This is a genomic window from Luteimonas viscosa, from assembly GCF_008244685.1.
Classification (GTDB): Bacteria; Pseudomonadota; Gammaproteobacteria; order Xanthomonadales; family Xanthomonadaceae; genus Luteimonas; species Luteimonas viscosa.
Window position 1 is genome coordinate 802,788 of sequence record NZ_VTFT01000001.1, and the last position, 55,334, is coordinate 858,121.

The following is a 55,334-nucleotide window of genomic DNA, read 5'->3' on the forward strand; positions in this document are numbered from 1 at the left end:
GGCGGAGCGGACGGGACTCGAACCCGCGACCTCCGGCGTGACAGGCCAGCATTCTAACCAACTGAACTACCGCTCCGCGCCTTGAAACCTGTTCGCGGTTCCAGCGCCCCCCTGATGGTGGGTGCTGAGGGTTTCGAACCCCCGACCCTCTCCGTGTAAAGGAGACGCTCTACCGCTGAGCTAAGCACCCGCTAGGGAACTCAGGAGCCGCTCAGTTTACGGCATCCTTGAGCGCCTTGCCAGCCTTGAACACGGGGTTGTTCGACGCCGGGATCTGCAGCGGCTCCTTGGTGCGCGGGTTCAGGCCGGTGCGGGCCGCGCGCGCCTTGACCGAGAAGGAACCGAAGCCGACCAGGTTGACGGCGTCACCGCGCTTGAGCGCGGCGGTCACCGCGTCGATCATCGCGTCGAGCGCGCGGCCCGCGTCGGCCTTGGACAGGCCCGCCTTGTCGGCGACCTGGTCGATCAATTCACTCTTGTTCACTGGCATGTTGGACTCTCCGTGTGCGGACGCGCGGCCCGCCTTGCTGGGGACCAGGCCTGTCCACGGGGAATCCCGCGGCGTTCGCCCGGTCTGAGGATGGATGCACGAATCCGTCGCATTTTACGCGGAGCCGCCGCCGAATACGACATCGGCGGCTCCCGGCCCTCCGCGACCGGACGCGGGCGATTGCGTTTCGTGAGCGCGGCGTGAATCGATCAGTGCTTGACGTCGGGGCGCGACGGCGCCTTGTCCTTCCTGCGCCGCACGATCGCCCCGCCCGGTGCCCGTGCCCGACCCGACGCGGATGCCTTCGCCGTCGAGGTGGCGAGGGGTCGCTCGAGCGCGAGGTCGAGCACCTCGTCGATCCACTTCACCGGCACGATCTTCAGGTGCTCGGTCACGTTGGCGGGAATGTCGGCAAGGTCCTTGCGGTTCTCTTCCGGGATGATCACCGTGGTGACGCCGCCGCGCAGCGCGGCAAGCAGCTTCTCCTTGAGCCCGCCGATCGCGGTCACCCGCCCACGCAGGGTGATCTCGCCGGTCATCGCCACTTCGGCGCGAACCGGCACCTTGGTCAGCGTCGACACCAGCGCGGTGGTCATCGCGATGCCGGCGCTGGGGCCGTCCTTGGGAGTCGCACCGTCCGGCACGTGCACGTGCACGTCCTGCTTCTGCAGGAAGTCGACGTCGATGCCGAGGCGTTCCGTGCGCGCACGCACGACCGAAAGCGCGGCGGACGCCGACTCCTTCATCACGTCGCCGAGCTGGCCGGTCAGGATCAGATTGCCCTTGCCCGGAACCAGGGTCGATTCGATCTGCAGCAGGTCGCCGCCGACCTCGGTCCAGGCCAGGCCCGTGACCATGCCGATCTCGTTGTCGATCTCCGCGCGACCGAAGTCGAAGCGGCGCACGCCCAGGTACCTGTCGAGGTTCTTCGCCGACACCGCGACCGCCTTCGCCTTGCCCTTGCGCGGGCCGGCCAGCGCGACCTCCTTGACCACCTTGCGGCAGATCTTGGCGATCTCGCGCTCGAGGTTGCGCACGCCCGATTCACGCGTGTAGTAGCGCACGATGTCCTGGATCGCGTCGGCGGCGATCCTGAGCTCGTTGTCCCTGAGCCCGTTCGCCTTCATCTGCTTGGGCACCAGGTAGCGCGTGGCGATGCTGATCTTCTCCTCCTCGGTGTAGCCGGGGATGCGGATCACTTCCATGCGGTCGAGCAGCGGGCCGGGGATGTTGAGCGAGTTGGAGGTGGCGACGAACATCACCTCGGACAGGTCGAGGTCGACCTCGAGGTAGTGGTCGTTGAAGGCGTTGTTCTGTTCGGGATCGAGCACCTCGAGCAGCGCCGAGGAGGGATCGCCGCGGAAGTCCATCGACATCTTGTCGATCTCGTCGAGCACGAACAACGGGTTCTTCGTCCCGGTCTTGTTGAGGTTCTGCACGATCCGGCCGGGCATCGAGCCGACGTAGGTGCGACGATGGCCGCGGATCTCGGCCTCGTCGCGCACGCCGCCCAGGCTCATGCGCACGAACTTGCGATTGGTGGCCTTGGCGATCGACTGCCCCAGCGAGGTCTTGCCGACGCCGGGCGGGCCGACCAGGCACAGGATCGCGCCCTTCATCCGCTTCACCCGGGTCTGCACGGCGAGGTACTCGAGGATGCGTTCCTTGACCTTCTCCAGCCCGTAGTGGTCGGCATCGAGCACTTCCTGCGCGGCCTTGAGGTCCTTGCGCACCTTGCTGCGCTTCTTCCACGGCACGCCCAGCAGCCAGTCGAGGTAGTTGCGCACCACCGCGGCCTCGGCCGACATCGGCGACATCTGCTTGAGCTTGTTGAATTCGTTCCTGGCCTTGGTCTCGACCGGCTTGGGCATGCCGGCCTCGGCGATCTTGCGCGCGATCTCCTCGAGGTCGTTGGGCGCGTCGTCGATCTCGCCCAGCTCCTTCTGGATCGCCTTCATCTGCTCGTTGAGGTAGTACTCGCGCTGCGACTTCTCCATCTGCGACTTCACACGGCCGCGGATGCGCTTCTCCATCTGCTGCACGTCGATCTCGCCGTCGACGAGGCCGACCAGCAACTCCAGCCGCCCGGCGGTGTCGACCGTTTCGAGCAGGCGCTGTTTCTCGGCCAGGCGCACGCCCAGGTGCGCGGAGACGATGTCGGCCAGGCGACCGGGCTCGTCGATACCGGACAGCGTCTGCATGAGCTCCGGCGGCAGCTTGCGGTTGGTCTTGACGTACTGCTCGAACAGCGAGACCAGCGAGCGCGCGATCGCCTCCACTTCGCGCGGTTCGCGGCTCTCGACCGGCTCGACCACGTGACCGACGCCGGCCAGCGTGCCGTCGACCTCGCGCACCTGCGAGACGGTGACGCGCGACACACCCTCGACCAGCACCTTGATCGTGCCGTCGGGAAGCTTGAGCAACTGCAGCACCTGCGCGAGCGTGCCGATCTGGTAGAGGTCGCCGGCTTCCGGATCGTCGGTCTCGGCCGACTTCTGCGCGACCAGCAGGATGCGCTTGTCGCCTTCCATCGCGATGTCGAGCGCGCGGATCGACTTGTCCCGCCCCACGAACAGCGGGATGACCATGTGCGGGAACACCACCACGTCGCGCAGCGGCAGCACGGGCAGTTCGAGCGATTCGCTACGGGGTCGATCGGTCATTGCGGGTTCCATGGAAAGCGGTGGGGCGATGCGCGGAGCGTGCCACGCAGGACGGTTCCGTTATGGGGCCCGGCGCCGGACGATGCAAGCGCCCGGGCACGAACGCAGCATTCCGCCGCCGGGCGGTCGCCAGGCACCGGAATGAACGCGCAGGAACGTGGCCGGCAGGCCGTCTGCCGAGTCCGGAGACGCCCGGCATCGCGCCGCCGCGGCAGCGCTTCGCAAGCCGGGAAGGTACCGATGGCACGGGCCGCGATCCGCATGCGTTCAGCCAAGGGGTGGGTCGGCACGGGGCCGGCGCGACACCCCGCCGCGCATGCTCTATTCGGCCGAGGCGACCTTTTGCGCCGGCGGCGGGGTCTGGTAGATCAGGTAGGGCTCGGACTTGTGCTCGATCACCGACTCGTCCACCACCACCTTGCTGACGTTCTCCAGCGACGGCAGTTCGTACATCGTGTCGAGCAGCACCGACTCGACGATCGTGCGCAGGCCACGCGCGCCGGTCTTGCGCTTGATCGCCTTCTTCGCGATCGCGCTCAGCGCGTCGGGGCGGAACTCGAGTTCCACGCCTTCCATCTCGAACAGCTTGCGGAACTGCTTGCTGATCGCGTTGCGCGGCTCGGTCAGGATCTTCACCAGCGCCGCCTCGTCGAGTTCCTCGAGCGTGGCGACCACCGGCAGGCGGCCGACGAACTCGGGAATCAGGCCGAACTTGATCAGGTCCTCCGGCTCGACCTGGGCCAGCACCTTGCCGGTCTCGGTCTTGCGCTCGGAACTCTTGAGCTTGGCGCCGAAACCGATGCCGCTGGCGTCGGTGCTGCGCTGCTGGATGATCTTGTCCAGGCCGGCGAACGCGCCGCCGACGATGAACAGGATGTTGCGGGTCTCGACCTGCAGGAACTCCTGCTGCGGATGCTTGCGCCCGCCCTGCGGCGGCACGCTCGCGGTAGTGCCCTCGATCAGCTTGAGCAGCGCCTGCTGCACGCCCTCGCCGGACACGTCGCGGGTGATCGAGGGGTTCTCGCTCTTGCGCGAGATCTTGTCGATCTCGTCGATGTAGACGATGCCCTGCTGCGCCTTCTCGACGTCGTAGTCGCACTTCTGCAGCAGCTTCTGGATGATGTTCTCGACGTCCTCGCCCACGTAACCGGCTTCGGTCAGGGTGGTGGCGTCGGCGATCGTGAAGGGCACGTTGAGCAGGCGCGCCAGGGTCTCGGCCAGCAGGGTCTTGCCGGAACCGGTCGGGCCGACCAGCAGGATGTTCGACTTCGCCAGTTCGACGTCGTCGTTCTTGCTGCGGCTCTCGATGCGCTTGTAGTGGTTGTAGACCGCGACCGCCAGGGTGCGCTTGGCACGCGTCTGCCCGATCACGTACTGATCGAGCACCTCGAGGATTTCCTTGGGCTTGGGCAGCGAGCTGCGCGCGGACTGCGCCTTCTCCTCGAGCTCCTCGCGGATGATGTCGTTGCACAGCTCGACGCATTCGTCGCAGATGTACACGCTCGGACCCGCGATCAGCTTCCTGACCTCATGCTGGCTCTTCCCGCAGAACGAGCAGTAGAGGATCTTGTTGCTGTCGCCGGAACGGCCCTGACGGTCTTCGCTCATGCCTGGATGTGTCTTGCTGCTGCGGTCACGGTTCGAGAATAGCACAGCGCCCGGCAGCGCAAGCCCCGCGCAGCCGGAACGCCATTCGCTTTTTCAATCAAATACTTAAGCGGGCTGGATCGACTCGTCCGGACGCCGCTCCAGGACCTGGTCGACCAGGCCGTATTCGCGGGCGGCCGCGGCGCTCTTGAAGTTGTCGCGCTCGGTGTCGCTGGCGATGGTCTCGATCGACTGGCCGGTATGGTGGGCCAGGATCTCGTTGAGCCGCTGCTTCATCGACAGGATCTCGCGGGCATGGATGTCGATGTCGGTCGCCTGGCCCTGGAAGCCGCCCAGCGGCTGGTGGATCATCACCCGCGAATTCGGCAACGCATAGCGCTTGCCGGCCGAGCCCGCGGCGAGCAGCAGCGCACCCATGCTGGCCGCCTGGCCGACGCAGATCGTGCTCACGTCCGGCTTGATGAACTGCATGGTGTCGTAGATCGCCATGCCGGCGGTGACGATGCCGCCGGGCGAGTTGATGTACAGGTTGATGTCCTTCTCGGGGTTCTCGGCCTCGAGGAACAGCATCTGCGCCACGATCACGTTGGCGACGTGGTCGTCGATGCCGCCGACCAGGAAGATCACCCGCTCCTTCAGCAGCCGCGAGTAGATGTCGTAGGCGCGCTCGCCGCGGCTGGTCTGTTCGACCACCATCGGGACGAGGTTCAGGGCCCTGGTGTCGGTGTGGCTCATGTGGTGCGTTCCCGTTGGCGTGGAGCGGAGTCTCGACCCGGCCGAGACTGCATGTGACGCGGATGACGATGCGGAGGACCCCGGGCCGGGATCCGTCGGCAGGCGGGCCGGGGCCCGACTTACGGCAGGATCGCTTCCTGGAAGCTCAGCGACCGCTCCGTGTGCTGGGCGCGCTCGGCGATCCAGTCGATCACCTGCTCCTCCATCACCCGGTTCTGCAGTCCCGACATCAACTGGGGATCGTTGCGGTACAAGTCAATGACCTGCTGCGGCTCCTCGTAGGTCGAGGCGATCAGGCGCAGGTGCTCGTTCAGGCGCTTGGGGTCGAGGCGCAGTTCGTTGCGGCGGGCGACCTCGCCCACCAGCAGGCCCACCAGCACGCGCTTGCGCGCCGCGTCGACGAAGTTCAGGTGGGCGTCGGCCGGTACCTCGCCGGGATTGCGTCCGTTGCGGCGGGCCTGCTCGACCTGTTGGGCGAGCATGGCGCGCGCCTCGTTCTCGACCAGCTTGGGCGGCAGTTCGACATGCGCGTACGCCGCCACCAGCTGCTCGCCGACCTCGCGGCGCAGGCGGTTCATCAGCGCGCCCTTGAGTTCGCGCTCGAGGTTGGTGCGGATGTCGGCGCGGAACTGGTCCAGCTGCCCGCTCTTGACGCCGAAGCTGCGGATGAATGCAGGGTCGACTTCCGGGAGCTGCGGCTCGGAGACCCGCTCGGCCTTCACATGCACCTGTGCGGTGCGGCCGGCCAGTGCCGGCACGCGCCAGTCGGCGGGGAAGGTCACCTCGAGCGTCTTCTCGCCGCCTGCCTCGATCCCGACCAGCGCGTCCTCGATGTCCTTGTACATGCCGCCCGAACCGAGCACGGTGGTGCCGCGCTCCACGCCCTCGGCAGGCACGCGTTCCCCGTCGATCTGCGACCAGGTCTCGACGTCCACCGCGTCGCCGGCCTGCGCCGGGCGCGTCACCGCGCTCCAGCTGCGGCGCTGCTGGCGCAGGTTCTCGATCATCCGGTCGATGTCTTCCTCGGTGACCTCCGCAGAGTGGCGCACCACACTGAGCCTGGACATGTCGATGTCGCCGAAGTCCGGCACGACCTCGAACGTGGCGACGTAGGCCAGTTCGCCCTCGTCCTTCTCCTCGCTCGGCTCGATCTTCGGCTGCCCGGCCAGGCGCAGCTCGTTGCTGCGCACCGCCTCGTCGAAGCCTTCCCGCAGCAGGCCATCGAGGACCTCGGCACGGACCTGCTGGCCGTAGCGCTGCTCGATCACCTTGGTCGGCACCTTGCCGGGGCGGAAGCCCTTGATCCGGGCGGTGCGCGCGATCTCGCGCAGGCGGCCGCCGACCTGGGTTTCGAGCCGTTCCGACGGCAGGCGGAACGTCAGGCGGCGCTCGAGGCTGCCCAGGGATTCGACCGACACTTGCATTGACTCAACTCCTGCCGCGCGGCCATCGCCGCCGCTTCTTGATCCGGGTGGTGGGCCGGCGACGTCCCGGAGCCTGCCTGGGCAGGCCGGGCGCGGCCGGCGGAACGGGATATTTTGGCCGAATCCGGGGTTCGCCGCCAGAGCGGGACGCACTCCGGGCAAATCGGCCATCTGGGGAATGGCCGGACTCACCATGATTGGGGCTGGCACCAGTGTCACATACCGCCACGCGGCGAGCGATGGTGCCGGGGACGACCGGCGCGCTGCGCCGGGCCGGCACTGACCGAGCGGAAAGCGATCCCCGGGCGCCGGGCGCGGCGTCCATCCGAAGTCCTGACAGGCACTGCCCCGTCGCGGACCATTCCAGCCCCTCACCCCTGCCCCTCTCCCGCAAGCGGGAGAGGGGTTCAAGGCCATCCCTCCTCCCGCTTTGGCTTTCCCTTCTCCCGCTTGGCGGGAGAAGGTGCCCGAAGGGCGGATGAGGGCAAGCTCTTCTCCCTCGCATGGGAGAAGAACCTCTTTCAAGGGCAGCCCGTGTCTGGGAGTCGCGCTTTCGCCAACACCCGCGAATTGTCGCGAGGCCTGGGGGTTGATCGAGGGTTGGTGCGAAAGGGGGGACTCGAACCCCCACGCCTTGCGGCACTGGAACCGCGCCGCCCGATGTCCGGGAGCCACGGCGATCGGCGCGCCGCAGCGCGCAGGGAAGCGTCCGCCGCCGCAGGGATCCCGGCTCGCCAACGCTCGCGAACAGCTCGCGCCGCCGACCTGTTCGAGAGGGTTGGTGCGAAAGGGGGGACTCGAACCCCCACGCCTTGCGGCACTGGAACCTAAATCCAGGGCGTCTACCAATTCCGCCACTTTCGCGCGAGGCACATCTTAATTGCACCGCTGCCGGAAAGCGGACCCTGCGCCGGAGGGCCCGAAACGAAAGCGCCCGGCCGAAGCCGGGCGATCCGTGGAACTGGTGGGCCGTCAAGGGTGAGCCTGGGCCGCCTGCGAACCACCGGTTCGCGGCCGGGCGAACGCCACGCGCGCTGCGCGGGGCCGGGCCTGCGCAGCAGGCGAACCGCAGGTTCGAATCCGGCGACGCACGCCCCGAAACGAAAACGCCCGGCCGAAGCCGGGCGATCCGTGGAACTGGTGGGCCGTCAAGGGTGAGCCTGGGCCGCCTGCGAACCACCGGTTCGCGGCCGGGCGAACGCCACGCGCGCTGCGCGGGGCCGGGCCTGCGCAGCAGGCGAACCGCAGGTTCGAATCCGGCGACGCACGCCCCGAAACGAAAACGCCCGGCCGAAGCCGGGCGATCCGTGGAACTGGTGGGCCGTCAAGGATTCGAACCTTGGACCTATTGATTAAGAGTCAACTGCTCTACCAACTGAGCTAACGGCCCGCAAAACGGGCGCACATTGTAACAAACATGCGCGATCCGGCAACTGCCGGCAAGGAGGCGCCGGCTGGGAAATGGGGTGGCTGAGGGGACTCGAACCCCCGACATCTGGAATCACAATCCAGGACTCTAACCAACTGAGCTACAGCCACCACTGGAACCCGCACAGGATACCGGAGCGCACCCCGATCTCCCACCGACGCCGCACATGAGCGCCGGCACCTTTCCACTTCAGGACGACAGTGCTTTCGACCCCCCCCCCGCCGCGCCTGCCGGTGCCGGCATGGCGCGCCCGGCAGGACTCGAACCTGCAACCACCGGCTTAGAAGGCCGGTGCTCTATCCGGTTGAGCTACGGGCGCCCTGGCGCATGATAGCCGTCCCGGACGGAGGGATTGGTCGGGGTAGAGGGATTCGAACCCCCGACATCCTGCTCCCAAAGCAGGCGCGCTACCAGACTGCGCTATACCCCGGCCGGTGACAGTCGGTCGATCCGAACCCGCGCCGGACCGGGTCCGGCGGAGCTGGACATTGTCCGGAGCGCGTCCTCCGGTGTCAACGCGCGGTGCCGCCGATCGCACGTCCGGCGCGTGGCCGTGCCCGGCCCGTGTATTCTTGCCTTCGGCTCCAACTTCCAGGGAACAGGGCAACCATGCGCAGCGGCAACCCGGTACTCAAAGAATCCACTTTCCTCGACCTCGGCAGCGGCGCGGTCGTCTCGCGCGACGGCGAGGTGATGACCCTCAACGGCACGGTCAACAAGACCGGCTTCCTGCTCCTGCTGACGGTGCTGACCGCGGCGTTCGCCTGGACCCAGGCGCTCGGCCCCGACGGCACCCCGGCGCCCGGCTTCGCCGTCTACGTCTGGGGCGGCGCGATCGGTGGCCTGGTGCTGGCGCTGGTCACCGCCTTCAAGAAGGAATGGTCGCCGGTCACCGCGCCGCTGTACGCGCTGGTGGAGGGCTTCTTCCTGGGCGCGATCTCGGCGCTGTACAACCACCTGTACGAAGGCATCGTGATGCAGGCGGTGATGCTGACCTTCGGCACGCTGTTCGCACTGCTGTTCGCCTACCGCACGGGCCTGGTCAAGGCCACCGAGAACTTCAAGCTCGGCGTGGTCGCTGCCACCGGCGGCATCGCGCTGGTCTACCTGGCGACGATCGTGCTGGGATTCTTCAACATCCAGATCCCGCTGATCCACGAGAGCGGCATCGTCGGCATCGGCTTCAGCCTGTTCGTGATCGTGATCGCGGCGCTGAACCTGGTGCTGGATTTCGACTTCATCGAGAGCGGCGTCGAACAGGGCGCGCCGAAGTACATGGAGTGGTACGGCGCATTCGGGCTGATGGTGACGCTGGTGTGGCTGTACATCGAGTTCCTGCGCCTGCTGGCGAAGCTGCAGTCGCGCGACTGAGCCCCGCCGTAATCCCCAAAGAAAAGGGCGCCAGTGGCGCCCTTTTTTTCAGCGTCTTACCGGCGTCACGCGGAGGGCGGTGTCCTTTCGGCGGGTTCAGCGCGCGCAGATTCCGCGCGGCGCGACGGCCATGCCATGAAGCCGATCGCCACCGCCGCCAGCAGCCAGCAATACCAGACGCTGCCGACCAGGGCGAATGGCGACACCGCCGCCAGCGACGCGGCCAGCAGCACCTGCGCGCCATAGGGCAGCAGGCCCTGCGGCACGCAGGCGAAGATGTCGAGCACGCTGGCCGCGCGACGCGGACTGATGCCGTGGCGCTGCGCGATGTCCTTGGCGACGCTGCCGCCGACCAGGATCGCGACCGTGTTGTTGGCCGTGCACACGTCGGTGGCCGTCGCGAGCGCGGCGATGCTGAATTCGCCGGTGCGACGGCCCCGGTGCCCGCGTGCGAAGCGGGCGATCGTCTGCGACAGCCAGTCGAGCCCGCCGGCCGCCTTCATGAGCGCACCGAGGCCGCCGACCAGCAGGGACAGCAGCAGGATTTCGGTCATCCCCTCGAACCCGGTCCAGATGTCCTCTGCGAAGCCGACCAGGTCGTAATCGACGCCGAACACCAGGCCGAAACCGCAGGCCAGCACCAGCCCCAGCGCCAGCACCAGCAACACGTCCAGGCCCGCCAGCGCCAGAATCAGCACCAGCAGGTACGGCAACGCCAGCCACGGTGAAGCGGTGTCCACCGCCTCGACCGGTGCCGCGTCCCCGGCGAACGCCAGCAACGCCAGGGTGGCCAGCGCCGCCGGCAGCGCGATCCGGAAATTCTCGCGGAACTTGTCGCGCATCTGTGCGCCCTGGGTGCGGGTGGCGGCGATCGTGGTGTCGGAAATCACCGACAGGTTGTCGCCGAACATGGCGCCGCCGACCACCGCCCCGACCACCAGCGCCCGGTCCAGCCCTGCGGCATCGCCGACACCCACCGCGATCGGCACCACCGCCGCGATCGTCCCCATGGAGGTGCCGATCGCCAGCGACACCAGCCCGGCGACCACGAACAACCCCGGCAGCAGCAATGCCGCGGGCAGCGAGCCGAGCCCCATCGAGACGATGGCGTCGACCGCGCCGATCGCGCGCGACACCTGCGCGAACGCGCCGGCCAGCAGGAACACCAGGCACATCAGCACGATGCCGGGATCGCCCATGCCGCGCAGCAGGGTGTCGACCGCCGCGATCCGGCGTCGCCGTGCGATCCACATCGCCAGGGCGAGCGCCGGCAGGATCGCGACCGGCGCGCGCAGCATGTAGAAGCCCATCTCCTCCCCCTGGGCCGAAAAGTACAGGCCCGCGCCAAGGAAGATCGCCAGGAACAGCAGCAGCGGGGTCAGCGCAAGCGCGCTGGCGCGAGGGGGCATACGGGGGGCCGATACGGGACGCAGCGATTGTGGGGCCGCGCGAGGGTCCACGTCATGCCCGCGCGCGGAAAGCCGGAAGGGCGTGGACGCAACGCCCGGGCGGAACCGGACTGCCAGCCTTCGCTGAAGGCCGCCCCATGCATGCATTCCCGCGCTCCCTGCGCTCCGGAAGCAACGCGTTCGCGACTCGCGTACGGGTCGCCGCACCCCGACCCGTTCCGGCTGCAGCCCTGCTCCCCGCCGCCGCGCGCGGAACGCCGCGGCCGTTTGTGGAACGGCCGCAACAGGTTCCGGGTCAGACCCGGCTGGCGATCGCCTTCGCGAACGACATGGTGTTGCCGCTGCCGCCGAGGTCTGGCGTCAGGTTGTCCTGCGCCTCGAGTGTGGCGATGATCGCCTTGCGCAGACGGGTGGCGTCGTCGGGCTTGCCGATGTGGTCGAGCAGCTGCGCCGCGCCCAGCAGCAGCGCGCAGGGATTGGCCTTGCCCTGCCCGGCGATGTCCGGCGCGGTGCCGTGCACCGCCTCGAAGATCGCCGCGTCCTTGCCGATGTTCGCGCCCGGGGCCAGCCCCAGGCCGCCCACCAGGCCGGCGCACAGGTCGGAGATGATGTCGCCGAACAGGTTGGTGGTGACGATGATGTCGAACTGCTCCGGCCGCATCACCAGTTGCATGCAGGTGTTGTCGACGATCATCTCGTTGCATTCGATCTCGGGATACAACGCCGCCACCTCGCGCGCCACCTTCAGGAACAGGCCCGAGGTGGTCTTGAGGATGTTGGCCTTGTGTACCACCGTGACCTTCTTGCGCCCGGTGTTGCGCGCCAGCTCGAAGGCGTAGCGGACGATGCGCTCGGACCCCTTGCGGGTGATCTTCTGCATCAGGGTCGCGGTCTCGCCGTCCTCGGTGATCGTCTGGCCCTCGCCGATGTAGGCGCCCTCGGTGTTCTCGCGCACGGTGATCACGTCCACCCCGGACGGGAAGCGCGATTTCGTGTTCGGGAACGACTTGGCCGGGCGCACGTTGGCGTACAGGTCGAAGCGCTTGCGCAACTCGACGTTGATCGAGGAGAAGCCCTCGCCCACCGGCGTGGTCAGCGGGCTCTTGAGCGCGATCGCGTTGCGGCGGATCGAGTCCATGGTCGCCTGCGGCAGCAGCTCGCCGTGCTTTTCCAGCGCGACCAGCCCCGCGTCGGCCTCTTCGTACCGCAACCCCACGTCCATCGCATCGAGCACGTACAGGGTGGCGTCCATGATCTCCGGGCCGATGCCATCGCCGCGGATGACCGTGATTGTCTGGGTCATGTGGGGGAATTCCATGCGAAAAGGCGCCCCGCAGGTGCGCGGCGCCGGAAAAGGTTGAATCTGAAATTATGCCCGAAACCGCGTCCGGGCCCCAATCCGACCAAAGTCGGCGGGCGGGGGACGCCGGCCGGATCAGCCAGCGTCGTGTCCGTGGGCCCCCGGCGCGTCCGCGGCGCCCTGCTCCAGCCGGTCGAGGAAATCCACCGCACGCCGCAGGTGCGGGATCACGATGCTGCCGCCGACCACCAGGCCGACGGAGAAGGTCTCGAAGAATTCCTCGCGGCTCACCCCGGCCTCGCGGCACTGGGCCACGTGGTAGCTGATGCAGTCGTCGCAGCGCAGTACCAGGGACGCGACCAGGCCCAGCAGTTCCTTGGTCTTCACGTCCAGTGCGCCGGCCTGGTAGGTCTGGGTGTCGAGCGCGAAGAAGCGGCGCACCACCTGGTTGGGCTCGGCCAGGATGCGCTGGTTCATGCGCTGGCGGAATTCGGTGAACTCGCGGACGCGGTCGGCTTCCTGGTCGTTCATTTCCTGGCTCATCGTGCAATCCCCTGTGGCCTTCGCCGCATTCCTGTGCGCTGGCCACGCAGCGCCGGGCCAGGCGGCCCGCGCACCGCGCAGCGTCCGTCCGCGACCGTGGCCGCGCCTCTAGCGCAACAGTTCGTCGAACTTGCCCGCCCGGTGCAACGCCATCATGTCGTCGTAGCCGCCCACGTGCACCTCGCCGATGAAGATCTGCGGCACGGTGCTGCGGCGGCTGCGGGCGACCATCGCTTCGCGCTCGGCCGGATCGAGATCGACGCGGACCTCGTCCCAGCTCAGCCCGCGGCTGCGGAGGAAGGTTTTCGCGGCCACGCAATAGCCGCAGATCGCGCTGGTGTAGAGCGTGATCGGCGGTTGCGCGGCGGCTGGCGTGGCGTCCTGTCCCATGCTGGGGAACCCGGGTTGCGGTATGGGGTCGAATGGTGGGCTCCCGCCTTCGGCTTTTCCACCCTCACGCGCGAAACGCTGCGGCCGATTAACATCGGATTCACTCGTTCGGTGGGACGGCCCCTCATGCTTGGCCCACTTTCCGGAAGATCCTCCATGCGCCTGCGCCCCGCCCGCCACGCCACCGTGCTGCTGACCGCCCTGCTGGTCCTGCTGGTCGCCAGCGTCTGCGCGCCGGCGCAGGAGAACCGGCTTCCGGACATCGGCTCGTCCGCCGGCAGCGTGCTCGGGCCCGCGCAACAGGCCGAATACGGCCGGATGCTGCTGGCGCAGCTGCGCCACTATGACTACGTGCTGGAGGATCCCCTGGTCGACGGCTGGCTGCAGGCCACCGGCAACCGCCTCGCCGCGGCCAGCGACGATCCGGAGCAGCGCTTCACCTTCTTCATGATGAAGGACCGCAGCATCAACGCCTTCGCCACCCTGGGCGGCTACATCGGCATGAATGCCGGACTGGTGCTGGCGGCCGAAACGGAGGACGAAGTCGCCGCGGTGCTCGGCCACGAGGTCGCGCACGTCACCCAGGCCCACGTGCTGCGCGGCGTCGAGCGCGCCCAGCGCGACAGCATCCCGATCCTGCTGGCGATGCTCGGCGCGATCGCGATCGCGCAATCGGCCGGCGGCAACTCCTCCGACGACGCGGCGATGGCGGCGATGGCAAGTGCCCAGGGCCTGATGGCGCAACGTCAGATCAACTACACGCGTTCCAACGAGTCCGAGGCCGACCGCATCGGCATCCGCACGCTGTCGCGCAGCGGCTACGAGCCCGAGGCGATGGCCAGCATGTTCGAGCGCATGCATGCGGTCTCGCGCACCAACCAGGGCGGCGAGCGCGAACGACTGCCCGACTACCTGAGGAGCCACCCGGTCACGACCACCCGCATCAGCGAGGCCAAGGACCGCGCCGAGCGGCTCTCGGGCGGCACCGTCGTGGGAACCGTCTCGACGCCCGAAGCGTCGCGGACGCAGCGGGTGACGATCGACGGGGTGGCGGTGCCCGAGGGGCTGCGCCTGATCGACAACCCGCTGCTGCCCTCCACCCTGAGCCTGGGCGGCGGCCTGGACGCGGGCGAGAGCCGCGAATTCGGCTGGGCACGCGAGCGCCTGCGGGTGCTCAGCGCCAACACGCCCGAAGCCGCGATCCGGGAATACGACAGCATCGCCAGAAGCGGGCCGCTCGACGATGCGCAGCGCTACGGGCTGGCGGTGGCCTACCTGCGCGCGGGCCGTGGCGCGGAAGCGGCGACCCACCTGGCCGGTTTGCTCGAACGCCATCCGGGCGACCTGTGGCTGGGCATCGGCCTCGCCGAGGCGGACGCGCATGCCGGGCGCGCCGCGGCCGCGGACCGGCGGTTCGAGGCGTTGCTGGAGCGGATGCCGCGCAATCCCGCGGTCGCCCTGGGCTATGCCGACGTGCTGGTCGCGCGCAACACCCCGCAAGCCGGTCGCCGCGCCCAGGAGGTGCTGCGTCCGCTGCTGTTCGCGAGCGGCGGCGATCCCGCGTTCCAGCGCACCTTCGCCCGCGCCAGCGAGATCGCGGGCGATCCGGTGCGGGCCGGCGAGGCCTGGGCCGAGGCCGCATTCCTCGGCGGCCGCGAGGAGCAGGCGCTGGTCCAGCTCAATACGCTGAAGAAGCGCGACGACCTCGACTACTACGCCCGCGCCAGGATCGACGCCCGCATCGCCGCGATCACCCCGGTGGTACTGGAACTGCGTCGACAGGGCATCCGCGACCCCGACCTGCACCGCCGCCGCTGAAGCGGCCCCGGGCGGGCCCGGGCGGGTCATATTTCGGTCACAAAACTGTCGTCTAATGCCTGCATCGGCCTCCCGCCGGCATCGCAGGACCCCCCGTGCAGAAACGCATCCTGATCGTCGACGATGAACCCGCGATCCGCGAGATGGTGGCCTTCGCCCTGCGCAAGGGCGATTTCGAACCGGCCCATGCCGGCGACGCCCGCGAGGCGCAGACGTCCATCGCCGACCGCGTGCCCGACCTGATCCTGCTCGACTGGATGCTGCCCGGCACCAGCGGCCTGGAGCTGGCCCGCCGCTGGCGCAAGGAAACCCTGACCCGCGAGGTGCCGATCATCATGCTCACCGCGCGCGGCGAGGAGAACGACCGGGTCGGCGGGCTCGAGGCCGGCGTCGACGACTACGTGGTCAAGCCCTTCTCCGCGCGCGAACTGCTGGCGCGCATCCGCGCGGTGATGCGGCGATCGCGCGAGGACGACGAGGATGGCAGCGTCACCGTCGGCCGGCTGCGCATCGACGGCGCCGCCCATCGCGTGTTCGCCGGCGACGAGCCGGTGAGCATCGGCCCCACCGAATACCGGCTGCTGCACTTCTTCATGACCCATCCCGAGCGGGTCTACAGCCGCACGCAACTGCTCGACCACGTGTGGGGCGGCAGCGTCTACGTCGAAGAGCGCACCGTCGACGTCCACATCCGGCGCCTGCGCAAGACGCTGGAACCGGCGGGCCTGGACGCGATGGTGCAGACCGTGCGCGGCTCGGGCTACCGCTTTTCCGCGGCGGTGTGAATGAGGGCCGTGATTCGTGATACGTGATTGGTGATTCGCAAACCGTGATTCGTGATTCGTGATTGGTGATTCGAAACAGGAAAAGCGGCAAGATCGACAACTGCGCGAAGACTGCAACCGCTTTTCCAATCACCAATCCACCAATCACGGCCCTTCATCCATGTCTCCAAGTGCCCGCGCCGCGTGGACCCGGACCCTCGGCCAGCTCGCGCTGGTGCTGGCGGTCGCGCTGGGGCTCGGCCTGCTGCTGGGCCAGGTGTGGCCGGCGCTCACGCTCGCGGCGCTGGGCGTGGTCGCGTGGCATTACTGGCGACTGCGCCGCGTGCTGGCGCGCCTGACTTCGCGCCAGCGGCAACCGCTCGCGCGCGGCGAGGGCGTCTGGAACGAGCTCGAGCGGCAGCTGCGGTCGAACCAGGAGAACATGCGCGGACGCAAGCGCAGGCTGGTGGCGATGCTGCGCGCCTATCGCGCGGTGGCCGCGGCGCTGCCCGACGCGGTCGTGGTGGTCGAACGCAACAGCCAGCGCGTGCAGTGGTTCAACGAAGCCGCCACCGGCCTGCTCGGCCTGCGCTATCCGCGCGACATCGGCCGGCCCCTGGGCGAAAGCCTGCACGCGCTGCAGATCGCACGCTGGCTGGCCGCCGGGCGCAACGCCGAACCGCTGCTCGACGCGCCCTCGCCGACCTCCGCGGACATCCGCCTGAACCTGCGCCTGATCCCCTATTCCGAGGACCTGTGGCTGGTGGTCGCGCGCGATGTCACCAAGATGATGCGCCTGGAACAGGTCCGCCGCGATTTCGTCGCCAACGTCTCGCACGAGTTGCGCACGCCGCTGACCGTGGTCCACGGCTACCTCGACATGCTCGATCCCGACGAACACCCCGAGTGGGCGCCGATGCTGGCCGAGATGCAGCTGCAGTCGCAGCGCATGACCCAGCTGGTGGAAGACCTGCTGACGCTGTCGCGGCTGGAGGCGCAGGATGGCATCGACAGCGAGACCGTGGCGATGGACTCGATGCTGTCCACCCTGCGGCGCGAGGCCGAGGCGCTGAGCCAGGGCCGCCACCTTGTCTCGGCCGAAGACGCCGCCGGGATCGACCTCATCGGCTCGACCAAGGAACTGCACAGTGCCTTCTCCAACCTGGTCAGCAATGCCGTGCGCTACACGCCGGCCGGCGGCAGCATCGTGATCCGCCTCGATCGCGACGGCGAGGGAGTCGCCCTGTCGGTGCGCGACAGCGGCCTGGGGATCCCCGCCTCGCACCTGCCGCGGATCACCGAACGCTTCTACCGGGTCTCGACCAGCCGCTCGCGCGAGTCCGGCGGGACCGGCCTGGGCCTGGCCATCGTCAAGCACGTGCTGAACCTGCACCACGCGCGCCTGGAGATCGCCAGCGAAGTCGGGCGCGGCAGCGTCTTCTCCTGCCACTTCGGCCTCGAGCGCGTGCAACCGCGTGACGGCAGGCCGGGAGCGGGCTCGTGAAGCGGCCCGCCGACGGTCAGGCGACGCCCGTCAAGCGCCCGCGCCGCCCCAGGGCGGGCGACGGCGCGCGCAAGTCCGCGGCGCCCGAGGCGCCCACCGCCGGCGACGACGATCCGTTGCTGGATCCGGCGCTCTACCTCAACCGCGAGCTGTCGCAGCTCGATTTCAATTTCCGCGTCCTGGCGCAGGCGCTGGACGAGGCGGTGCCGCTGCTGGAACGGTTGCGCTACCTGTGCATCTCGTGCACCAACCTCGACGAGTTCTTCGAGATCCGCGCCGCCACTGTCCGCCACGCACAGGATTTCGGCACCGTGCCCACGCCGCCCGACGGCCTCGCGCCGGCCACCGTGCTGCGACGCATCCACGACCGCGCCGCCGAACTGGTGGAGGCGCAGTACCGCTGCTGGAACAAGGTGCTGCGCCCGGCGCTCACCGGCAGCGGCGTGCGCGTGCTCGGCCGCGCGCAGTGGACCGCACGCCAGAGCCGCTGGCTGCGCGCCTATTTCCGCGACGAGATCATGCCGGTGCTCTCGCCGCTGGGCCTCGATCCCGCGCACCCGTTCCCGAAGATCCTCAACAAGTCGCTCAACATCGTCGTCGTGCTCAAGGGGCGCGACGCCTTCGGCCGGGTCGGCAACCTCGCGATCGTGCGCGCACCGCGCTCGCTGCCACGCATCATCCAGCTGCCCGAGAGCATCTCCGGCGGCGAGTACGACTTCGTGTTCCTGTCCTCGGTGCTGTCGGAATTCGTGCATGAGCTGTTCCCCGGGATGGAAGTCAAGGGGGCCTACCAGTTCCGGGTCACGCGCAACTCCGAGCTGATCGTCGACGAGGAGGAGGTCGAGAACCTGGCGCTGGCGCTGCGCGACGAGCTGCAGGGACGCGGCTATCTGCGCGCGATGCGGCTGGAGATCGCCGCCGACTGCCCCAGGCCGATCGTCCGCTCGCTGCTGCAGAACTTCGAGCTGCCCGAAAACGCGGTCTACCGCATCGACGGGCCGGTCAACCTCAACCGCGTGATCCAGGTCTACGACCTGGTGCAGCGTCCGGACCTGAAGTTCCCGCCCTTCCAGCCGCGCCTGCCCAAGCACGGCGACGCGATCTTCGACCTGGTCGCGCAGGGCGACATGCTGCTGCACCACCCCTTCGACTCCTTCGTCCCCGTGCTCGAGCTGATCAAGCAGGCGGCCGAAGACCCGAACGTGCTCGCGATCAAGCAGACGCTGTACCGCACCGGCAAGGACTCGCCGATCGTCGAGCACCTGGTGCAGGCCGCGCGCAACGGCAAGGACGTCACCGTGGTGGTGGAGCTGCGCGCGCGTTTCGACGAGGAAGCCAACCTCGGCCTGGCCGACCGGCTGCAGGAGGCCGGCGTGCAGGTGGTCTACGGCGTGGTCGGCTACAAGACCCACGCCAAGATGCTACTGGTGGTGCGGCGCGAGGGCCGCAAGCTGCGCCGCTACGTGCACCTGGGCACCGGAAACTACCATTCCGGCACCGCGCGCGTGTACACCGATTTCGGCCTGATCAGCGCCGATCCGGACATCGGCAACGACGTGCACCTGATCTTCCAGCAGCTGTCGGGCCTGGCGCCGGCGATCTCGCTCAAGCGCCTGCTGCAGTCGCCCTTCACCCTGCATGCCGGGATCCTGGCGCGGATCGAGCGCGAGACCGCGCACGCGCTCGCCGGACGCCCCGGCCGCATCATCGCCAAGATGAACGCGCTCAACGAGCCGCAGGTGATGCGCGCGCTGTATGCGGCCTCGCAGGCCGGTGTGTCGATCGACCTGATCGTGCGCGGCGCCTGCTCGCTGCGCCCGGGCGTGCCGGGCGTGTCGGAGAACATCCGCGTGCGCTCGATCATCGGCCGCTTCCTCGAGCACCACCGCGTGTACTGGTTCGGCAACGACGGCCAGCCGGAACTGTTCTGCGCCAGCGCCGACTGGCTCGAACGCAACCTGCTGCGGCGCGTGGAGACCTGCTTCCCGGTGCTCGATCCGGAGCTCGCCGCGCGGGTCAGGGAGGAAGCGCTCGACAACTACCTGGCCGACAACCTCAACGCCTGGGAACTGCACGAGGACGGGGTGTACCGCAAGCTCGTGCCGGAAGGCGATACGATGCCGCACTCGGCGCAAGCCTTCCTGCTGGCCAGACTCTGCGGATGATCGACGCGCTTGCCCGTGCCGGTTCGCTGACCTCGCCCCTGCGCGACGGCGACATGCTGGCCGCGATCGACCTGGGCTCCAACAGCTTCCACATGGTGGTCGCCAGCTACACGCTGGGCCAGCTGCGCATCGTCGACCGGCTGCGGGAAACGGTGCGCATGGCCGAGGGCCTGGATGAGAAGGGTGGCCTGTCGCTGGATGTGCGCCAGCGCGCGCTGGCCTGCCTGGCGCGGTTCGGACAACGCATCCGCGACATCCCGCCGCAGCGCGTGCGCGCGCTCGCCACCAACACGGTGCGCCTGCTGGCGGCGCCGCAGGCGTTCCTGGTGCCGGCCGAAACCGCGCTCGGACACGGCATCGAGGTGATCTCCGGCCGCGAGGAGGCGCGCCTGATCTACCTCGGCGTCGCCCACGCGCAGCCGCCCAAGCCCGGCAGCCTGCGGCTGGTGGTCGACATCGGCGGCGGTTCCACCGAATGCATCATCGGCCGCGGCTTCCAGGCGATCGAGCGCGAGAGCCTGCAGGTCGGCTGCATCGCCACCACCCGCCGCTTCTTCGGCAACGGCAAGCTGTCGCGCAAGAAGTGGCGCGAGGCGGTGATCGAGGTCGGTGCCGAGTTCCAGCAGTTCGCCAACGCCTACCGGGCGCTGGGCTGGGACGAGGCGATCGGCGCATCCGGCACCTGCAAGGCGATCGGCGAGATCTGCGCGGCGATGAAGCTCACCAAGGGCGCAGTGACCGCCGAGGCGCTGCCGCAGGTGCGCGACCGCCTGCTGCAGGCGGGCAGCATCGCCGCGATCGACCTGCCGGGCCTGTCCGAGGATCGTCGCCCGATCATCACCGGCGGCATCCTGGTGCTGGAGGCCGCGTTCGGCGCGCTCGGGCTGTCGCGCATGGCGGTGAGCAAGGCGGCCATGCGCGAGGGCGTGCTGTACGACATGCTCGGCCGCGGCAGCGAGCACGATCCGCGCGAGGCCTCGATCCTCGCGCTGACCCAGCGTTACGGCATCGACGAGGCGCAGGCGGCGCGGGTGGAGGCCACGGCGATCCGCCTGTTCGAGCAGGCCGCGCCGGCGTGGAAGCTCGACCCCGACGACCTGCTGATGCTGGCCTGGGGCGCGCGCCTGCACGAGCTGGGACTGGCGATCGCGCACAGCCAGTACCAGGTGCACGGCGCCTACGTGATCGAGCATTCCGACATCGCCGGCTTCTCCCGCCAGGAACAGCAGTTCCTCGCCGCGCTGGTGCGCACCCACCGCCGCAAAATCCCGAAGTCGGCGTTCGATGCCCTGCCCGACCGGCTCCTGGGCGCGGCGCGCCGGACCGCGGCGCTGCTGCGGGTTTCGGCGCTGCTGCATCGCGCGCGCGACACCGAGGAAATCCCGCGGCTCGACCTCGAGGTGCAGGACAACCGGATGACCCTGCGCCTTGCGCGCCGCTGGCTCGAGAACCGGCCGCTGCTGCGCGCGGACCTCGAAGGCGAGCCGTCCGACATCGCGCCGCTGGGCGTGCAGCTCGCGATCAGCGTCGACTAGAGCGCCGGCCCGCAACGCGCGATCGCGGCCCTGCGCGCCTCGCGCGGCGGCAACCGTGGCATCCCGGCCGCAACGGGAGCCCGCATGGCGCAAGCGCATGCCATCGAGCACCGTCATGGCGCGGTCACGCGCCTGCCATCCGCGTTTCATGCCCACCGCGCAGCATGTGGCGAACGCGGAGGTCCCATGCACTACGCCATCGTCACCGAAACCTACCCGCCCGAGGTCAACGGCGTGGCGCTGACGGTGCAGTCGCTGGAAGGCGGCCTGCGCGCACGCGGGCACGAGGTGTCGCTGGTGCGGCCGCGACAGGACGGGGCGACGGCCGCCGATCCGGGCGAGACCCTGGTGCGCGGCGTCGCCCTGCCCCGCTATCCCGGCCTGCGCGCGGGCCTGCCCGCCACCGGCACCCTGGCACGCGCCTGGAGCGACTCGCGCCCGGACGCGGTGTACGTCGCCACCGAAGGCCCGCTGGGCTGGTCGGCGCTGCGCGCGGCGCGGCGGCTCGGGATTCCGGTGGCCACCGGCTTCCACACCCGCTTCGACGAGTACATGCGCGACTACGCCATGCCCTGGCTGGAACCGGTGGCGCTGCGCTGGATGCGGCACTTCCACAACCGCGCCGACGCCACCCTGGTGCCGACCCGGGAACTGGAGTCGTTCCTCGACCGGTCGGGTTTCGAACGCGTGCGCCTGCTGCCGCGAGCGGTCGATACGCAGCTGTTCGACCCTGCGCGACGCGACGATGCGCTGCGTGCGGAGCTGGACGTGGGTCCCGGCGCGCCGCTGCTGATCCATGTCGGCCGGATCGCCGCGGAAAAGAACCTCGCGCTTGCCGTGCGCGGGTTCCGCCGCCTGCAGGCACGACGCCCCGACGCGCGCTATGTGTGGGTCGGCGACGGTCCGATGCGCGAGGCGCTGCAACGGGACAACCCGGACTTCGTGTTCACCGGCATCGTCCGCGGCGAAGCCCTGGCACGGCTGTTCGCCAGCGCCGACCTGTTCGTGTTCCCGAGCCGCTCGGAGACCTTCGGCAACGTCACCCTGGAGGCGATGGCCAGCGGCATCGCCACCATCGCCTGGGACTACGGCGCCGCGCGCGAGCACCTGCGCGACGGCGAACACGGCGCGGCGATCGCGTCCGGCGACGAGGCGACCTTCCTGTCCGCGGTGGAGCGGATCGCCGGCGGCGACGACGCGATGGCGCGGATGCGCGAGATGGGTGCCGCCGCGCGCGGAGCCGTGCTGGGCCTGTCTCCGCAGCGCGTGGCGCAGGATTTCGACACGCTGCTGTCCGGGTTGTGCAACGGGGATCCGGCGAATGTCCGCCGCGCCGCCGCCTAGCCGCTGGGCGCAGAGCGACTCGGGCTGGTGCCTGCGCGCCAACCGCGCCGGATCGTCGCGCGGTATCCGCGGCTACTTCGCCGCCATCAGCCGGCTCGGCGACGGCATGTTCTGGTACGCGCTGATGGGCGCGCTGGTGGCCTTCGACGGCTGGCGCGGCCTGGCGGCCAGCGCGCACCTGGCGGTCACCGGCGCGGTGGCGTTGCTGCTGTACAAGCGGCTCAAGCGCTGGACCCGTCGCCCGCGCCCGTTCGCGGCCGACGTGCGCATCCGCGCATGGGTGGCACCGCTGGACGAATTCAGCTTCCCTTCGGGACACACCCTGCACGCGGTCGCGTTCACCGTGGTGGCGCTGGCGCACTACCCGCTGCTGGCATGGCTGCTGCTGCCGTTCACCGCCAGCGTCGCGGTCTCGCGCGTGGTACTCGGCCTGCACTACCCGAGCGACGTGCTGGCCGCGACCGCGATCGGCGGCGCGCTGGCGGCACTGTCGCTGTGGATCGGGATGCCGCTGCCGGGGCTGTAGCGCCGCGCCTGGCGGCCACGCCTGCGGCGCCGGCGATGCCTTGCAGGCCCTCCGGCCGATCTTCAGCCCACATGCTCGACCCGCGCATTCACCAGGCCCGGCAGGGATTGCCCGGGCCAGTCGCGATCGTTCGCCACCTGCGCGCCCGCGCGGGAGTCTTCGAGCGCGGCCACGTCGACTTCGGCGATCGCCCACTCTCCTGCACCGCACGTTTGCGCGAGCACGCCGTCGGCGGGAAGGCCCACGTCCATCGGCGCATACACCGCGGCCTCGCCGGTGTTGACGTCCAGCGCCGGACTCCAGGGCGCCTCGCCGGACGTCACCGACTGCGCCACGAAGCAGCGGTTCTCCAGCGCGCGCGCCAGGCAGCCCACGCGCACGCGCGTGGCGCCGGCGTCGGTATCGGTGCAGCTGGGCACCAGCAGCAGGCGCGCGCCGGCCTCGCGTTGGGCGCGCACCGGCAACGGGAACTCGGCGTCGTAGCAGACCGCCACGCCCAGGCGCAGTCCCTCGAACTCGAACACCTTCAGCGCGTCGCCGCCTTCGATGCTGCCGACGTGCTTCTCGAAGCCGGTCAGCTGCAGCTTGTCCTGCCAGGCATGCCCGCCGTTGGGCAGGAACAGGTCGCAGCGGTTGCGGTAGCGGCCGCCGCCGGCGTCGAGCAGGAAGGTGCCGGCCACGACCAGCAGGCCGGTGTCGCGCACGATCCCGGAATACAGCCGCAACCAGTCCTCGCGATGGCGCTGGATCGCCGCCAGCGAGGCGTGCAGGTCGGCGGCAACCGCGTCGTCGAACGTCGCCGCAAGTTCCAGCGACAGGTACTCGGGCAGGAGTGCGATGCGCACGCCCCGCTCCGCGACATCGCCGAGCAGGCGCCGCTGCAGCTCCGCGAACGCGGCGAAGCTGGCGGGTCGGCCGATGGGGTAGCGTGCCGCCGCGAGTTTCATGCCGCCTCCAGCGGGCGCATCCAGAACGTCAGCGGGTGGTCGCGGTCCCCGTTGCCGAGCTCGCGCCATGCCATCCGCATCGTCAGCCCGGGCCGGCGCACATAGCCGCGCCCGGACCAGAACGATTCGTTGCCGCGGTGGGTCTTCGGCCTTCGCGGGTCGCCGGGATCGCGGTCGACCGCCGCGAACGCGGTCCACGCGAACCCGCCCAGCGCCCGCGCGTGCGCCTCGCGGCCGTCGAAGAAGGCGTGGCCGATGCCGCGTCCGCGATACGCCGGCAGCAGCACCGATTCGCCGAAATAGAACACCTCGCCTGCGTCCAGCCCTTGCGCGATGAACGGCGCCTGGAACGCAGGCGCGTCGTCGGCCAGCGGGATGCCGGTGGCGGCGCCGACCACGCGCGCGCCGTCCAGGGCCAGCACGAACACGCTGCGCGGCGAGCCGGCATAGGCCGCCAGGTAGTCGCGTTCGTAGACCGGATCGCCGTCGTAGAGATACGGCCACTCGCGGAACACGGTCATGCGCAGAGCGGCGACATCATCCAGGTACCGCGTCGCCCCGGCTCCGCCCACGACCTCGATCCTCGTCTCCTGCATGCGTGCGCCTCGCGGGTTCCCGGAACCGGCGCCGATGCATCGCATGCCGCCGGGCGGCCGCCTTCGCGGCCACGCGGACATGATGCACGCGTCGGGACCGGCTGGCGAAGGGCGGCGCGCCGGTATCGGCGGGCGCTGCCCCGTCGGGCGCGATCGTCAGGGCGTCCGTGGCACTCCGCCGGGCGAGAGGTGGTACCAGTCGACCTTGCGCGTGACCACCATGATCGCGGCCAGGATCAGGAACAGCAGTCCGGCGCCGAGCACCAGCGCATTGTCCTCCGACACCAGCAGGCCGTAGAGCGCGGCGTACAGCGTCGCCAGCGTCATCGCGAAACCGGCACCGCGCGCGCGGCTGCGCAGCACGTGCGAGAGGTAGAAGCCGAGCAGGCCGATGCAGGCCACGCTCGCGACCAGATAGGCCCAGCCGAACGCGACGTGCTCGGACAGGCTCACCAGCAGCAGGAAGAAGATCGCCAGGGCGAGTCCCGCGAGCGCGTACTGGATCGGGTGGATGCGCAGCTGCTTGATCAGCTCGAACATGAAGAAGCCGACGAAGGTCAGCAGCACGAACAGGATGCCGTACTTGCTGGCGCGATCGGCCTGGGCGTAGCCGTCGACCGGCTCCACCAGCGACAGCCCGATCGCGTCGATGCCCTCTTCCGCAGGGGTCGACCCGGGCACCCGGGCGGCGGTCGAAAGGGTTGCGCCGTTGCGGTACTGCGCCTGCGCATTCGTCGCCAGCGAGGACACCTCCCACGCCGCCTCGAACCCGTCGGCGCCGATGCTGCGCGACACGGGCAGGAACGCGCCATTGAACAGCGGATGCGGCCAGCGCGAGGACAGGCCGATCCGGTTGCGCTGCGCCAGCGGTGCCACGGACAGCGACTCGGCGCCGGCGAGCTCGAACTCCAGCCGGGTGTCCAGGGCGAGGCGCGCGCCGGCCACCGGCACCGCCAGGCCGACGTGCACGCCGGGCTGGTCGCGATGGCCCTGGCCCTGCAGCAGCGGCATGTCGACGCCACCGACCTGCAGCCTGGTCGCGCCGCGCAGGCCGCGCACGTCGGCGATGCCGTAACCCAGCCGGGGCTGGCCGATCCTGCGCGGCAGGGCGGGATCGAGATCGCGTGGGATGCGCACGTCGAACGACGCCGACAGCTGGCCGGCGAGCGTGTACATGCGGATCTCGTGCAGGCCCAGCCGGCGCGTGTAGGGCGTCATCGTGCCCTCCAGGTCCAGCGATTCGGGGAAGAACAGCCATTCGCCGCTCTCGCCGTCGCGGCGCACGGTGCGCACCACGTCGCCGCGGTCGTTCTTCTCCTCCACCTCGACGATCTCGGTCCACGGCACCACCAGCACCGGTCCGGCGATGCCCTGCGCGGCCGCCTCGCTGCGCGCGATGCTGCGCACCGCCTCCTGGCGGTGGGCCTGGCGGTCGTGGATCACGCCGCGGATCAGCATCAGCGGCACCAGGATCGCCAGGGTCATGCCCAGCACCATCAGGATCTTCAGCCACAGCCTCATCGCACACACTCCGGGTCCGGGTCAGTGGACGGCAGGTTGCGCGGCGCATGCGGGGGGACGATGGGTGAAGGGTGAAGCCGGGGTGAAGCGGCGCGACCGTGGCGCGAGTCAGGTCGCGGGCAGGCGCACGATCGCCACCGCGCCGCCTTCGGGACGGTTGTGCACCGCTGCCTCGCCGCCGTGCAGCGCCGCGACCTCGCGCACGAAGCTCAGGCCCAGGCCGCTGCTGCGGGCGCCGGTGCGCGGGCGCGGGAGCGAATAGAAGCGTTCGAACACGCGGTCGAGCGCGTAGTCGGGCACGCCGGGACCGGCGTCGGCCACTTCCAGCCGCACACCGGCGCCGTCCGTGGACGCAGACAATCCGACGGCCGCGCCCTCGGGCGAGAAGTCGATCGCGTTGTCGAGCAGGTTGCCGAGCAGTTGCCGCAGCAGGAAGCGGTCTCCGCGCAGCGGCGGCAGTGCGGCTTCGATCCGGGACTCGATGCGCACGCCGGCCTCGGACGCGCGCATGCCCGCGTCGGCGACCGCGTCGGCCACCAGCGCGGCGAGGTCGATCGCTTCCGGCTGTTCGATCCGCTGGCGGTGCTCCACCGCCGCGAGCGCCAGAAGGGCGTCGATGGTGCGGGTGAGCCGCTCGCCCTGCTCGCGGATGGTGCCGGCGAAGCGGATACGGTCGGCTTCGGGCAGCGGCTGCTCCAGCAGTTCCGCCGCGCCGCGGATCGCGGTCAGCGGCGACTTGAGTTCGTGGGTGAGACCATGAACGTAGTTCTCCACGTACTGCTTGCCCTCGAGCCGGTCGCGCATCGTCTCCAGCGCCAGGCCCAGCTCCCGGAACTCGCCCGCCGAGCGCGGGGGCGTGGCGCGCTCGCCCTCGGTGACCGCGCGCGCGTAGCGCTGCAGGCCGCCGATCTGTCGCGAGAGCCACCACGCGGCAGCCAGGCCGATCGCCAGCGCGGCGCCGAGCAACACCAGGCCCCAGCGCCGGACGATGCGTTCGCTGCGCTGGATGAAGGGCTCGATCGTGCGGTTGGGCTTGGACACCGTGAGCACGCCGATGATGTCGCCGCCATCGGCGCCGAGGCCGTCGCGGATCGGCGCGGCCACGTACATCACCGACGATGAGTCGTCGTCGGGGTCGCTGCGGGTGGAGCGGGCGCCGTACTGGCCGCGCAGGGTCCGGTGGACATCGTTCCAGCGCGAGTTGTCGCGGCCCACGTCGCGCCCCGCGGAGTCGTACACGACGATGCCCTTCGCATCGGTGACCGTGATGCGATAGCTCACGCCCTGCTTTTCGAAGTCCCAGATCCTGGCGCCGATGTCGCGGTGCTCCAGTTTCGCGATGCGCGCCGCGAACGCGCCGTCGGCCATGCGTCCGGCGAGCATGTCGTCGCTCGCGAGCTCCGCCAGGACGTTGGCGGTGTCGGCCAGGGTGTCCTCCATCGCCTGGCGCACGCCGGGCTTCACTTCCTGGACGAACACGCGCATCAGCAGGATCCCGGCCAGCGCGACGATCACGAAATAGCCGAGCAGGATGCGCAGGCCGATCTTCATGGCGGGCTCAACCGGCCTCGAGCGAGTAGCCGAGGCCGCGGTGGGTGCGGATCGGATCGGCCTCGGGCGCGATCGCATGCAGCTTCGCGCGCAGGGTCTTGACATGGGTGTCGATGGTGCGGTCGCCGGTGTCGAGCGACTCGCCCCAGACGCGGTCCATCAGCTGCGCCCGGCTCAGCACCGCGCCGGGACGCGCCAGCAGGGCCGCCAGCAGACCGTACTCGTAGCGGGTCAGCACCAGCAGTTCGCCGCGGTAGCGGATGCGCAGGCCCTCGTCGTCGTGCTCGAACCCCGCGGCCAGCGCACGCGGCGCCTCCTCGCCGGCGGCACGACTGCGCCGCAGCACCGCGCGCACGCGCGCCACCAGCTCGCGCGGCGAAAACGGCTTGGGCACGTAGTCGTCGGCGCCCAGTTCGAAGCCCAGCACGCGGTCGGCCTCGTCCTGGCGGGCGGTCAGGAAGATCACCGGCAGGTCGCGCGCCTCGCGCAGCCTGCGGCACAGCGCGAAGCCGCCCAGGTCCGGCAGGCCGACGTCGAGGATCGCAAGATCGAAGCGCGTCGCGGCCGCCGCCTGCAGCGCATCGCCCGCGGTCAGGCAGTGCGTCGCCTCGTGCCCGTCCTCGCGCAGCGCATAGAGCACGGTCGCGGCGATCGCGGTTTCGTCTTCGACCAGCAGGATGTGGGGCATGGGTTGGAGCCGGGAATGGGGAATGGGGAATCGTGAATCGGTCGGGTCTGGGGAGCGGACGAGGGATCGGGAGGTGGAAGGGAGACGCGATCGGCAGCGGGCACGAGACGATGCTCCGCGTCCGCGAAAGCGTAAAGGTTTGTCATCCCGAGCGCAGCGAGGGATCCTGCTGGACGCTGCCGGAGCATCCCACGCAGATCCCTCGCTGCGCTCGGGATGACAACCGGGGCCCCAGGCGCCATGCTCGTCGCCCCATGGGCAATCGCAGGATCCGCCAGCCTCCCGGCGGGATCCGATCATGTCCAAGGAGTCCTCACCCTTCAACCGGCCATTCCCCATTCCCCATTCCCCATTCCCGGCTCCACCCCAATGAACTACCGCCACGCCTTCCACGCCGGCAACCACGCCGACGTGTTCAAGCACGCCGTGCTGCTCGCGCTGTGCGATGCGCTGGTGGCGAAGCCGTCGGCGTGCTTCGCGCTCGATACCCATGCAGGCCGTGGCCTGTACCTGCTCGACGGCAGCGACGCGCGGAGGACGGGCGAGGCGGACGACGGCGTCGAGGCGCTGTTGCGACGCCGGGCCTCGCCGGCGCTGGCGCGCTATCGCGGGGCGATCGCCGCCTGCCGCGCGCAGCACGGGGACACCGCCTATCCGGGATCGCCCTGGCTGCTCGCGCATGCGCTGCGCGAGCACGATCGCATCGCCTGCTGCGAGCTGCAGCCGGGGGAGGCGGCCGCGCTGAAGCACCAGTTCGCGGGCGATCCGCGGGTGGGCGTGCACCAGCGCGACGGCTATGCCGCGGTCTCCGCGCTGCTGCCGCCGAAGAGCGGACAGGCACGCATCGGCCGCGGCCTGGTGCTGGTCGACCCGCCCTACGAAGCGCAGCGCGCCGAGCTCGACCCGGTGCTGGCCGCGCTGCGCGCGGGCCTGCTGCGCTGGCCGCAGGGCATGTTCATGCTCTGGTATCCGATCAAGCAGCGCGCGACGGTGCAACCGTTCCTGCGCCGCGCGGCGAAACTGCCGGCGAAATCGGCGCTGTGCGTCGAACTGATGGTGCAACCGGAAGAATCCGCGCTGCGCATGAACGGCAGCGGCCTGCTGCTGTGCAATCCGCCGTGGCACTTCGAAGAGACCCTGGCGCCACTGCTGCCGGCGCTGCGCGATGCGCTCGCGCCGCGGGGCGGCTCGCACCGGCTGCAGTGGCTGCGCCGGGACGAAAGCTGAGGCCCCTGCGCCGCGACACCGGGGCCGCGCCCCGCGCGCCACGCTAAAATAACCCGTTCCGCGCGCTGGCAACCCCGTTGCCGGCGCCGCCGCGCTTTTCCGGATTGCCGATCGATGCCCCCAGAACGTCCCACCGCTCCGCCGCTGCCGCGGCCCGGCCAGCCGCGCGCCTGGTGGCGCATGCCCGCCAGCCGCAGCGCGCTGGCCTGGCATGTCGCGCGTGCCGCGCGTGCGCGCACGGCCCCGCTGCTGCTGATCGCGCGCGACAACCACGCCGCGCACCAGCTGGAAACCGACCTGCGCACCCTGCTCGGCGGCGACGAGGGCCTGCCCGTGGTGGTCTTCCCGGACTGGGAAACCCTGCCCTGGGACCGCTTCAGCCCGCACCCGGACATCGTCTCCCAGCGCCTGGCCACGCTGCTGCGGCTACCGTCGCTGACGCAGCCGGCGATCGTGATCGTCCCGGTGCAGACCCTGCTGCAGCGGCTGCCGCCGCTGCGCCACGTGGTCGGCAGCGCGTTCGACATGCGCGTCGGCCAGCGGCTCGACTTCGACGCCGAGAAGCGCCGGCTCGAGGGCGCTGGCTACCGCAACGTGCCGCAGGTGTTCGACCCGGGCGACTTCGCGGTGCGCGGCGGGCTGCTGGATGTCTACCCCATGGGCGCCGACCAGCCCTACCGGGTCGAACTGTTCGACGACAGCATCGAATCGATCCGCGCCTTCGACCCGGAAACCCAGCGCTCGCTCGACCGGGTCGACGCGATGCGCATGCTGCCCGGCCGCGAGATCCCGACCGACGACGTCGCCCTGTCCGCCGCGCTCGACGCGCTGCGCGCGCGCTTCGACATCGACACCCGCCGCAGCGGCCTGGTACAGGACCTCAAGGCCGGGATCGTGCCGGCCGGGATCGAGTACTACCTGCCGCTGTTCTTCGCCACGACCGCGACCCTGTTCGACTACCTCGCCCCCGACACCCTGCCCCTGGTCGACGACGGCGCGCTGGAGGCGGCCGATCATTTCTGCAGGCAGGCCGCCGAACGCTACGAGCAGCTGCGCCACGACATCGAACGCCCGATCCTGCCGCCCGCCGAACTGTGGCTGACGCCCGACGCCCTGCGCGAGCGCCTCAACGCCGGCGAACGCATCGAACTGTGCGACACGGCGCATCCGCGCCACGCCCAGGCCAGCGCGCTGGGCGACCAGCCTGCGCCGGTGCTGCCGCTGTCCGCGCGCGACAGCGAACCGGGTGCCGCGCTGGGCGCATTCCTGTCCAGCTACAGCGGACGGACGCTGATCGCCGCCGATTCGGCCGGACGCCGCGAGGCGCTGCTGGAACTGCTGGACGCGGCGGGATTGAAGCCGGTGGTGCTGACCGGGTTCGCCGCCTTCCTTTCCGACTCCGGGGGCGGCGGCGATGGGAATGCCGGGGCGGTCGCAGCGGAAGGAAGAACCACGCCCATGGGTTCCCGCCTGCGCGGGAACGACATCGGGTTCGCGATCGCGGTGGCGCCGCTCGACGACGGTTTCGCGCTCGACGACGACGGCACCGGACGCGGTCCGGTCGCGATCCTCACCGAACGCCAGCTGTTCCCCGAGCGCGCCGCGCAGCCGCGCCGGCGCAAGCGCGCGGGCCGCGAGCCCGAGGCGATCATCCGCGACCTGGGCGAGCTCAGCGAAGGCGCGCCGATCGTGCACGAGGACCACGGCGTCGGCCGCTACCGCGGCCTGGTCACGCTCGAGGCCGGCGGCCAGGCCGGCGAGTACCTCGACATCGAGTACGCCAAGGGCGACCGCCTGTACGTGCCGGTGGCACAGCTGCACCTGGTCAGCCGCTACTCGGGCGCGTCGGCCGAGACCGCGCCGCTGCATTCGCTCGGCGGCGAGCAATGGGCCAAGGCCAAGCGCAAGGCGCGCGAGAAGGTGCGCGACGTGGCTGCCGAACTGCTGGAGATCCAGGCGCGGCGGATGGCGCGCGCCGGGCTGGCGCTGCCGCTCGATCGCGCGATGTACGAACCGTTCGCCGCGGCGTTCCCGTTCGAGGAGACGCCGGACCAGCACGCGGCGATCGAGGCGGTGATCCGCGACCTCGGCTCCAGCCAGCCGATGGACCGCGTGGTCTGCGGCGACGTCGGCTTCGGCAAGACCGAGGTGGCGGTGCGCGCGGCGTTCGTGGCCGCGGCCGCGGGCCGCCAGGTGGCGGTGCTGGTGCCGACCACCCTGCTGGCCGAGCAGCATTACCGCAACTTCCGCGACCGCTTCGCCGACTGGCCGCTGCGCGTCGAGGTGCTGTCGCGCTTCAAGAGCACGAAGGAGATCAAGGCCGAGATCGGGAAGATCGCCGAGGGCACGCTCGACGTGATCGTCGGCACCCACCGTCTGCTGCAGAAGGACGTGAAGTTCAAGGACCTGGGGCTGGTCATCGTCGACGAGGAACAGCGCTTCGGCGTACGTCAGAAGGAGGCGCTAAAGGCGCTGCGCGCCAACGTGCACCTGCTCACCCTCACCGCCACGCCGATCCCGCGTACGCTCAACATGGCGATGGCCGGATTGCGCGACCTGTCGATCATCGCCACTCCGCCCGCGCACCGCCTTGCGGTGCAGACCTTCGTCCACGCCTGGGACGACGCGATGCTGCGCGAGGCGTTCCAGCGCGAGCTCTCGCGCGGCGGCCAGGTGTATTTCCTGCACAACGACGTCGAGAGCATCGGCCGCATGCAGCGCCAGCTCTCGGAGCTGGTGCCGGACGCGCGCATCGGCATCGCCCACGGCCAGATGCCGGAGCGCGAGCTGGAAAAGGTGATGCTGGACTTCCACAAGCAGCGCTTCAACGTGCTGTTGTGCTCGACCATCATCGAGTCCGGCATCGACATCCCCAACGCCAACACCATCATCATCAACCGCGCCGACAAGTTCGGCCTGGCGCAGCTGCACCAGTTGCGCGGGCGCGTCGGCCGCTCGCACCACCGCGCCTACGCCTACCTGGTGGTGCCCGACCGGCGTTCGATCACCTCCGATGCGCAGAAGCGCCTCGAGGCGATCGCCTCGATGGACGAGCTCGGCGCCGGCTTCACCCTCGCGACCCACGACCTCGAGATCCGCGGCGCCGGCGAACTGCTCGGCGAGGACCAGAGCGGGCAGATGGCCGAGGTCGGCTTCAGCCTCTACACCGAGCTGCTCGAGCGCGCGGTGCGTTCGATCCGCCAGGGCAAGCTGCCCGACATCGACGAGCCGCTGGATCGCGGCGCCGACGTCGAACTGCACGTGCCTGCGCTGATCCCGGAAGACTACCTGCCCGACGTGCACACGCGCCTGACGCTGTACAAGCGCATCAGCTCCGCGCGCGACGGCGCCGAACTGCGCGAGCTGCAGGTGGAGATGATCGACCGCTTCGGCCTGCTGCCGGATCCGGCCAGGCACCTGTTCGCGATCGCCGAACTGCGGCTGCAGGCGACCGCGCTGGGCATCCGCAAGCTCGACCTGGGCCCGGGCGGCGGGCGGCTGCAGTTCCTGGACAAGCCGTCGGTCGATCCGATGGCGGTGATCCGCCTGATCCAGGGCCAGTCGAAGCACTACCGCATGGACGGCCCAGACCGGCTGCGCATCACCCTGGATCTGCCCGATGCCGATACCCGGCTGAAGGCGGCGCGCGGGCTGCTGATCGCACTCGCGCCGCAGGCCGGGAGTGCCTGACCCTCGTCTGCAGGCATGCACGCAATGCTCACGCCCGGCTCACCGCGCGGTGACCCGCGCGGCGCTAGGGTCGAAGGCCCGCACGGAGCCACGCCCATGCCCTACGAGCGCATCGACGACCTGCCCGATCCGGTCCGCGACAACCTGCCGAAGCATGCGCAGGACATCTACAAGGAAGCCTTCAACAGCGCCTGGGACCAGTACAAGGATCCGGATGACCGCCGCGGCGACGCCAGCCGCGAGGAGACCGCGCACCGCGTGGCCTGGGCCGCGGTGAAGGAAAAATACGACAAGGGCGACGACGGAAAGTGGCACCCGAAGAAATAGGGTGCCGCCCGGGCCTCGCTGCGCGCTGCGGGCGAGCCGCGCGCGGGCCTGGTGCCGGCGCCGACTCCCGGTGATTCCGACGCCGCACGCCGGGCAGCCGGGCAACCGCCGCAGCGACGAGCCGACGTGGGCTTCGCGGAAGGCGCCGGACGTGGTCGCCTGATCGAGGTCAGCGCGCGGCTGCGGACTCGCCGCGACGCCTCCGCGTCGGTGCTTCACGCATAATCGCGCGATGAGCACCCGCCTCCTGTTGCTGCTGTCGATCGCCGGCCTGCTCGGCGCCTGCGCCGGTCGCGATACGCGCTCCAGCGCGGAAGGCGCGACCTTCGTGGTGGTGCGCCACGCCGAGAAGGCCAGCAGCCCGGACGACGACCCTGTGCTGGACCCGGCCGGGCTCGAACGCGCCCGGCTGCTGGCGCGGGAACTCGCGGACCAGCCGGTCGTGGCGATCTACGCTACCGGCTATCGGCGTACCCGGCAGACCGCCGCGCCGAGCGCCGCCACGTTCGGGCTGCAGGTCACGACCTACGACGCGAAGGCGCCTGCCACCGCGCTCGCCGCGCAACTGCGTGCGGCGCACCCGCGCGGCACGGTCCTCGTCGCCGGCCACAGCAACACCGTGCCCGACATCGTCGCCGCGCTCTGCGGCTGCGATTCCGAGCCGATGCCCGAGACCGAGTACGACCGCATCAGCACGATCCGCGTCGATGCCGACGGTCGTGCCTCGCTCCGGGTCGCGCGTTACGGACGCCATCCACCCGCCCCGTGAGCGCCCTTGATGGCGGACGCGTCGGAGCCGGCCGCGCGATCTTGGCATGTGGCAGGGGATGCGTCCGGCAGCAGGCCGCCATGCCCGACGCCGCGATGCCGCGGAACGATCCGTTGCCCGGATGGATCCGGCGTCACCTTCGCCGCGTGCGATCCTGCGCTCCTGCCCGCCGGAGAAACCCATGACCACGATCATCGCCCCGCGCGAACACGACATCGGCAACATGGTCGTCCGCCGCGCCGTGCCGACGATCCAGGCGCGCAGCGTCGGGCCGTTCGTGTTCGTCGACCACATGGGGCCGGCGCTGTTCGAGCCCGGCGTCGGCATCGACGTGCGCCCGCACCCGCACATCGGCCTGGCCACCGTGACCTTCCTCTGGGCGGGCACGATCCGCCACCGCGACACGCTCGGTTCGCTCCAGGACATCAACCCCGGTGACGTGAACTGGATGACCGCGGGCCGCGGCATCGCCCACTCCGAGCGCACGCCCGGGGACCTGCGCGGAGGCGGGCAGGCGCTGCATGGCATGCAGACCTGGGTGGCGCTGCCGAAACCCCACGAGGAGGCGGCGCCAGCGTTCCACCACCACCCTGCCACCACCCTGCCCCGGATCGAGCAGCGGGGCGCGACCCTGCGCATCATCGCCGGCAGGGCCTACGGCGAGGAGTCGCCGGTGGACGTGTTCAGCAGCACCCTCAACGTGGCGATCGACCTTGCCGCCGACGCCGAAACGAGGATCGACGCGAACCATGTCGAACGCGCGGTCTACGTGCTCGAGGGCGAGGCGCAACTGGACGGCAGCGACATCCCCGCGCGCCACCTGGTGCTGCCCGATCCCGGCTCCCCGGCGGTGCTGCGGGCGAAGACCCCGCTCAAGGCGCTGCTGTTCGGGGGCGAGCCGCTGGATGCGCCACGACACCTGTGGTGGAACTTCGTGTCCTCGTCGAAGGAACGCATCGAACAGGCCAAGCACGACTGGCAGGCGGGTCGATTCGGCACGATCGCGGACGAAACCGACTTCATCCCGCTCCCCGAAAGATGACGGGGTTCAAGTTTTTGTGCATTGCATCATGAGGCGCGCCGTGGCAAGGTCAGGCAGGCCTTCCCCGTTCAGGAATCCCCATGAAGCTGATGCGCTGGCTCGTCGTCGCGGCCCTCGTACTGCCCTTCCACGTCTTCGCGCAGTCGACCAGCAGGTGCCCGGAACTGCCCGCGGGCGCCGACCTGGTGTGGGAGACGATCGAGGGTGGCGATTTCCTCTATTGCAAGGCCATGCACGCCGACGGTGCGCAGGCCTTCGCGGTGATGCTGCGCGCGGAATCGCCGTTCCGCGAACGCTTCTCGCTGCGAGAGGAAAGCGGCACGATAGGCGGCCACGAGGTGCGCTGGTATCGCGGGGTGCTGGCACTGGACGACGCGATCGTGCGCGAAACGCTGATCGAACTGGACGACGACCTGACCGCCCACATCACCCTGCGCGTGGACACCGAGCAGGAACTGGCGGAGAGCCTGCGGTTGGCCGAAGGGCTGCGTTTCCACGACAGCCGGATCGGCAGCAACTAGACGCCGCCCGGGCCGTGCGAGGGTGTCGGGCACCGCTGCGCCATCCCCACCCTCGCCGCGGCGATCGCAGCGGCCGCGGCCGCACCGGCGGGTGGATCGTTCAGTCGCCGCCGACGCCGCGGAAGCGCATGCCCTCGGCGAGTCGCCGGTTCTCCGCGAGCAGGTCTTCCGAATCCGCACGCACGACGATATGCGCCGTGTTCCTGCGGCCGAGTTCCACCAGCGTCTCGCGCACCAGCACGTTCTGGCGGGTCGCGACTTCTCCGCGGTACCAGCGTACGTCGTGGCCGTCGATCTCGGCATCCTCCTCGCGCAGGCCGCGGGTCGGCCGGAACGGCGATTCGCTGCCGAGCATCACCGCGAACGCCTGGGTCCCGTCGGACGCGCGGATGGCCTTGCAGAACACGAAGTCGGGGCCTTCGACCACTTCCCAGCCCAGATCGGTGCCGGGCGGCAGGTCGGGGCAGTTTTCCGTTGCGGATTGCGCGAACGCGTAGCCTGACCACAGCAGGCCGGCCAGCAGGCACATCGATTTCATCTCAAGTCACTCCATGTAGCGAAGGGACCACGAGGTCACAGCCCTGCATGGGGGAAGTGCTGCACCGCAACAGCTTCGTGGATAATTCATCGTCCAGCAAAAGGGGGATGAAATCCGTTTCGGGGGCACTATACCGAATCGGCGCGATTGTCCAAGTCATTGTTTTTGCTGCATTGCGGCATAGACTCTGCCTTCGGCTGCCGCATCGTCGCGATGCTTGCCAGTGCCCATGCCTGCGACCGATGCTCTGGCCTCGACGCCAGGGCAGTCTCGCCCACTACCGGGGGAACCGCATCATGATCAAAAAACTCTCCGCCGAATTCGTCGGCACCTTCTGGCTGGTCCTGGGCGGCTGCGGCAGCGCCGTGCTCGCGGCCAATTTCGGCGGCGACGGCAATCCGCTGGGCATCGGGTTCGTCGGCGTGGCCCTGGCGTTCGGTCTCACGGTGCTGACCGGCGCCTACGCGCTCGGCCACATTTCCGGCGGCCATTTCAATCCCGCGGTCAGTTTCGGGCTGTGGGCCGGCGGCCGCTTTCCGGTCCGGGACCTGTTGCCCTACGTCGTGGCGCAGACGCTGGGCGCAACGGCGGCCGCCTTCATCCTGTTCCAGATCGCCAGCGGCGCTCCGGGATTCGCGATCGACGGCGGCAGCGCCGGCGCATTCGCGACCAACGGCTATGGCGGACTCTCCCCCGGCGGCTACTCGATGGCGGCCGCGTTCCTGTGCGAGGTGGTGCTGACCGCCTTCTTCCTGGTCGTGATCATGGGCGCCACCCATGCGCGTGCGCCGGTGGGCTTCGCGCCGATCGCGATCGGCCTTGCCCTGACCCTGATCCACCTGATCAGCATTCCGGTGACCAATACCTCGGTCAATCCCGCGCGTTCCACCGGGGTCGCGGTGCTGGTGGGCGGTGCGCAGGTTTCGCAGCTGTGGATGTTCTGGCTGGCGCCGATCCTCGGCGGCCTGCTCGGCGGCAGCTTCTACAAGTGGCTGGGCCACGACCGGCCGGACATCGTCGGCAACGGCTGAGCACGCCCGGCCGGCTGACACGCGACGGCCGGGCATCGCCCGGCCGCGCGCTTACGCAGCGTTACGCTCAGAACCGCCCCTCCTGAAAATCGACGAACGCCTGCATCAGCTCCTCCCGGGTATTCATCACGAACGGCCCGTGGCGCGCCACCGGCTCGCGCAGCGGCCGGCCGGCGACCACGATCAACCGGGCACCCGCCTCGCCGCCGTGCAGCTTCAGCGCATCGCCGCCGCCGAGCACCGCCATCTCCTGCGCGCCGAGCGCACGCGCATCGTCGCCGTCGCCAAGCATCGCATCGCCCTCGAACGCATAGGCGAACGCGTTGTGGCCCGGCGGCAGCGGGTACAGCCATGCGGCACCCGGCGCGAGCTCGACGTCGAGGTACACCGGCTCGGTCGCCGGCTGCGAGATCGGGCCGCGCACGAGTGCGCCATCGGCGTCGTGCACAGCGCCGGCGATGAGCTTCACCCGCACGCCCTCGGCCGGCGTCACCACCGGCAACTGCGCAGGCGGGAACTCCTGGTAGCGCGGCGCCGTCATCTTGTCCTTCGCCGGCAGGTTCACCCACAGCTGGAAGCCGCGCATGCGGCCGTTTTCCTGCTCGGGCATCTCCGAGTGCACCAGGCCGCGGCCGGCCGTCATCCACTGCACGCTGCCGGGCACCAGCAGGCCCTCGTTGCCGTGGTTGTCCTTGTGGCGAATGCGGCCGTCGAGCATGTAGGTGACGGTCTCGAACCCGCGGTGCGGATGGCTGGGGAAGCCCGCGAGGTAGTCCTCGGGCCGGTCGGTGCCGAACTCGTCGAGCAGCAGGAACGGATCGAGGTCGGGCAGCTCGCCGCCGCCGATGACGCGGGTCAGACGCACCCCGGCACCGTCGGACGCGGGCGTGCCGCGGACCTTGCGGGCGATGCGGGCGTAAAGGATGGGATCGGTGGTGTTCATGGCGTTGCCTCGGCTGGACTGCCCGGCAATATGCGCCCGGTTCCAGGCGCGATAACCGTCACCGACGCAACGGTACTTGCCAGATTTGCGCGGTCGCCACGCCTCAGCCGTGCCTGCGCCGGAGTTCCCAGGTGCGGTGGATGCGCGGGTTGCGGGCGAAGTCGGGCGGGATGGTCGCGGCGCTGACGTCCTCGACCCGGGCGAACGCCGCCAGCGCGTCCGCATCGAGCCGGAAGCGGCGGAAATTGTTCGAGAAATAGAGCACGCCATCCGGCGCCAGGCGCGAGACCGCCAGCTGCAGCAGCTCCACGTGCGAGCGCTGCACGTCGAAGTCGTCGGCGCGCGCGGAATTGGAGAACGTCGGCGGATCGCAGAACACCAGGTCGTATTCGCCACGGTCGGCACGCAGCCAGGCCATCGCGTCGGCCTGGGCGATGCGGTGCCGGGTACCGCCGATCGCGTTCTCGCGCAGGTTGTCGGCCAGCCATTCGAGGTAGGTCGCCGACAGGTCGACGCTGGTGGTCTGCGCCGCGCCGCCGACGGCCGCCTGCACCGTCGCCGCGCCGGTGTAGCAGAACAGGTTGAGCAGGCGCCGGTCGCGCGCCTGCTGCGCGATGCGCAGGCGCAGCGGACGATGGTCGAGGAACAGGCCGGTGTCCAGGTAGTCGAACAGGTTCACCCGCAGGCGCGCCGCGCCCTCGCGCACAGTCAGGAACTCGCCGCGACGGGCGAAGTGGCCGTACTTGGCTCCGCCCCGCCCCTTGACGCGGGTCTTCACCGCGATGCGTTCGCGCGGCACCTCCAGCGCATCCGACGCGCCTGCCAGCAGTTCGCCGAAACGCTTGCGCGTGACCGCCTCGGGGATCTCGGCAGGCGCGGCGTACTCCTGCACGTGCAGCCAGCGCTCGCGCGACACGACATCGGTGTAGACGTCGATCGCCGCGGAATATTCGGGGATGTCGGCATCGTAGGCGCGGAAGCAGTCGACCTCCTCGCGTTCGCGCCAGGCGCGCGAGGCCTTCAGGGTCTTGCGCAGGCGGTTGGCGACCATGCCGGCGCCCTCCGACAGCACCCGCGGCGCCGCATCCACCCGCGCCGCGGGCAGGACCGGATCGCATACGACCAGCACGCATTCCAGTGCGCCGTTGAACACCTGGTAGGTCTTCTTCGCACGCAGGCCGGTGGCGAAGGCCAGTTCGCGATCGCCGCACAGCAGGCTCGCGCGCCATTGCGGCACCGCCCGCCTGAGCGCGTCGCCGAGTGCGCGGTACAGCGCGGGGTCGGCGGCCAGTCGCGCGTCGTAGGGCGGATTGCAGACGACGAGCCCGCGCGCCGACCAGGTGGATTCCCCTGTCGCAGCGGTCCCTGCCGGGACATCCGCCACCGGGTCCAACGCAGGGTCGCCGGCAACTGCACCGGAGTGTTGCCCGAGACCTGCCGCGTCCAGTTGCGCGATGGAACGCACGTGCCAGCGCACCGCATCGCGCAGGCCCGCGGCCGCGGCATTCTCGCGCGCGGCGCGGATCGCCTGCGGATCGATGTCGCCGCCATCGAACACCGGGCGCAGCGCGGTCCGGCCGACGCGTTCGCGCGCCAGCGCCTCTTCGACCATTCCATCCCACGCCGCCACATCGAAACCGCGCCAGCGGCTCGGCGCGCGCCCGCCGTGGCGCAGCAAGCCCGGCGCGACATCGGCCGCCATCAGCGCGCCTTCGATCAGCAGCGTGCCGCTGCCGCACATCGGGTCCAGCAGCGCGCCGCCCTCGGCGTACAGCGCGGGCCAGCCGCCGCGCAGCAGTACGGCCGCGGCGAGGTTTTCCTTCAGCGGCGCCTCGCCCTGGGCGCGACGCCAGCCGCGCCGATGCAGCGGCCCGCCGCCCAGGTCGACCGACAGGATGGCGCGGCCCTTGCGCACCACCAGGTTCAGGCGCAGGTCCGGGGCTTCGAGGTCGACGTCGGGGCGTGCGCCGGTGGTGTCGCGCAGCGCATCCACCACCGCGTCCTTGATCCGCTGCGCCGCGTAGCGCGCATGGGTGACTTCGCTGCCGGAGACGTGCGCGTCCACCGCCAGGGTCATCGTGGCATCGAGGTGCTCGTGCCAGGGCACCGCGCGCGCGCCGGCGTAGAGCGCATGCTCGTCGGCGCAGGCATAGTCCGCCAGCGGCCACAGTACGCGGCTCGCCAGCCGCGACCACAGCACCGCGCGTTGCGCGTCGGACAACGAGCCTTCGGCATGGGCGCCGGCGACCGCGGCCGTCCCGCCGCTGCAGCCCAGCGCGACGAGCTCGTCGACCAGCAGGTATTCCAGGCCCTTGGCGCAGCTGGCGAAGAACTTCATGCGCGCAGTCCCGCGAGCAGCCCTGCGAACGCCTGCGCCGCGGTCTCGACGTGGTCCGCGAGGCGATGCGCATCGTCCACCAGCAGCAGGGTGGCGCTGCGTGCATGCGCCCAGTCGACCACCGCGGTGGCGGGGATCAGTTCGTCGTGCCAGCCGTGGACGATCGATACCGGCACGTCCGCGGCCTGCAGCGGCGGCGCGGCACCCATCCGCGTAGGCGGGGCCATCAGGAACAGGCCCGCGACCGGCACCCGCAGCGAGACCTGCCCGGAGATCCAGGCGCCGAGGCTGGATCCTGCCAGCACCAGCCGGCCGCGCCGCGCCGCTGCGACGGCACGCGCATGCAGGCGCTCGACGCGCGCATACACGTCGCCGAGATCGCTCACCTCGCGCATCGCGTCGAGGTCGGTGTAATCGGGTCGCTCATGGGTCCAGCCCAGGCGCTCGGCGACTTCCGCCAGCGCCGTCACCTTGGTCGCGTCCGGCCCGCTCTCGAACCCGTGCGAGAGGATGCAGTGACCCTGCGCGCTCACGCGCCAACCCACTCCACCGCATCGCCGAGGCGCAGTTCACCGCCTTCCAGTATCCGTGCGCACAACCCGCCCATGCCGCGCAGGGCGTTGTAGCCGCCGGCACCTAGCGCGACTTCCATCCGCGAACACGGGTCGCACGCGACCGTGCCTTCCAGCAGCACGTCGCCGATGCGGAAACGGTTGCCCTTCAGCGCGATCAACGCAATCCCGGACACGACGAGGTTGCGGCGCAGGGTCGCGGGCACGATCTCCTCGTGCCCGGCGAGCGCGGCGATCGCGGGCAGGTGCTCGGCCTGGATCAGGGTGACGCCGCGCTTGCCGCTGCCGCCGTTGTAGCGATCGCCGGCAAGTCCGCCGCCGGCGCTGGCCTGCGCCGAACCGACTTCGCGCATCGGAACATCCCGCGCCGGTCGCAGGCCGATCCACTGCACCTGGCCCGCGCGCGGGAACCGGGTCATGAGGCGATGCAGGTCGGTCCCGGGCGGCGGCAGTTCCATCGCGCAATGCTAGCATCGCCCCATGCCGCCGCCGTCCGAGCACGTCGCGATCCGCGTCCACCATCTGCCCTACGTCGAGCGGCTCGAATCGCGTTCGATCGGGGCGATCGACCTGGTGGTGATCCACTGCACCGAGCTTCCCGATCTCGCCACCGCGCGCAGCTACGGCGAGCGCGTCCTCCATTCCGGCAGCGGCACCGGCAACAGCGGACACTGGTACGTCGATCGCGACGGCACCATCGTCGAATACGTAGCGCCGGACCGCATCGCCCACCACGTGCGTGGCCACAACGCGCGCTCGGTCGGCATCGAACTGGTGAACACCGGCCGCTATCCACATTGGCTCGACACGCGCCATCAGGCGATGGACGAGCCCTACCCCGACGCGCAGATCGAGGCGCTGCTGGCGCTGCTGGCGTCGGTGCGCGCCAGCCTGCCGGCGCTGCGCTCGATCGCCGGCCACGAGGACCTGGACACCGGCCGCGTGCCCGCCAGCGACGATCCCGCGGTGCAGGTGCCGCGCAAGCGCGACCCCGGCCCGCTCTTTCCCTGGGCGCGCGTGCTGCCGGCCTGCGGGCTTCAACGACTGCCGTAGGCCGCCCCCGCACCCCGCCGCCGTTCGCGGCGGGACACGAAGCCGCCAGCACGGTCACGACGCACGCGGCGCGCGCCGGAGCAGGCCTTCGCAGGCCCGTATAATCGCGATTCGCCCCCCCGCGCCCGCCCATGACCTCGCCCGTTTCCGAGCTGATCGAACTGCTGTCGCTGGAGCGGCTCGAGCAGGACCTGTTCCGCGGCCAGAGCCGCGACATCGGCACCCGCTACGTGTTCGGCGGGCAGGTGTTGGGCCAGGCGCTGTCGGCGGCGCAGGCGACGATGCCCGAACCGCGCGCGGCGCATTCGCTGCACGCCTACTTCCTGCGCGCGGGCGACATCGAGCATCCGATCGTCTACCACGTCGACCGCACCCGCGACGGCGGCAGCTTCTCGGTGCGCCGGGTGACCGCGATCCAGCACGGCAAGGTGATCTTCTTCTGCGCCGCCTCGTTCCAGGAGACCGAGGGCGGCGTCGAACACCAGCCGCCGATGCCGCAGGTACCCGATCCGGACGATATCTCCCCGGCCGAGCCGATCGCCGCCGACGTGCTGGCGACGCTCCCCACCAAGGTGCAGCGCTGGCTCGCCCGCGGCGGTCCGTTCGAGTTCCGCCACGTGCATCCGCGCAACGATCTCAAGCCGGCCAAGCAGCCGCCCTTCAACCACGTCTGGTTCCGGCTGGGCGAACGGGTCGGCGACGGTCCGGAACTGCATCGCGCCCTGCTCGCGTATGCCTCCGATTTCCACCTGCTCGGCACCACCACCTTCCCGCACGGCATCAGCTATTACCAGCCGGACGTGCAGATGGCCTCGCTCGACCACGCGCTGTGGTTCCACCGTCCGTTCCGGGCCGACGAATGGCTGCTGTATTCGATCGACAGCCCCAGCGCGCAGGGATCGCGCGGCCTGGCGCGCGGCCAGGTCTTCAGCCGCGAGGGCCGGCTGGTGGCCAGCACCGCGCAGGAAGGCCTGATCCGCGTGGTCGACCAGGCGCGTGCGGTCGATCCCGCGTCGGCGAAGGGCTGAACCGTGCGCCAGGTCTTCAGCAGCGCACGCATCGAGAACGCCGAAGCCGTCGCCCGGTTGCTCGCCGACCAGGGCATCGAGGTGCGGGTCGAGAACGGCCGCACCCTGCGCAGCTCGATCCGCGGCAATTTCAGCTATCGCGAACAGGCGGAGGGCGCGACGCGCGCAGCGGTGTGGGTGATCCGCTCCGACGACCAGCCGCGCGCGCGCCAGCTGTTGCGCGAAGCGGGCCTGCTGGAAGCGACCGCCGCCAACCCGGGCAACTTCCTGCCCGCGATCGGCCATGCCGCGCGCCTGGACGCGGCTTCGCCCAAGCGCCGCGTCCGCGTCCGGTTCGGCCTGTTGATCGTCGCGGCCGTGGCGCTGGCGCTGTGGCTCAACCAGTTCCGCAATCCCGGCTGGGACCTGCCCGAACCGGTGCGCGCCGACGCGCCGGCGGCGAGCCCGATCGACCCGTCGCTGCAGGCGATCGCCACCAGCGCAGACACGCATTACCGCATCCCCACCCCGCCCGCACTGGCCGCGACCCTCGCCGCGCTGGAGCAGGCGCAGTCACCGGATGCCCGGCTGTGTCTCGCCGTCGACGGCGAGGCCCCGGGTGAAGCCGCGCTGGCGGCCGCGCGCGCGGCCGGTCTCGATCCACGGCCGGCCTCCACCTGCGAGGATGGAGACGACTCGCTGCGGGTCTCGGTTTCGGACTACCTGACCGACGGCTCGGGATCGGGCACGGTCGAGGTTTCGGTAGCCCGCGGCGATGCCAGCCCCACCCCGCGCCGGGTCGAGGTCGAGCGTGCCGAGGACCAGTGGCGCATCCTGCGTACACTCTGAAGCGGTCACATCCGGCCCCCTGCGCCGGTCCCGTCCCGAAGCCCCTCCACCCGGCCACCATGTCCAACGACGCGATCGACCTGCTGATCAAGCGCGAACTTCCCGCCGCGGTGCGCGGCGACCGCGACGCCTACGGCAGGATCGTGGTCGCCAGCCAGAACGTGGTGACCGCCGTCGCCCTGGCCATCACCCGTGACGTGCCCACCAGCGAGGACATCGCCCAGGAGGCCTTCCTGTCCGCCTGGCACCACCTGCCGCGGCTGAAGAACCCGTCGAGTTTCCTGCCGTGGCTGCGCCAGATCACCCGCAACCTGGCCCACGACCACCTGCGCGGCCGGCGCAACCGCATGCTCGACGGCGAGGTCGCGGAGCTGGCCATCCAGCACGCCGCCGACCCCGACGGCTGCCCGCTGCAGCAGGCGCTCGATGCCGAGCGCGATGCCGTCGCCGCCGACCTGATCTCAGAGCTGCCCGAGGAAAGTCGCGAGGCCCTGCTGCTGTACTACCGCGAAGGCCAGAGTTCGAAGCAGGTGGCGATGCTGCTGGGACTGTCCGATGCGGCGGTGCGCAAGCGCCTCTCGCGCGCACGCCAGAGCGTGCGCGAGGACCTGCTCACGCGCTTCAGCGACTTCGCCCGCAGCAGCGCGCCTTCGGCCGCGTTCGCGGTCGGCGTCACCGCGGCGCTGGGCTTCAGCAAGCCGGCCGCCGCGGCCGGGCTGGGCATCGCCACCAAGTCGATCGCCGGCAGCCTGTTCGCGCGGTTCGCCCTGGGCTTCGCCGGTGCGGCGTCCGGTGGCCTGCTCGGTGGGCTGGTCGCGGCCTGGTTCGCACGCGGCGTCATCCTCGACTACGCCGACACCGCCGCCGAGCGCGACATGCTGCTGCGCTTCTCGCGCCGCTACATCGTGCTGTCGCTGGCGATGATCGCGGCGATCATCGGCACCCACCTGGTGTTCGGCGACGAGCGCCACACCTTCGTCGCCATCGCCGTCGCGCTGCTGGCGATGAACTGGCAACTGCTGGTGATGCTGCCGCGGCGGATGAATCCGTTGCTGGCGCGCGACGCGCGGCGCGATCCGGTGGGTGCGAGGCAGCGGCTGCTGGCCTATCGGCTGACCTGGGGCCGCGGCGGGGTGATGATCAGCAACGTGATCGTGATCGGCTCGCTGATCATCGCCCACTTCCATTTCGGCGGCTGAAGCAGACCACGATACCGCTGGAGCAATCCGATCCTGATCCGCACGCCCTCGCGTGCCGCGCGGAGTGGAATGGCCAGAAGAAAAATGGCGTCTTTCCAACTCCGGAGATCTGGGAGGTTGCGAAGTCGGAGGGGGCTGTGGAGCGATCGCGTCGCTTCGCCCCATAGCGCGGCGACCTGACGCACCCCGTTCTGGCTGGCAGGCCTTTGCGGCGAATGTCCCCCGGCATCCGCCTGCGGGCGGATGCCTCCTCCTTGATTTCGCCGCAAAGGCCTGCCAGCCAGAGCGGGGCTCGGCTTGCGGACGCTGGGCCAGTCACGAAGTTCCTGGAAGGGTGCCCGCCCTGACGCGCCAACCCTCCCGCCACGTCTGGTGCGGACGCCCCTGGGTACGAAATCAAGGAGGAGGCGACGGGCGCAGCCCGTTGCCGGGGGACATTCGTGCCCAGGGGCGTCCGTACCCGTCGCCTCGGTCAACGTTCGGACGCTGAGCTTTGCTTTTCTACGCCATGGCAGAAGATCCAAGAAAAAGGCCCGCGTCCTGCGACGCGGGCCTTCGTACCTCCGGCAGGGTCAGCGGCGCTGCGGCGGCTGCAGTTCCGCGCGGCTCAGGAAGCCGTCGCGGTTGTCGTCCATCCACGCGAAGCGCTTGGCCAGTCGCGGCATCTTCTCGTCGACCTCGACGCGGCTGAGCTTGCCGTCGCCGTTGAGGTCGGCCGTGGTGAAGCGTTCATCGAAGCGCTTGCGCATCTCGGCCTGGCGCAGCGGGCGCTGCGTCTCGTGCCAGGCGCGAAGTTCGTTGCGGACGATGTAACCGTCGCTGTTGGCGTCGATCGCGTCGAAGTGCTCGCCCAGCCGATCGGGGCGTCCATCGCGACCAGCCCTGGCGGCCGCCACCTCTTCGCGGCTGAGGCGCCCGTCGCCATCGGCGTCGAGGCGTTCGGCGCCGTGGTGGCCGCCGTGGCTGCGCGAGCCCATGCCGCCGTGGCCATGGTGCCTGCGCTGCGGGCGCTCGCTGGCGTCGAGCCGGCCGTCGGAGTTCGCATCGAGCGTGTCGAACTTCGCCGCCAGGCGCGGGTACTTCGACGCTTCCGCGCGATCGACCACGCCGTCGCCGTTGGTGTCGAGCGCGGGCTTGTCCGCACGCTGCGGGGACGCGGCCGGCTCGGCCGCCATGGCACCCGCGGACATGGCCAGGGCCAGCGCGAGCGCGGTGAACAGGGTCTTGTGCTTCATTGACAGGTCCTCACCTTGCGGCTCCATTGCCGCCGTGCCCCGTCAACGCGCCGCCCGCCCCTGCCGTTGACGCCGCGCCCGGCGGGTTCAGCTCGCGGACACCTGCCGGTCGCACCGCCCGCTACCGGCCGCAGTATGCTGGGGTCCACTGGAGTATCGAGACGGCATGGGCGAGAACGACAACCTGCGGCTGTTCCACACCGGCACGCACGCCTGCGGCTACTGGCCCGAGCGCACGGCCCGCGACCTCGTGTTCGATCCGCACGATGCGCGCCTGCCCGCGTTCTACCCGCAGGCGCTGCAATGGGGTTTCCGCCGCTCCGGCGACATCGTCTACCGCCCGCATTGCCCGCACTGCCGCGCCTGCGTCGCGGTGCGGATCCCGGTGGACGGGTTCGTGCCCAACCGCAGCCAGCGGCGCTGCCTGGTCCGCAACGCCTCGGTCGACGTCCGCGTCCTGCCGGCGGGACGCGACGACGAGCGCCTCGCGCTGTATCGACGCTACCTCGGCTCGCGCCATCCCGGCGGGGGCATGGACACCCACGGCGCGCACGAGTTCGACCAGTTCCTCGTCGGCAGCTGGGCGAACAGCCGGTTCCTGGAGCTGCGCGAGGCCGGCCGCCTGCTCGCGGTCGCGGTGACCGACCTCGACGCGCTCGCGATGTCCGCCGTCTACAGCTTCTACGATCCGGACGAGGTGTCACGCGGGCTCGGTACGCTGGCGATCCTGAAGCAGCTCGAGTGGGCGGCGCGCGAGCGCCGCCGCCATCTCTACCTGGGCTACTGGATCAGCGGACACGACAAGATGGACTACAAGCGCAACTTCCGTCCGCTTGAAGGCTTCGACGGCCGCCGCTGGCGCCCGTTCGACGCGATCGATGCGACCGAAGACCCATGACGTCCCGTTCGCGGCTGGTCGCCCTCATCGTCGTCCTCGCCCTGGCGCTGGCCGGGTGCGTGCGCGTCAACGTCCACGGCGACCCGTCCACTCCGGATGCCCCGATGCCCGAAACCGCCCCGCTCCGCGTCGCCACCTACAACGTGTCGCTGTACGACGAGGACACCGGCGGACTGATCCGGCGGCTGGAGCTGGGCAATGCGCAGGCGCGCAGGATCGCCGCGGTGCTGCAGACGCTGCGGCCCGATATCGTGCTGCTCAACGAGTTCGACTACGACGAGGCCGGCCGCGCCGCCGACCTGTTCCAGCAGCGTTACCTCGAGCAGCCGCAGGCCGGCGGCGGCGAGCCGCTGCGCTATCCCTACCGCTACCTGGCCCCTGTCAACACCGGTGTCCCGAGCGGGCTGGACCTCGACGACAGCGGCAGCGTCGGCGGCGACGGCCGCGAGCGCGGCAACGATGCCTGGGGCTACGGCCTGCATCCGGGCCAGTACGGCATGCTGCTGCTGTCGAAACACCCGATCGACGCGGCACGCGCGCGCACGTTCCGGCTGCTGAAGTGGAGCGCGATGCCGGGCGCACGCCGCCCGGTCGATCCCGCGACCGGCGCGCCGTTCCATCGCGACGAGGTCTGGCGGCAGCTGCGGCTGTCGTCGAAGTCGCACTGGGACGTGCCGGTGGACACGCCGCTGGGCGTGCTGCACGTGCTGGCCTCGCACCCCACGCCGCCGACCTTCGACGGCCCCGAGAACCGCAACGGCCTGCGCAACCACGACGAGATCCGGCTGTGGCGCGAGTACATCTCTCCCGACGCGAAGCCCTGGCTGTGCGACGACGCCGGCACCTGCGGCGGGCTGCCCGGGGATGCGCGCTTCGTGATCCTGGGCGACCTCAACAACGATCCCACCGACGGCGCCGGCGAGCACGAGGCCATCGTCGAACTGCTCGAACACCCGCGCGTGCTGCGTCACGCCACGCCACGCAGCGAAGGGGCCGTGCTCGCGGCGGCCGCGGATGGGGGCGAGAACGGCGCGCATCGCGGCGCGCACGCACACGACACCGGCCGCTTCGGCCCCCGGGTAGGCAACCTGCGGCTGGACTACGTGCTGCCCTCGACCGGATTCACGGTCGCGGACTCTGGCGTGTTCTGGCCGCGGCCGGGCGATCCGGCCGCCGAGCTCGCGGCGGCGAGCGACCATCATCTGGTGTGGATCGACCTGCAGCGCTGAGCATCAGTCCTCGCGCGACGGCGCCTGCGGTGCCGCGATCGACTCCCCGGACAGTTCCGCGGCAGGTGCAGCGGACGGCGTGACCGTCGCCGCGGGGCTGGCCGCCGGCTGCCGCCGGAAACCGAAGCTGCCATCCTGCTGGCTCGATACGATCATCCGCACCATGCTCGACGGCACCATCAGTTCGAGGGTCACGTCCTGACCCGCGGACGTCTTCCCGAACAGGGTCATCTCGGTGAAGCCGCCGGCGGTGTCGATCTCGCTGCAGGCCAGGTGCGTGCCGGCTTCCCCGTCCTGCAGGTAGGGCTTGATGGCGTCGCCCAGCACCTCGAGCGCCTGCGGGTAGAAGAACACGATGTAGCCGCCGCTTCCTTTCATTCACTTCTCCGGTTTCGCGGCGACCGCACTGCGGTGGCCGAAGACATTGCGCGCGTCCCCCTCTCCGGGCGACGCCGCGGGTCGGGCTGAACGCCGGGATGCCGGCCGCGGCAAGGCGGCAGGCGCAAGGCTATTGCAGCTCGATGGTAATGGCCGCCGTCGCATCGCGCGCGACGGCGCGAGCGGCTTCGAGCGAGTCGGCCCTGGCCAGGGTCACGCCGACACGGCGCTGGCCCTCGACCCGCGGCTTGCCGAACAGGCGCAGCGCGGTATCGGGCGCCTGCAGCGCGGCCCCGAGGTTGCCGAACACCGGCACGCCGCTGCCCTGCGCGAGCATCGCGCTGGATGCGGAAGGGCCGCGCTGCGGGATCCAGCCGTCGGCGTCCGCGCCCACCGGCAGCCCGAGGATCGCGCGCGCATGCAGCGCGAATTCGCTCAGCTCCTGCGACACCAGGGTGACCAGACCGGTATCGTGCGGCCGCGGCGAGACCTCGCTGAACCAGACCTCGTCGCCCTTCACGAAAAGCTCCACGCCGAACAGGCCCCAGCCGCCGAGGTCGTCGGTGATCGCCTTCGCGACCCGTTTCGAACGCTCCAGCGCGCGCGGCGACATCGGCTGCGGCTGCCAGCTCTCGCGATAGTCGCCATCGCGCTGCAGGTGTCCGATCGGCGCGCAGAACGCGGTGCCGCCGACGTGGCGCACGGTGAGCAGGGTGATCTCGTAGTCGAAGTCGACGAAGCCCTCGACGATGCAGCGCCCGGCCCCGGCGCGTCCGCCGGTCTGCGCGTACTCCCAGGCGGCCGCGACATCGGCCTCGCCGCGCACCGTGCTCTGGCCCTTGCCGGACGACGACATCACCGGCTTGACCACGCACGGCAGGCCGACCGCCGCGACGGCGTCGCGGTACTCGGCCTCGGTGTCGACGAAGCGGTAGGGAGAGGTCGGCAGGCCCAGTATTTCCGCGGCGAGCCGGCGGATGCCTTCGCGGTCCATCGTCAGCCGCGCGGCGCGCGCGGTCGGCACCACGCGCTGGCCGTGGTCGCGTTCCAGTGCCACCAGGGTGTCGGTGTGGATGGCCTCGATCTCGGGCACCACCAGATGCGGCCTTTCCCGCCGGATCAATGCGCCCAGCGCCGCCGGGTCGAGCATGTCCAGGACATGGCTGCGGTGCGCCACCTGCATCGCCGGCGCATCGGCGTAGCGGTCGGCGGCGATCACCTCGACCCCGAGCCGCTGCAGCTCGATCGCGACCTCCTTGCCCAGCTCGCCCGATCCCAGCAGCAGGACGCGGGTGGCCGTGGGGGACAGCGGGGTGCCGAGCGTGGTCATGGGCGGGTCCGGGCGATGGGGCGCCCATTCTATCGGCGGGTCATCGACGAACGCTCTTGCAATCTGATATCAAATTGATATCTTTCTCTCGTCCGATGGGGGACGAGGAGACAGGCCATGAAAGAAAACCCGATCCGTTCGCTGCCCGGCATCCCGATGCTGCTGGCCCTGCTGGCGATCATGCTGGCCGCCGGCTGGTTCTTCGTCGCAGCGCTCGAGCCCAGGGCAGGGGGACAGATGGCGCTGTCGGTGCTGGCCGCGCTGCTGGCGCTGCTCTGCCTGTGCGGCCTGTACATGGTCGAACCCAACCAGGCCGCCGTGCTCAGCCTGTTCGGCAAGTACGTGGGCACGGCCAAGGAGAACGGCCTGCGCTGGAACAATCCCTTCTACACCAAGAAGAAGGTGTCGCTGCGGGTGCGCAACTTCGAGAGCGGCAGGCTCAAGGTCAACGAACTGGACGGCTCGCCGATCGAGATCGCGGCGGTGATCGTGTGGCGGGTGGTGGACTCCGCCGAGGCGGTGTTCAACGTCGACGACTACGAGAGCTTCGTCCACATCCAGTCCGAGGCGGCGTTGCGGGCGATGGCCACCAGCTATCCCTACGACCAGCACGAGGATGGCCAGATCTCGCTGCGCAGCCATCCGGTGGAGATCTCCGACCGGCTGAAGGAGCAACTGGACGAGCGCCTGACCGCGGCCGGCGTCGACGTGGTCGATGCCCGCATCAGCCACCTCGCCTACGCGCCCGAGATCGCCCACGCCATGCTGCAACGGCAGCAGGCCAACGCGGTGATCGCCGCGCGCACGCGGATCGTCGCCGGTGCCGTCGGCATGGTCGAGATGGCGCTGGCCGAACTGCAGAAGAACGGCGTGGTGCAGCTCGACGAGGAACGCAAGGCGGCGATGGTCAGCAACCTGCTGGTGGTGCTGTGCGGCGACCGCAGCACACAGCCGATCGTCAACGCCGGCACGCTGTACTGACGGACGCGGCCGGCATGCAACCGCACCACCTCGCCGCCCTGGTGTTCGCGCTGATGGCGATCCCGGCCTTCGTCGCCGCCGGCTGGCTGCGTGACGGCCGTCTGCCGGTCGCCGGCGGCGCGCGCGGCATGACCGAGGGCCGCCGCCGCGCACTCGACGACCGGCTGTCCCGGCTGATGCGGATGCTCGCCCTGGCGATGCTGGCGATGGCCGGCGGGATGGCGCTGTGGGGCATGGACCAGCGCCGCATCCTCGTGCTTGCCGTGGTGCTGGTGCTCGTGGTCAACGGGCTCGCGCTGGCGATGCTGCTCGCGGTGGTCCGCGCGCGTCGCGGCACCGGGCCGGGGATGGACCGCTGATGGCGGAGAAGAAGGCCTATCCGCTGCGCATCGGCGCCGACGTGCTGGCGGCGGCGCAGAAGTGGGCGGACGACGACCTTCGCAGCCTCAACGCGCAGATCGAATACGTGCTGCGCGATGCGCTGCGCAAGGCGGGGCGGCTGCCGAAACAGGCGCCTTCCCCCGGCGACGGCGACGAAAGTCCATGAACCGCCTCGCGGCGCCCGCCCGGGAAGCCGCGGGCCGAACCATCGCCCTCCCATGCACGCAAGGAGTCTTACGATGAGCAAGCGCTGGCAACACAAGGTGGTCGAGGTCAAGGCACAGTTCCTGAGCCTCAGGCCCCAGCATGTCGAAGAGAAGCTCGTCCAGCTCGGGCTGCAGGGCTGGGAGCTCGTCTCGGTCGTCAGTCAGGGGCTGGCGGTCTGGCTTTACCTCAAGAAGGAGCAGTGACATGCGCCGCCTGCTACGCATCGGGCTCGTGCTGTGTCTGGCCGTGCTCGGCTCGGCACCGGTCTTCGCACAGCAGGACGACGCTGCCACCGCCACCGCGACCGCCGTGCTGGACCGGTTGGATGCCGGCGACTTCGAAGGCGCGACCAGCGGCTTCAACGCGCAGATGAAGGCGGCGCTCGGCCCCGACAGGCTGCAGGGCGTGCAGCAGAAGATGGAGGCAGCGGGACCCGTGCTGTCGCGCGAGGCGCCGCGGATCTCGCAGCGCGACGGCTACACCGTGGTGGTGGTCCGGATCCGGCGCGAACTCGCCGCGCTCGATGCCACCGTGGCGATCGACCACGAGGGCAAGATCGCCGGACTGCACTTCGTACCCGCCTCCGGCGGCCCGCAGTAGCGCCAGGGGAGTATCGCGATGGCATCGTCGACGCCCGTGCGCCGCATTCGGCCAGTTGCCACGTCCGCCGCGCCAGGTCGCGTCGCGTCCTGCCAGGGGATCGCCCCGTGACCGCGCGCGTCGTCGCGTTTCCGCCCGCGCCGCTGCCGCGGCGGGCCTGGCTGTTTCTGCTTGCGATCGCCGCGCTTGCGCTGGCAGGCGGACTGCTGCTGCCACGCGACGAGGCGCTGCCGGCGCCGGTCTGGCTGCTCACGCCGTTCTTCGTCGCCCTGCTGCTGCTCGCGCCGCTGCTGGCACTGCGGCGCCGGCGCATCACGATCGAGGGCGACGAGCTGGTGGTGGCGGCCGCGCTCTATACCCGACGCGTGCGCGTCGATGCGCTCGACCTCGAACACGCGCGCGTCGTCGATCTCGGCGAGCACACCGCGCTGAAGCCGGTCCTCGGCCTCAACCGGTTCGGCGTGCCCGGCTTCCATGCCGGCCACTACCTGCTGCGCAACCGCCAGCGCGCCTTCTGCCTGCTGACCGCCCGCGATCGCGTGCTGGTGCTGCCACAGCGCGACGGCAAGCTGCTGCTGCTCAGCCCGGACAGGCCACGCGACCTGCTCGCGCACCTGCGCGAGCTGGCCGCAACGCAGCCGCGTCGATAAGCTGCGCGGATGCGTCCCCTCGCCCGCACCCTGCTCAACACACCGGACATCGAACTGTGGCCGGCCTGGTTGCTGCGCGCGCGCGGCAATGCCGACGCGCGGATCCTGTCGCGCGCGACACGCGTGCTGCGGCGCAAGCGCGACGGGCGCTACCTGGCCGCGGTGCTGGAAGACGGGCTGATGCCGCTGGTCCCGCGATTCCCGCGCGAGGCGGGCGTGGAGGCCGCGCTCGACCTGCTCGACGCGGCCGCGGACGACGGCTTCGCCGCTGGCGAGGCGCAACTGCCACTGCATCGGGTCGAGGAACGGCTCGACGCGCTCGGCATCGAGGCCGACGCGTATGCGCGGCGCACCGGACTGTCGCTCGTCGCCGAACCCGCTACCCTGTCGCTGGCCGGCTTCGACCGCTACCGCCGCCCGCTGTGGTTGCTGGCCGACGCCGCCCGCGCCTGGCAACGCATGCGGGAGTCCGCGGCACGCGACGAGATCGTGCTCGACGCGATCTCCGGCTACCGCAGCCACGATTACCAGCTCGGCATCTTCGAGCGCAAGCGCGCGCGCGGGCTGGAGATCGACGCGATCCTCTCCGTCAACGCGGCGCCCGGTTTCAGCGAGCACCATTGCGGGCAGGCGCTCGACATCGGCACCCCGGGCGAGCCGCCGGCGGAGGAATCGTTCGAGGGCACGAAGGCCTTCGCGTGGCTGTCGCGACACGCCCGCGACCACGGTTTCACGATGAGCTATCCGCGCGGCAACCCGCACGGCATCGTCCACGAACCGTGGCACTGGCGGTACCGGCCGGTCGCGGCGGGCGAAGCCTGACCACCGCGACCGAATGGCCTGCTAATCCTGCGAGCGGTTGGTCGCCGCCTTCGCCTCCTGGCTGAAGTCGGCGATGCGCCACAGGTAGAGCCCGGCATAGGTGCGGTACGGCCCCCATTTCTCGCCGCGCGCGACGAGTTCCTTCGGAGTCGGCAACTGCGACAGCCGGTCGACGCGTTGCGCGCCCTTGCGGATGCCGAGGTCGTCGACCGGCAGCACGTCGGGCCGACCGAGCCTGAACATCAGCATCATCTCCACCGTCCAGCGGCCGATGCCGCGAATCGGCACCAGGGCCGCGACGATCTCGTCGTGGTGCATGGCCGCCATCTGCCGCAGCGTCGGGATCTCGCCGCGCGCCTCGCGCGCCGCCAGGTCGCGCAGCGCCAGGGTCTTGTTGCCCGACACGCCGCAGGCGCGCAGCGCAGCATCGTCGATCCGTCCCAGGGTGTCGTAGTGCAGCCGGTTGCTGCCGATCGCCGCCTCGACGCGGCCCACGATGGTGGAGGCGGCCTTGCCGCTCAATTGCTGGAACAGGATCGCGCGCGCCAGCGCATCCACCGGATCGAACGGCCTGCGCCAGCGCGGCTCCGGTTCGATCACGCCGATGCGCTTCATCCACGTGCCGAGCCTGCGATCGCGACGCTGCAGGTGGTCCCAGGCCGCCGCCGTGTCGAAGCCCCGCGCGTGTCGCGGCATGCGGTCAGTCCCGGGCTGCACTGGCCGCGAGCAGCAGCCAGCCCAGGATCAGCAACCCGCCACCCAGCGGCGCCGTGGCGGCCGACCAGCCCAACAGCGACTTCGACACCAGCGCCCCGGCAAACAGCACGGTACCGGCCAGCAACAGCCACAGCGCGCCCAGCGCCAGTCGCGACGCCCCGCCGCGGGCCAGCGCCGCCAGGGCGACGCCATGTCCGAAGGCGTACAGCGCGGCCAGTTGCAGGTTCGCGCGCGCCGGGGCTTCGATCCCATGGGCGGCATAGGCCGACAGCCCCACCGCGACCGCGGCCAGCAGCGCACCGGCGGCCCGCAGCCAGCGCACGGCCGGAACGCGGGCGGGCGCCGGGCTCATGTTCGCGGGCGCCGGAACGCAACGCGCCGCATCCGGGGGATGCGGCGCGCGGCAGGCAACGACATGGGTGGAGCGGACGCTACTGCTTGAGCGTCCAGAACACCTCGAACTCGCCGTTCTCGGTGAA

General features: G+C 70.4%; 53 protein-coding genes and 7 tRNA genes (2 of these 60 cut by a window edge). 28 read left to right on the plus strand and 32 right to left on the minus strand.

Annotated elements, in window-relative coordinates; all coding sequences use genetic code 11:
* The 12 genes from FZO89_RS03635 to FZO89_RS03690 all read right to left on the minus strand — a co-directional run.
* A tRNA-Asp gene (locus tag FZO89_RS03635) sits at positions 1-76 on the minus strand (it extends 1 nt beyond the left edge of the window).
* A 39-nt stretch (positions 77-115) separates the two neighbouring features.
* A tRNA-Val gene (locus FZO89_RS03640) sits at positions 116-190 on the minus strand.
* A 21-nt stretch (positions 191-211) separates the two neighbouring features.
* Positions 212-484: an HU family DNA-binding protein gene (locus FZO89_RS03645; RefSeq protein ID WP_149104022.1), complete on the minus strand. Its 273-nt coding sequence runs from the start codon at positions 482-484 to the stop codon at positions 212-214.
* A gap of 215 nt (positions 485-699) precedes the next feature.
* The gene (lon, locus tag FZO89_RS03650; RefSeq protein ID WP_149101981.1) at positions 700-3,153 is read right to left on the minus strand and encodes an endopeptidase La; all 2,454 of its coding nucleotides are present in this window, start codon (positions 3,151-3,153) and stop codon (positions 700-702) included.
* Between the two features lie 321 nt (positions 3,154-3,474).
* Positions 3,475-4,761 carry an ATP-dependent Clp protease ATP-binding subunit ClpX gene (gene clpX / locus FZO89_RS03655; protein WP_149101982.1) on the minus strand — a complete coding sequence of 429 codons (1,287 nt, stop codon included), beginning with the start codon at positions 4,759-4,761 and terminating at the stop codon, positions 3,475-3,477.
* A 105-nt stretch (positions 4,762-4,866) separates the two neighbouring features.
* Positions 4,867-5,496, minus strand: a complete 630-nt coding sequence (gene clpP, locus FZO89_RS03660; RefSeq protein WP_149101983.1) for an ATP-dependent Clp endopeptidase proteolytic subunit ClpP — start codon at positions 5,494-5,496, stop codon at positions 4,867-4,869.
* Positions 5,497-5,615: 119 nt separating this feature from the next.
* Positions 5,616-6,920, minus strand: coding sequence for a trigger factor (gene tig / locus FZO89_RS03665; protein WP_149101984.1), 1,305 nt, complete (start codon positions 6,918-6,920; stop codon positions 5,616-5,618).
* Positions 6,921-7,699: 779 nt separating this feature from the next.
* Positions 7,700-7,784 (minus strand) — tRNA-Leu (locus tag FZO89_RS03670).
* Positions 7,785-8,234: 450 nt separating this feature from the next.
* Positions 8,235-8,310, minus strand: a tRNA-Lys gene (locus FZO89_RS03675).
* 72 nt (positions 8,311-8,382) lie between these two features.
* A tRNA-His gene (locus FZO89_RS03680) sits at positions 8,383-8,459 on the minus strand.
* Positions 8,460-8,591: 132 nt separating this feature from the next.
* Positions 8,592-8,668, minus strand: a tRNA-Arg gene (locus FZO89_RS03685).
* 34 nt (positions 8,669-8,702) lie between these two features.
* Positions 8,703-8,779, minus strand: a tRNA-Pro gene (locus FZO89_RS03690).
* Positions 8,780-8,958: 179 nt separating this feature from the next.
* Between FZO89_RS03690 and FZO89_RS03695 the strand changes: the two genes are divergently transcribed.
* Positions 8,959-9,720, plus strand: a complete 762-nt coding sequence (locus FZO89_RS03695; protein WP_149101985.1) for a Bax inhibitor-1/YccA family protein — start codon at positions 8,959-8,961, stop codon at positions 9,718-9,720.
* A 65-nt stretch (positions 9,721-9,785) separates the two neighbouring features.
* On the opposite strand, the gene FZO89_RS03700 is transcribed toward FZO89_RS03695, so the two are convergent.
* The 4 genes from FZO89_RS03700 to grxC all read right to left on the minus strand — a co-directional run bounded on the left by FZO89_RS03700 (position 9,786) and on the right by grxC (position 13,362).
* The gene (locus FZO89_RS03700; RefSeq protein ID WP_149101986.1) at positions 9,786-11,129 is read right to left on the minus strand and encodes a Na+/H+ antiporter NhaC family protein; all 1,344 of its coding nucleotides are present in this window, start codon (positions 11,127-11,129) and stop codon (positions 9,786-9,788) included.
* A gap of 295 nt (positions 11,130-11,424) precedes the next feature.
* Entirely contained in the window at positions 11,425-12,432 is a 1,008-nt protein-coding gene (locus FZO89_RS03705) for an isocitrate dehydrogenase (RefSeq protein WP_149101987.1), read from the minus strand.
* A gap of 132 nt (positions 12,433-12,564) precedes the next feature.
* The gene (locus FZO89_RS03710) at positions 12,565-12,972 is read right to left on the minus strand and encodes a carboxymuconolactone decarboxylase family protein (protein ID WP_425480416.1); all 408 of its coding nucleotides are present in this window, start codon (positions 12,970-12,972) and stop codon (positions 12,565-12,567) included.
* Between the two features lie 108 nt (positions 12,973-13,080).
* Positions 13,081-13,362, minus strand: coding sequence for a glutaredoxin 3 (gene grxC / locus FZO89_RS03715; RefSeq protein ID WP_149101988.1), 282 nt, complete (start codon positions 13,360-13,362; stop codon positions 13,081-13,083).
* 156 nt (positions 13,363-13,518) lie between these two features.
* Here grxC and FZO89_RS03720 point away from each other — a divergent pair, with 156 nt between their 5' ends.
* The 7 genes from FZO89_RS03720 (at position 13,519) to FZO89_RS03750 (ending at position 23,018) form a co-directional block, all read left to right on the plus strand.
* Entirely contained in the window at positions 13,519-15,180 is a 1,662-nt protein-coding gene (locus FZO89_RS03720) for a M48 family metalloprotease (protein ID WP_149101989.1), read from the plus strand.
* A 95-nt stretch (positions 15,181-15,275) separates the two neighbouring features.
* Positions 15,276-15,965 carry a phosphate regulon transcriptional regulator PhoB gene (gene phoB / locus FZO89_RS03725; protein WP_149101990.1) on the plus strand — a complete coding sequence of 230 codons (690 nt, stop codon included), beginning with the start codon at positions 15,276-15,278 and terminating at the stop codon, positions 15,963-15,965.
* 160 nt (positions 15,966-16,125) lie between these two features.
* Positions 16,126-17,448, plus strand: a complete 1,323-nt coding sequence (gene phoR / locus FZO89_RS03730; RefSeq protein ID WP_149101991.1) for a phosphate regulon sensor histidine kinase PhoR — start codon at positions 16,126-16,128, stop codon at positions 17,446-17,448.
* 116 nt (positions 17,449-17,564) lie between these two features.
* Positions 17,565-19,613, plus strand: a complete 2,049-nt coding sequence (ppk1, locus tag FZO89_RS03735) for a polyphosphate kinase 1 (RefSeq protein ID WP_262378688.1) — start codon at positions 17,565-17,567, stop codon at positions 19,611-19,613.
* Entirely contained in the window at positions 19,610-21,148 is a 1,539-nt protein-coding gene (ppx, locus tag FZO89_RS03740; RefSeq protein WP_149101993.1) for an exopolyphosphatase, read from the plus strand. Before ppk1 ends, ppx begins: the two co-directional genes overlap by 4 nt.
* 186 nt (positions 21,149-21,334) lie before the next feature.
* Entirely contained in the window at positions 21,335-22,492 is a 1,158-nt protein-coding gene (locus tag FZO89_RS03745) for a glycosyltransferase family 4 protein (RefSeq protein WP_149101994.1), read from the plus strand.
* Positions 22,470-23,018, plus strand: coding sequence for a phosphatase PAP2 family protein (locus FZO89_RS03750; RefSeq protein WP_149101995.1), 549 nt, complete (start codon positions 22,470-22,472; stop codon positions 23,016-23,018). Before FZO89_RS03745 ends, FZO89_RS03750 begins: the two co-directional genes overlap by 23 nt.
* A 62-nt stretch (positions 23,019-23,080) precedes the next feature.
* Here FZO89_RS03750 and FZO89_RS03755 read toward each other — a convergent pair whose 3' ends face one another.
* The 5 genes from FZO89_RS03755 to creB all read right to left on the minus strand — a co-directional run bounded on the left by FZO89_RS03755 (position 23,081) and on the right by creB (position 28,321).
* Positions 23,081-23,965 carry a carbon-nitrogen hydrolase family protein gene (locus FZO89_RS03755; RefSeq protein WP_149101996.1) on the minus strand — a complete coding sequence of 295 codons (885 nt, stop codon included), beginning with the start codon at positions 23,963-23,965 and terminating at the stop codon, positions 23,081-23,083.
* Positions 23,962-24,561 (minus strand): GNAT family N-acetyltransferase, encoded by a 600-nt coding sequence (locus FZO89_RS03760; RefSeq protein ID WP_149101997.1) that lies wholly within the window; start codon positions 24,559-24,561, stop codon positions 23,962-23,964. The genes FZO89_RS03755 and FZO89_RS03760 overlap by 4 nt, the downstream gene beginning before the upstream one ends.
* Before the next feature lie 156 nt (positions 24,562-24,717).
* Positions 24,718-26,091, minus strand: coding sequence for a cell envelope integrity protein CreD (gene creD, locus FZO89_RS03765; RefSeq protein ID WP_149101998.1), 1,374 nt, complete (start codon positions 26,089-26,091; stop codon positions 24,718-24,720).
* 99 nt (positions 26,092-26,190) lie between these two features.
* Positions 26,191-27,633 carry a two-component system sensor histidine kinase CreC gene (gene creC / locus FZO89_RS03770; RefSeq protein WP_149101999.1) on the minus strand — a complete coding sequence of 481 codons (1,443 nt, stop codon included), beginning with the start codon at positions 27,631-27,633 and terminating at the stop codon, positions 26,191-26,193.
* Between the two features lie 7 nt (positions 27,634-27,640).
* Entirely contained in the window at positions 27,641-28,321 is a 681-nt protein-coding gene (gene creB, locus FZO89_RS03775; RefSeq protein ID WP_149102000.1) for a two-component system response regulator CreB, read from the minus strand.
* 369 nt (positions 28,322-28,690) lie between these two features.
* Between creB and FZO89_RS03780 the strand changes: the two genes are divergently transcribed.
* The 6 genes from FZO89_RS03780 to FZO89_RS03805 all read left to right on the plus strand — a co-directional run bounded on the left by FZO89_RS03780 (position 28,691) and on the right by FZO89_RS03805 (position 35,897).
* A complete protein-coding gene (locus tag FZO89_RS03780; RefSeq protein ID WP_149102001.1) occupies positions 28,691-29,548 on the plus strand; it encodes a 23S rRNA (adenine(2030)-N(6))-methyltransferase RlmJ in 858 nt (285 codons plus the stop codon).
* A 114-nt stretch (positions 29,549-29,662) separates the two neighbouring features.
* A complete protein-coding gene (mfd, locus tag FZO89_RS03785; RefSeq protein ID WP_149102002.1) occupies positions 29,663-33,238 on the plus strand; it encodes a transcription-repair coupling factor in 3,576 nt (1,191 codons plus the stop codon).
* Between the two features lie 96 nt (positions 33,239-33,334).
* Positions 33,335-33,565, plus strand: a complete 231-nt coding sequence (gene chaB / locus FZO89_RS03790) for a putative cation transport regulator ChaB (protein ID WP_149102003.1) — start codon at positions 33,335-33,337, stop codon at positions 33,563-33,565.
* Positions 33,566-33,797: 232 nt separating this feature from the next.
* On the plus strand, positions 33,798-34,334 hold the full coding sequence (locus FZO89_RS03795) for a SixA phosphatase family protein (RefSeq protein ID WP_149102004.1): 537 nt from the start codon (positions 33,798-33,800) through the stop codon (positions 34,332-34,334).
* Positions 34,335-34,515: 181 nt separating this feature from the next.
* On the plus strand, positions 34,516-35,376 hold the full coding sequence (locus tag FZO89_RS03800) for a pirin family protein (RefSeq protein WP_149102005.1): 861 nt from the start codon (positions 34,516-34,518) through the stop codon (positions 35,374-35,376).
* A gap of 80 nt (positions 35,377-35,456) precedes the next feature.
* A complete protein-coding gene (locus FZO89_RS03805; protein WP_149102006.1) occupies positions 35,457-35,897 on the plus strand; it encodes a hypothetical protein in 441 nt (146 codons plus the stop codon).
* Between the two features lie 100 nt (positions 35,898-35,997).
* Here the strand turns inward: FZO89_RS03805 and FZO89_RS03810 are convergent, their stop codons facing one another.
* Positions 35,998-36,435, minus strand: a complete 438-nt coding sequence (locus FZO89_RS03810) for a hypothetical protein (RefSeq protein WP_149102007.1) — start codon at positions 36,433-36,435, stop codon at positions 35,998-36,000.
* Between the two features lie 296 nt (positions 36,436-36,731).
* On the opposite strand from FZO89_RS03810, the gene aqpZ reads away from it, so the two are divergent.
* Complete coding sequence (aqpZ, locus tag FZO89_RS03815; protein ID WP_149102008.1) at positions 36,732-37,466, plus strand: aquaporin Z; 735 nt, start codon at positions 36,732-36,734, stop codon at positions 37,464-37,466.
* Positions 37,467-37,533: 67 nt separating this feature from the next.
* Here the strand turns inward: aqpZ and FZO89_RS03820 are convergent, their stop codons facing one another.
* The 4 genes from FZO89_RS03820 to FZO89_RS03835 form a co-directional block, all read right to left on the minus strand.
* Positions 37,534-38,409: a pirin family protein gene (locus FZO89_RS03820; protein ID WP_149102009.1), complete on the minus strand. Its 876-nt coding sequence runs from the start codon at positions 38,407-38,409 to the stop codon at positions 37,534-37,536.
* A gap of 103 nt (positions 38,410-38,512) precedes the next feature.
* A complete protein-coding gene (rlmKL, locus tag FZO89_RS03825; protein WP_149102010.1) occupies positions 38,513-40,747 on the minus strand; it encodes a bifunctional 23S rRNA (guanine(2069)-N(7))-methyltransferase RlmK/23S rRNA (guanine(2445)-N(2))-methyltransferase RlmL in 2,235 nt (744 codons plus the stop codon).
* The gene (locus tag FZO89_RS03830; RefSeq protein ID WP_149102011.1) at positions 40,744-41,280 is read right to left on the minus strand and encodes an alpha/beta hydrolase; all 537 of its coding nucleotides are present in this window, start codon (positions 41,278-41,280) and stop codon (positions 40,744-40,746) included. The genes rlmKL and FZO89_RS03830 overlap by 4 nt, the downstream gene beginning before the upstream one ends.
* A complete protein-coding gene (locus FZO89_RS03835) occupies positions 41,277-41,738 on the minus strand; it encodes an MOSC domain-containing protein (protein WP_425480454.1) in 462 nt (153 codons plus the stop codon). Before FZO89_RS03835 ends, FZO89_RS03830 begins: the two co-directional genes overlap by 4 nt.
* Positions 41,739-41,799: 61 nt before the next feature.
* Here FZO89_RS03835 and FZO89_RS03840 point away from each other — a divergent pair, with 61 nt between their 5' ends.
* From FZO89_RS03840 to FZO89_RS03855, 4 genes are all read left to right on the plus strand, one after another.
* Positions 41,800-42,372, plus strand: coding sequence for an N-acetylmuramoyl-L-alanine amidase (locus FZO89_RS03840; protein ID WP_149102013.1), 573 nt, complete (start codon positions 41,800-41,802; stop codon positions 42,370-42,372).
* Between the two features lie 131 nt (positions 42,373-42,503).
* Entirely contained in the window at positions 42,504-43,400 is an 897-nt protein-coding gene (gene tesB, locus FZO89_RS03845; protein ID WP_149102014.1) for an acyl-CoA thioesterase II, read from the plus strand.
* A 3-nt stretch (positions 43,401-43,403) separates the two neighbouring features.
* Entirely contained in the window at positions 43,404-44,228 is an 825-nt protein-coding gene (locus FZO89_RS03850; protein WP_149102015.1) for a putative signal transducing protein, read from the plus strand.
* Between the two features lie 59 nt (positions 44,229-44,287).
* Positions 44,288-45,427, plus strand: a complete 1,140-nt coding sequence (locus FZO89_RS03855) for an RNA polymerase sigma factor (RefSeq protein ID WP_149102016.1) — start codon at positions 44,288-44,290, stop codon at positions 45,425-45,427.
* 572 nt (positions 45,428-45,999) lie between these two features.
* Here FZO89_RS03855 and FZO89_RS03860 read toward each other — a convergent pair.
* Complete coding sequence (locus FZO89_RS03860; RefSeq protein WP_187471030.1) at positions 46,000-46,662, minus strand: EF-hand domain-containing protein; 663 nt, start codon at positions 46,660-46,662, stop codon at positions 46,000-46,002.
* Between the two features lie 166 nt (positions 46,663-46,828).
* Between FZO89_RS03860 and FZO89_RS03865 the strand changes: the two genes are divergently transcribed.
* Positions 46,829-47,560: an arginyltransferase gene (locus tag FZO89_RS03865; RefSeq protein WP_149102018.1), complete on the plus strand. Its 732-nt coding sequence runs from the start codon at positions 46,829-46,831 to the stop codon at positions 47,558-47,560.
* Positions 47,557-48,789, plus strand: a complete 1,233-nt coding sequence (locus FZO89_RS03870) for an endonuclease/exonuclease/phosphatase family protein (RefSeq protein WP_149102019.1) — start codon at positions 47,557-47,559, stop codon at positions 48,787-48,789. Before FZO89_RS03865 ends, FZO89_RS03870 begins: the two co-directional genes overlap by 4 nt.
* A gap of 3 nt (positions 48,790-48,792) precedes the next feature.
* On the opposite strand, the gene FZO89_RS03875 is transcribed toward FZO89_RS03870, so the two are convergent.
* Positions 48,793-49,167 (minus strand): hypothetical protein, encoded by a 375-nt coding sequence (locus FZO89_RS03875; RefSeq protein ID WP_149102020.1) that lies wholly within the window; start codon positions 49,165-49,167, stop codon positions 48,793-48,795.
* A 130-nt stretch (positions 49,168-49,297) separates the two neighbouring features.
* Positions 49,298-50,497, minus strand: a complete 1,200-nt coding sequence (gene purT, locus FZO89_RS03880) for a formate-dependent phosphoribosylglycinamide formyltransferase (protein WP_149102021.1) — start codon at positions 50,495-50,497, stop codon at positions 49,298-49,300.
* A 180-nt stretch (positions 50,498-50,677) separates the two neighbouring features.
* Between purT and FZO89_RS03885 the strand changes: the two genes are divergently transcribed.
* From FZO89_RS03885 to FZO89_RS03910, 7 genes are all read left to right on the plus strand, one after another.
* A complete protein-coding gene (locus FZO89_RS03885) occupies positions 50,678-51,478 on the plus strand; it encodes an SPFH domain-containing protein (protein WP_425480455.1) in 801 nt (266 codons plus the stop codon).
* A gap of 14 nt (positions 51,479-51,492) precedes the next feature.
* Positions 51,493-51,837 carry a hypothetical protein gene (locus FZO89_RS03890; protein ID WP_149102023.1) on the plus strand — a complete coding sequence of 115 codons (345 nt, stop codon included), beginning with the start codon at positions 51,493-51,495 and terminating at the stop codon, positions 51,835-51,837.
* Positions 51,837-52,025 carry a type II toxin-antitoxin system antitoxin gene (locus FZO89_RS03895; RefSeq protein ID WP_149102024.1) on the plus strand — a complete coding sequence of 63 codons (189 nt, stop codon included), beginning with the start codon at positions 51,837-51,839 and terminating at the stop codon, positions 52,023-52,025. The genes FZO89_RS03890 and FZO89_RS03895 overlap by 1 nt, the downstream gene beginning before the upstream one ends.
* Before the next feature lie 73 nt (positions 52,026-52,098).
* The gene (locus FZO89_RS18430; protein WP_187471031.1) at positions 52,099-52,269 is read left to right on the plus strand and encodes a DUF4177 domain-containing protein; all 171 of its coding nucleotides are present in this window, start codon (positions 52,099-52,101) and stop codon (positions 52,267-52,269) included.
* Between the two features lies 1 nt (position 52,270).
* Complete coding sequence (locus FZO89_RS03900) at positions 52,271-52,666, plus strand: DUF3887 domain-containing protein (RefSeq protein WP_187471032.1); 396 nt, start codon at positions 52,271-52,273, stop codon at positions 52,664-52,666.
* A gap of 107 nt (positions 52,667-52,773) precedes the next feature.
* Positions 52,774-53,316, plus strand: coding sequence for a hypothetical protein (locus FZO89_RS03905; RefSeq protein WP_149102026.1), 543 nt, complete (start codon positions 52,774-52,776; stop codon positions 53,314-53,316).
* Between the two features lie 9 nt (positions 53,317-53,325).
* Positions 53,326-54,138 carry a M15 family metallopeptidase gene (locus tag FZO89_RS03910; RefSeq protein WP_149102027.1) on the plus strand — a complete coding sequence of 271 codons (813 nt, stop codon included), beginning with the start codon at positions 53,326-53,328 and terminating at the stop codon, positions 54,136-54,138.
* A gap of 21 nt (positions 54,139-54,159) precedes the next feature.
* Here FZO89_RS03910 and FZO89_RS03915 read toward each other — a convergent pair whose 3' ends face one another.
* The 3 genes from FZO89_RS03915 to FZO89_RS03925 all read right to left on the minus strand — a co-directional run.
* Positions 54,160-54,834 (minus strand): DNA-3-methyladenine glycosylase family protein, encoded by a 675-nt coding sequence (locus FZO89_RS03915; RefSeq protein ID WP_149102028.1) that lies wholly within the window; start codon positions 54,832-54,834, stop codon positions 54,160-54,162.
* 4 nt (positions 54,835-54,838) lie between these two features.
* Positions 54,839-55,207 (minus strand): DUF423 domain-containing protein, encoded by a 369-nt coding sequence (locus tag FZO89_RS03920; protein WP_149102029.1) that lies wholly within the window; start codon positions 55,205-55,207, stop codon positions 54,839-54,841.
* A gap of 79 nt (positions 55,208-55,286) precedes the next feature.
* Positions 55,287-55,334, minus strand: partial view of a polyketide cyclase gene (locus FZO89_RS03925; RefSeq protein ID WP_149102030.1) — the 3' portion only. 1,140 nt of this gene lie beyond the right edge of the window; the window shows 48 of its 1,188 coding nt (coding positions 1,141-1,188); the start codon falls outside the window, past its right edge; the stop codon is at positions 55,287-55,289.

Bases quoted from the DNA above. Each gene is read 5' to 3' on its own strand.
- FZO89_RS03915 (WP_149102028.1), bottom strand. From the start codon at position 54,834: ATGCCGCGACACGCGCGGGGCTTCGACACGGCGGCGGCCTGGGACCAC.
- FZO89_RS03705 (WP_149101987.1), bottom strand. From the start codon at position 12,432: ATGACCCAGACAATCACGGTCATCCGCGGCGATGGCATCGGCCCGGAG.
- FZO89_RS03885 (WP_425480455.1), top strand. From the start codon at position 50,678: ATGCTGGCCGCCGGCTGGTTCTTCGTCGCAGCGCTCGAGCCCAGGGCA.
- FZO89_RS03755 (WP_149101996.1), bottom strand. From the start codon at position 23,965: ATGAAACTCGCGGCGGCACGCTACCCCATCGGCCGACCCGCCAGCTTC.
- FZO89_RS03870 (WP_149102019.1), top strand. From the start codon at position 47,557: ATGACGTCCCGTTCGCGGCTGGTCGCCCTCATCGTCGTCCTCGCCCTG.
- clpX (WP_149101982.1), bottom strand. From the start codon at position 4,761: ATGAGCGAAGACCGTCAGGGCCGTTCCGGCGACAGCAACAAGATCCTC.
- FZO89_RS18430 (WP_187471031.1), top strand. From the start codon at position 52,099: ATGAGCAAGCGCTGGCAACACAAGGTGGTCGAGGTCAAGGCACAGTTC.
- FZO89_RS03700 (WP_149101986.1), bottom strand. From the start codon at position 11,129: ATGCCCCCTCGCGCCAGCGCGCTTGCGCTGACCCCGCTGCTGCTGTTC.
- FZO89_RS03750 (WP_149101995.1), top strand. From the start codon at position 22,470: ATGTCCGCCGCGCCGCCGCCTAGCCGCTGGGCGCAGAGCGACTCGGGC.
- FZO89_RS03835 (WP_425480454.1), bottom strand. From the start codon at position 41,738: ATGACCCGGTTCCCGCGCGCGGGCCAGGTGCAGTGGATCGGCCTGCGA.
- FZO89_RS03710 (WP_425480416.1), bottom strand. From the start codon at position 12,972: ATGAGCCAGGAAATGAACGACCAGGAAGCCGACCGCGTCCGCGAGTTC.
- FZO89_RS03695 (WP_149101985.1), top strand. From the start codon at position 8,959: ATGCGCAGCGGCAACCCGGTACTCAAAGAATCCACTTTCCTCGACCTC.
- FZO89_RS03780 (WP_149102001.1), top strand. From the start codon at position 28,691: ATGAACTACCGCCACGCCTTCCACGCCGGCAACCACGCCGACGTGTTC.
- FZO89_RS03800 (WP_149102005.1), top strand. From the start codon at position 34,516: ATGACCACGATCATCGCCCCGCGCGAACACGACATCGGCAACATGGTC.
- FZO89_RS03805 (WP_149102006.1), top strand. From the start codon at position 35,457: ATGAAGCTGATGCGCTGGCTCGTCGTCGCGGCCCTCGTACTGCCCTTC.
- rlmKL (WP_149102010.1), bottom strand. From the start codon at position 40,747: ATGAAGTTCTTCGCCAGCTGCGCCAAGGGCCTGGAATACCTGCTGGTC.
- FZO89_RS03855 (WP_149102016.1), top strand. From the start codon at position 44,288: ATGTCCAACGACGCGATCGACCTGCTGATCAAGCGCGAACTTCCCGCC.
- grxC (WP_149101988.1), bottom strand. From the start codon at position 13,362: ATGGGACAGGACGCCACGCCAGCCGCCGCGCAACCGCCGATCACGCTC.
- purT (WP_149102021.1), bottom strand. From the start codon at position 50,497: ATGACCACGCTCGGCACCCCGCTGTCCCCCACGGCCACCCGCGTCCTG.
- ppx (WP_149101993.1), top strand. From the start codon at position 19,610: ATGATCGACGCGCTTGCCCGTGCCGGTTCGCTGACCTCGCCCCTGCGC.
- FZO89_RS03745 (WP_149101994.1), top strand. From the start codon at position 21,335: ATGCACTACGCCATCGTCACCGAAACCTACCCGCCCGAGGTCAACGGC.
- chaB (WP_149102003.1), top strand. From the start codon at position 33,335: ATGCCCTACGAGCGCATCGACGACCTGCCCGATCCGGTCCGCGACAAC.
- tig (WP_149101984.1), bottom strand. From the start codon at position 6,920: ATGCAAGTGTCGGTCGAATCCCTGGGCAGCCTCGAGCGCCGCCTGACG.
- aqpZ (WP_149102008.1), top strand. From the start codon at position 36,732: ATGATCAAAAAACTCTCCGCCGAATTCGTCGGCACCTTCTGGCTGGTC.
- phoR (WP_149101991.1), top strand. From the start codon at position 16,126: ATGTCTCCAAGTGCCCGCGCCGCGTGGACCCGGACCCTCGGCCAGCTC.
- FZO89_RS03860 (WP_187471030.1), bottom strand. From the start codon at position 46,662: ATGAAGCACAAGACCCTGTTCACCGCGCTCGCGCTGGCCCTGGCCATG.
- tesB (WP_149102014.1), top strand. From the start codon at position 42,504: ATGACCTCGCCCGTTTCCGAGCTGATCGAACTGCTGTCGCTGGAGCGG.
- clpP (WP_149101983.1), bottom strand. From the start codon at position 5,496: ATGAGCCACACCGACACCAGGGCCCTGAACCTCGTCCCGATGGTGGTC.
- FZO89_RS03910 (WP_149102027.1), top strand. From the start codon at position 53,326: ATGCGTCCCCTCGCCCGCACCCTGCTCAACACACCGGACATCGAACTG.
- FZO89_RS03760 (WP_149101997.1), bottom strand. From the start codon at position 24,561: ATGCAGGAGACGAGGATCGAGGTCGTGGGCGGAGCCGGGGCGACGCGG.
- FZO89_RS03875 (WP_149102020.1), bottom strand. From the start codon at position 49,167: ATGAAAGGAAGCGGCGGCTACATCGTGTTCTTCTACCCGCAGGCGCTC.
- FZO89_RS03840 (WP_149102013.1), top strand. From the start codon at position 41,800: ATGCCGCCGCCGTCCGAGCACGTCGCGATCCGCGTCCACCATCTGCCC.
- FZO89_RS03795 (WP_149102004.1), top strand. From the start codon at position 33,798: ATGAGCACCCGCCTCCTGTTGCTGCTGTCGATCGCCGGCCTGCTCGGC.
- FZO89_RS03895 (WP_149102024.1), top strand. From the start codon at position 51,837: ATGGCGGAGAAGAAGGCCTATCCGCTGCGCATCGGCGCCGACGTGCTG.
- creB (WP_149102000.1), bottom strand. From the start codon at position 28,321: ATGCCCCACATCCTGCTGGTCGAAGACGAAACCGCGATCGCCGCGACC.
- mfd (WP_149102002.1), top strand. From the start codon at position 29,663: ATGCCCCCAGAACGTCCCACCGCTCCGCCGCTGCCGCGGCCCGGCCAG.
- FZO89_RS03720 (WP_149101989.1), top strand. From the start codon at position 13,519: ATGCGCCTGCGCCCCGCCCGCCACGCCACCGTGCTGCTGACCGCCCTG.
- FZO89_RS03920 (WP_149102029.1), bottom strand. From the start codon at position 55,207: ATGAGCCCGGCGCCCGCCCGCGTTCCGGCCGTGCGCTGGCTGCGGGCC.
- lon (WP_149101981.1), bottom strand. From the start codon at position 3,153: ATGACCGATCGACCCCGTAGCGAATCGCTCGAACTGCCCGTGCTGCCG.
- FZO89_RS03810 (WP_149102007.1), bottom strand. From the start codon at position 36,435: ATGAAATCGATGTGCCTGCTGGCCGGCCTGCTGTGGTCAGGCTACGCG.
- creC (WP_149101999.1), bottom strand. From the start codon at position 27,633: ATGAAGATCGGCCTGCGCATCCTGCTCGGCTATTTCGTGATCGTCGCG.
- FZO89_RS03820 (WP_149102009.1), bottom strand. From the start codon at position 38,409: ATGAACACCACCGATCCCATCCTTTACGCCCGCATCGCCCGCAAGGTC.
- FZO89_RS03900 (WP_187471032.1), top strand. From the start codon at position 52,271: ATGCGCCGCCTGCTACGCATCGGGCTCGTGCTGTGTCTGGCCGTGCTC.
- FZO89_RS03865 (WP_149102018.1), top strand. From the start codon at position 46,829: ATGGGCGAGAACGACAACCTGCGGCTGTTCCACACCGGCACGCACGCC.
- FZO89_RS03890 (WP_149102023.1), top strand. From the start codon at position 51,493: ATGCAACCGCACCACCTCGCCGCCCTGGTGTTCGCGCTGATGGCGATC.